Source organism: Streptomyces sp. NPDC033177 (assembly GCF_055577715.1).
Map to the genome: position 1 here is coordinate 69,530 of NZ_JBVIPS010000005.1, position 56,497 is coordinate 126,026.

General features: G+C 69.8%; 52 protein-coding genes (2 of these 52 cut by a window edge). 19 read left to right on the forward strand and 33 right to left on the reverse strand.

What is annotated here, in order from left to right; translation table 11 throughout:
• Positions 1–367 carry the beginning of a LysR substrate-binding domain-containing protein gene (locus ACZ5U5_RS18370; RefSeq protein ID WP_453687345.1) on the reverse strand. 572 nt of this gene lie to the left of the window's left edge, so only the first 367 of its 939 coding nucleotides appear in the window; the start codon lies at positions 365–367; its stop codon lies beyond the left edge, outside the window.
• A 129-nt stretch (positions 368–496) separates the two neighbouring features.
• On the opposite strand from ACZ5U5_RS18370, the gene ACZ5U5_RS18375 reads away from it, so the two are divergent.
• A complete protein-coding gene (locus ACZ5U5_RS18375) occupies positions 497–1,051 on the forward strand; it encodes a peroxiredoxin (protein WP_469022631.1) in 555 nt (184 codons plus the stop codon).
• 15 nt (positions 1,052–1,066) lie between these two features.
• On the forward strand, positions 1,067–1,597 hold the full coding sequence (locus tag ACZ5U5_RS18380) for an alkyl hydroperoxide reductase (protein ID WP_365819981.1): 531 nt from the start codon (positions 1,067–1,069) through the stop codon (positions 1,595–1,597).
• Positions 1,598–1,777: 180 nt separating this feature from the next.
• On the opposite strand, the gene ACZ5U5_RS18385 is transcribed toward ACZ5U5_RS18380, so the two are convergent.
• From ACZ5U5_RS18385 to ACZ5U5_RS18400, 4 genes are all read right to left on the reverse strand, one after another.
• On the reverse strand, positions 1,778–3,145 hold the full coding sequence (locus ACZ5U5_RS18385) for an AI-2E family transporter (RefSeq protein WP_469022633.1): 1,368 nt from the start codon (positions 3,143–3,145) through the stop codon (positions 1,778–1,780).
• Positions 3,146–3,271: 126 nt separating this feature from the next.
• Positions 3,272–3,994 carry an aggregation-promoting factor C-terminal-like domain-containing protein gene (locus ACZ5U5_RS18390; protein ID WP_469022634.1) on the reverse strand — a complete coding sequence of 241 codons (723 nt, stop codon included), beginning with the start codon at positions 3,992–3,994 and terminating at the stop codon, positions 3,272–3,274.
• A 405-nt stretch (positions 3,995–4,399) separates the two neighbouring features.
• On the reverse strand, positions 4,400–5,722 hold the full coding sequence (locus ACZ5U5_RS18395) for a PhoH family protein (RefSeq protein ID WP_469022636.1): 1,323 nt from the start codon (positions 5,720–5,722) through the stop codon (positions 4,400–4,402).
• Between the two features lie 328 nt (positions 5,723–6,050).
• Positions 6,051–6,812, reverse strand: a complete 762-nt coding sequence (locus ACZ5U5_RS18400; protein WP_469023706.1) for an isoprenyl transferase — start codon at positions 6,810–6,812, stop codon at positions 6,051–6,053.
• 153 nt (positions 6,813–6,965) lie between these two features.
• On the opposite strand from ACZ5U5_RS18400, the gene mgrA reads away from it, so the two are divergent.
• A complete protein-coding gene (mgrA, locus tag ACZ5U5_RS18405) occupies positions 6,966–8,003 on the forward strand; it encodes an L-glyceraldehyde 3-phosphate reductase (RefSeq protein WP_469022637.1) in 1,038 nt (345 codons plus the stop codon).
• 356 nt (positions 8,004–8,359) lie between these two features.
• Positions 8,360–8,689 (forward strand): DUF192 domain-containing protein, encoded by a 330-nt coding sequence (locus tag ACZ5U5_RS18410; protein WP_469022640.1) that lies wholly within the window; start codon positions 8,360–8,362, stop codon positions 8,687–8,689.
• A 266-nt stretch (positions 8,690–8,955) separates the two neighbouring features.
• On the opposite strand, the gene ACZ5U5_RS18415 is transcribed toward ACZ5U5_RS18410, so the two are convergent.
• Entirely contained in the window at positions 8,956–9,405 is a 450-nt protein-coding gene (locus ACZ5U5_RS18415) for a winged helix-turn-helix transcriptional regulator (protein WP_469022643.1), read from the reverse strand.
• A 60-nt stretch (positions 9,406–9,465) separates the two neighbouring features.
• On the opposite strand from ACZ5U5_RS18415, the gene ACZ5U5_RS18420 reads away from it, so the two are divergent.
• Positions 9,466–10,674, forward strand: a complete 1,209-nt coding sequence (locus ACZ5U5_RS18420; protein WP_469022645.1) for a winged helix DNA-binding domain-containing protein — start codon at positions 9,466–9,468, stop codon at positions 10,672–10,674.
• Positions 10,675–10,728: 54 nt separating this feature from the next.
• Here ACZ5U5_RS18420 and ACZ5U5_RS18425 read toward each other — a convergent pair whose 3' ends face one another.
• Complete coding sequence (locus ACZ5U5_RS18425; protein WP_469022647.1) at positions 10,729–11,484, reverse strand: class I SAM-dependent methyltransferase; 756 nt, start codon at positions 11,482–11,484, stop codon at positions 10,729–10,731.
• Between the two features lie 137 nt (positions 11,485–11,621).
• On the opposite strand from ACZ5U5_RS18425, the gene ACZ5U5_RS18430 reads away from it, so the two are divergent.
• A complete protein-coding gene (locus tag ACZ5U5_RS18430; RefSeq protein ID WP_469022649.1) occupies positions 11,622–12,161 on the forward strand; it encodes a GNAT family N-acetyltransferase in 540 nt (179 codons plus the stop codon).
• Between the two features lie 80 nt (positions 12,162–12,241).
• The gene (locus ACZ5U5_RS18435; protein ID WP_469022652.1) at positions 12,242–12,595 is read left to right on the forward strand and encodes an antibiotic biosynthesis monooxygenase family protein; all 354 of its coding nucleotides are present in this window, start codon (positions 12,242–12,244) and stop codon (positions 12,593–12,595) included.
• A gap of 3 nt (positions 12,596–12,598) precedes the next feature.
• Here ACZ5U5_RS18435 and ACZ5U5_RS18440 read toward each other — a convergent pair whose 3' ends face one another.
• The 13 genes from ACZ5U5_RS18440 to ACZ5U5_RS18500 form a co-directional block, all read right to left on the reverse strand.
• Positions 12,599–13,231, reverse strand: a complete 633-nt coding sequence (locus ACZ5U5_RS18440; RefSeq protein ID WP_469022655.1) for a hypothetical protein — start codon at positions 13,229–13,231, stop codon at positions 12,599–12,601.
• Positions 13,232–13,285: 54 nt separating this feature from the next.
• A complete protein-coding gene (locus ACZ5U5_RS18445) occupies positions 13,286–13,876 on the reverse strand; it encodes a hypothetical protein (protein WP_469022658.1) in 591 nt (196 codons plus the stop codon).
• 117 nt (positions 13,877–13,993) lie between these two features.
• Entirely contained in the window at positions 13,994–14,674 is a 681-nt protein-coding gene (locus ACZ5U5_RS18450) for an OmpA family protein (RefSeq protein ID WP_469022661.1), read from the reverse strand.
• A gap of 3 nt (positions 14,675–14,677) precedes the next feature.
• Positions 14,678–15,286, reverse strand: a complete 609-nt coding sequence (locus ACZ5U5_RS18455) for a hypothetical protein (protein WP_469022663.1) — start codon at positions 15,284–15,286, stop codon at positions 14,678–14,680.
• 32 nt (positions 15,287–15,318) lie between these two features.
• Positions 15,319–15,870, reverse strand: a complete 552-nt coding sequence (locus tag ACZ5U5_RS18460) for a pilus assembly protein TadG-related protein (protein ID WP_469022666.1) — start codon at positions 15,868–15,870, stop codon at positions 15,319–15,321.
• Between the two features lie 53 nt (positions 15,871–15,923).
• Positions 15,924–16,142 (reverse strand): hypothetical protein, encoded by a 219-nt coding sequence (locus ACZ5U5_RS18465; protein WP_469023708.1) that lies wholly within the window; start codon positions 16,140–16,142, stop codon positions 15,924–15,926.
• A gap of 472 nt (positions 16,143–16,614) precedes the next feature.
• Entirely contained in the window at positions 16,615–17,490 is an 876-nt protein-coding gene (locus tag ACZ5U5_RS18470) for a DUF5936 domain-containing protein (RefSeq protein WP_469023711.1), read from the reverse strand.
• 38 nt (positions 17,491–17,528) lie between these two features.
• Positions 17,529–18,470: a type II secretion system F family protein gene (locus ACZ5U5_RS18475; protein WP_469022669.1), complete on the reverse strand. Its 942-nt coding sequence runs from the start codon at positions 18,468–18,470 to the stop codon at positions 17,529–17,531.
• A gap of 60 nt (positions 18,471–18,530) precedes the next feature.
• Positions 18,531–19,889 carry a CpaF family protein gene (locus ACZ5U5_RS18480; RefSeq protein ID WP_469022672.1) on the reverse strand — a complete coding sequence of 453 codons (1,359 nt, stop codon included), beginning with the start codon at positions 19,887–19,889 and terminating at the stop codon, positions 18,531–18,533.
• 10 nt (positions 19,890–19,899) lie between these two features.
• A complete protein-coding gene (locus ACZ5U5_RS18485; protein WP_469022674.1) occupies positions 19,900–20,229 on the reverse strand; it encodes a TadE/TadG family type IV pilus assembly protein in 330 nt (109 codons plus the stop codon).
• A gap of 152 nt (positions 20,230–20,381) precedes the next feature.
• Positions 20,382–21,992: an AAA family ATPase gene (locus tag ACZ5U5_RS18490; protein WP_469022678.1), complete on the reverse strand. Its 1,611-nt coding sequence runs from the start codon at positions 21,990–21,992 to the stop codon at positions 20,382–20,384.
• Positions 21,993–22,389: 397 nt separating this feature from the next.
• Entirely contained in the window at positions 22,390–23,103 is a 714-nt protein-coding gene (gene cpaB, locus ACZ5U5_RS18495) for a Flp pilus assembly protein CpaB (RefSeq protein ID WP_469022681.1), read from the reverse strand.
• Between the two features lie 93 nt (positions 23,104–23,196).
• Positions 23,197–24,120, reverse strand: a complete 924-nt coding sequence (locus tag ACZ5U5_RS18500; RefSeq protein WP_469022683.1) for a hypothetical protein — start codon at positions 24,118–24,120, stop codon at positions 23,197–23,199.
• A 249-nt stretch (positions 24,121–24,369) separates the two neighbouring features.
• Here ACZ5U5_RS18500 and ACZ5U5_RS18505 point away from each other — a divergent pair, with 249 nt between their 5' ends.
• Entirely contained in the window at positions 24,370–25,383 is a 1,014-nt protein-coding gene (locus ACZ5U5_RS18505; RefSeq protein ID WP_469022685.1) for a chitinase, read from the forward strand.
• 79 nt (positions 25,384–25,462) lie between these two features.
• Here ACZ5U5_RS18505 and ACZ5U5_RS18510 read toward each other — a convergent pair whose 3' ends face one another.
• On the reverse strand, positions 25,463–26,794 hold the full coding sequence (locus ACZ5U5_RS18510; protein ID WP_469022688.1) for an Nramp family divalent metal transporter: 1,332 nt from the start codon (positions 26,792–26,794) through the stop codon (positions 25,463–25,465).
• Between the two features lie 161 nt (positions 26,795–26,955).
• On the opposite strand from ACZ5U5_RS18510, the gene ACZ5U5_RS18515 reads away from it, so the two are divergent.
• Positions 26,956–28,296, forward strand: coding sequence for a M14 family metallopeptidase (locus tag ACZ5U5_RS18515; protein WP_469022691.1), 1,341 nt, complete (start codon positions 26,956–26,958; stop codon positions 28,294–28,296).
• Positions 28,297–28,435: 139 nt separating this feature from the next.
• Positions 28,436–29,257 (forward strand): MBL fold metallo-hydrolase, encoded by an 822-nt coding sequence (locus tag ACZ5U5_RS18520; protein ID WP_469022694.1) that lies wholly within the window; start codon positions 28,436–28,438, stop codon positions 29,255–29,257.
• A gap of 104 nt (positions 29,258–29,361) precedes the next feature.
• Here the strand turns inward: ACZ5U5_RS18520 and ACZ5U5_RS18525 are convergent, their stop codons facing one another.
• From ACZ5U5_RS18525 to ACZ5U5_RS18540, 4 genes are all read right to left on the reverse strand, one after another.
• A complete protein-coding gene (locus ACZ5U5_RS18525) occupies positions 29,362–30,855 on the reverse strand; it encodes a GntP family permease (RefSeq protein ID WP_469022697.1) in 1,494 nt (497 codons plus the stop codon).
• 141 nt (positions 30,856–30,996) lie between these two features.
• Positions 30,997–31,410, reverse strand: a complete 414-nt coding sequence (locus ACZ5U5_RS18530; protein WP_453737749.1) for a RidA family protein — start codon at positions 31,408–31,410, stop codon at positions 30,997–30,999.
• Between the two features lie 7 nt (positions 31,411–31,417).
• Positions 31,418–32,176 (reverse strand): IclR family transcriptional regulator, encoded by a 759-nt coding sequence (locus tag ACZ5U5_RS18535; protein ID WP_469022700.1) that lies wholly within the window; start codon positions 32,174–32,176, stop codon positions 31,418–31,420.
• On the reverse strand, positions 32,173–33,156 hold the full coding sequence (locus ACZ5U5_RS18540; RefSeq protein WP_469023714.1) for a sugar kinase: 984 nt from the start codon (positions 33,154–33,156) through the stop codon (positions 32,173–32,175). Before ACZ5U5_RS18540 ends, ACZ5U5_RS18535 begins: the two co-directional genes overlap by 4 nt.
• Positions 33,157–33,369: 213 nt before the next feature.
• On the opposite strand from ACZ5U5_RS18540, the gene ACZ5U5_RS18545 reads away from it, so the two are divergent.
• On the forward strand, positions 33,370–34,677 hold the full coding sequence (locus tag ACZ5U5_RS18545) for an amino acid deaminase (RefSeq protein WP_469022703.1): 1,308 nt from the start codon (positions 33,370–33,372) through the stop codon (positions 34,675–34,677).
• A gap of 381 nt (positions 34,678–35,058) precedes the next feature.
• The gene (locus ACZ5U5_RS18550) at positions 35,059–36,663 is read left to right on the forward strand and encodes an N-acyl-D-amino-acid deacylase family protein (protein ID WP_469022705.1); all 1,605 of its coding nucleotides are present in this window, start codon (positions 35,059–35,061) and stop codon (positions 36,661–36,663) included.
• Between the two features lie 1,550 nt (positions 36,664–38,213).
• Here the strand turns inward: ACZ5U5_RS18550 and ACZ5U5_RS18555 are convergent.
• On the reverse strand, positions 38,214–39,083 hold the full coding sequence (locus ACZ5U5_RS18555; RefSeq protein WP_469022708.1) for a trypsin-like peptidase domain-containing protein: 870 nt from the start codon (positions 39,081–39,083) through the stop codon (positions 38,214–38,216).
• A gap of 180 nt (positions 39,084–39,263) precedes the next feature.
• Positions 39,264–40,097, reverse strand: coding sequence for a S1 family peptidase (locus ACZ5U5_RS18560; protein ID WP_469022710.1), 834 nt, complete (start codon positions 40,095–40,097; stop codon positions 39,264–39,266).
• A gap of 266 nt (positions 40,098–40,363) precedes the next feature.
• Between ACZ5U5_RS18560 and ACZ5U5_RS18565 the strand changes: the two genes are divergently transcribed.
• Positions 40,364–41,575 carry a pyridoxal phosphate-dependent aminotransferase gene (locus ACZ5U5_RS18565; protein WP_469022713.1) on the forward strand — a complete coding sequence of 404 codons (1,212 nt, stop codon included), beginning with the start codon at positions 40,364–40,366 and terminating at the stop codon, positions 41,573–41,575.
• Between the two features lie 91 nt (positions 41,576–41,666).
• Entirely contained in the window at positions 41,667–42,074 is a 408-nt protein-coding gene (locus ACZ5U5_RS18570; RefSeq protein WP_469022715.1) for an SCO4983 family protein, read from the forward strand.
• A gap of 103 nt (positions 42,075–42,177) precedes the next feature.
• On the opposite strand, the gene ACZ5U5_RS18575 is transcribed toward ACZ5U5_RS18570, so the two are convergent.
• Positions 42,178–43,893 carry a YncE family protein gene (locus tag ACZ5U5_RS18575; RefSeq protein WP_469022717.1) on the reverse strand — a complete coding sequence of 572 codons (1,716 nt, stop codon included), beginning with the start codon at positions 43,891–43,893 and terminating at the stop codon, positions 42,178–42,180.
• A 238-nt stretch (positions 43,894–44,131) separates the two neighbouring features.
• Positions 44,132–45,985, reverse strand: coding sequence for a phosphoenolpyruvate carboxykinase (GTP) (locus ACZ5U5_RS18580; RefSeq protein WP_469022720.1), 1,854 nt, complete (start codon positions 45,983–45,985; stop codon positions 44,132–44,134).
• A gap of 308 nt (positions 45,986–46,293) precedes the next feature.
• Here ACZ5U5_RS18580 and trhA point away from each other — a divergent pair, with 308 nt between their 5' ends.
• The 4 genes from trhA to ACZ5U5_RS18600 all read left to right on the forward strand — a co-directional run bounded on the left by trhA (position 46,294) and on the right by ACZ5U5_RS18600 (position 50,232).
• Complete coding sequence (gene trhA / locus ACZ5U5_RS18585) at positions 46,294–47,085, forward strand: PAQR family membrane homeostasis protein TrhA (RefSeq protein ID WP_469022722.1); 792 nt, start codon at positions 46,294–46,296, stop codon at positions 47,083–47,085.
• Between the two features lie 116 nt (positions 47,086–47,201).
• Positions 47,202–48,758 (forward strand): MFS transporter, encoded by a 1,557-nt coding sequence (locus ACZ5U5_RS18590; RefSeq protein WP_469022724.1) that lies wholly within the window; start codon positions 47,202–47,204, stop codon positions 48,756–48,758.
• A 5-nt stretch (positions 48,759–48,763) separates the two neighbouring features.
• Positions 48,764–49,402 (forward strand): TetR/AcrR family transcriptional regulator, encoded by a 639-nt coding sequence (locus tag ACZ5U5_RS18595; protein WP_469022727.1) that lies wholly within the window; start codon positions 48,764–48,766, stop codon positions 49,400–49,402.
• Between the two features lie 89 nt (positions 49,403–49,491).
• Positions 49,492–50,232 (forward strand): Mut7-C RNAse domain-containing protein, encoded by a 741-nt coding sequence (locus tag ACZ5U5_RS18600; RefSeq protein ID WP_469022730.1) that lies wholly within the window; start codon positions 49,492–49,494, stop codon positions 50,230–50,232.
• 157 nt (positions 50,233–50,389) lie between these two features.
• Here the strand turns inward: ACZ5U5_RS18600 and ACZ5U5_RS18605 are convergent, their stop codons facing one another.
• Entirely contained in the window at positions 50,390–52,402 is a 2,013-nt protein-coding gene (locus ACZ5U5_RS18605) for a thioredoxin domain-containing protein (protein WP_469022732.1), read from the reverse strand.
• Positions 52,403–52,469: 67 nt separating this feature from the next.
• Positions 52,470–52,775, reverse strand: coding sequence for a hypothetical protein (locus tag ACZ5U5_RS18610; RefSeq protein WP_469022734.1), 306 nt, complete (start codon positions 52,773–52,775; stop codon positions 52,470–52,472).
• 121 nt (positions 52,776–52,896) lie between these two features.
• Here ACZ5U5_RS18610 and ACZ5U5_RS18615 point away from each other — a divergent pair, with 121 nt between their 5' ends.
• Positions 52,897–56,100 carry a tetratricopeptide repeat protein gene (locus tag ACZ5U5_RS18615; RefSeq protein WP_469022737.1) on the forward strand — a complete coding sequence of 1,068 codons (3,204 nt, stop codon included), beginning with the start codon at positions 52,897–52,899 and terminating at the stop codon, positions 56,098–56,100.
• Here ACZ5U5_RS18615 and ACZ5U5_RS18620 read toward each other — a convergent pair.
• Positions 56,097–56,345 carry a hypothetical protein gene (locus tag ACZ5U5_RS18620; RefSeq protein ID WP_469022740.1) on the reverse strand — a complete coding sequence of 83 codons (249 nt, stop codon included), beginning with the start codon at positions 56,343–56,345 and terminating at the stop codon, positions 56,097–56,099. The genes ACZ5U5_RS18615 and ACZ5U5_RS18620 overlap by 4 nt on opposite strands.
• A protein-coding gene (mca, locus tag ACZ5U5_RS18625) for a mycothiol conjugate amidase Mca (RefSeq protein ID WP_469022743.1) crosses the window boundary here: on the reverse strand, positions 56,338–56,497 show its end. The gene runs 722 nt beyond the window's last position; 160 of the gene's 882 nt are visible here — the last part of the coding sequence; its start codon lies beyond the right edge, outside the window — the gene reads right to left on this strand; its stop codon occupies positions 56,338–56,340. Before mca ends, ACZ5U5_RS18620 begins: the two co-directional genes overlap by 8 nt.

Consider the following 56,497-nt stretch of genomic DNA (forward strand, 5'->3'; position numbering starts at 1 on the left):
GGACGAGCCCGATGAGCGTGGGCAGCAGGTACGGCGCCACGGTCGGGATCACGCCGAGCCGCAGCGCCCCGGTGAACGGCGCGCGCACCGCGTCGGCCTCCTCCATCAGCGCCCCGACCTCTTCGAGCACGGCCCTGGCCCGCACCGCCAGGCGCTCACCGGCCGACGAGAGCAGCACCTTGCGCGTCGTACGCTCCAGCAGGGTGACACCGAGTGTCTCCTCCAGGGCGGACACGGCGCCGGAGAGCGCGGGCTGGCTCATCCCTATTGCTACCGCCGCGTCCCTGAAGTGCAGATGTTCGGCCACGGCCGCGAAGGCGCGCAGCTGCGCCAGGCTGGGCTGCTTGCCCCTATTTATGGCTCGCACTGATAGTCACCTCCGATCAACAGAACAGAGTGTAGCTATTTCCCGAATCAATGCACTCTGTGCCACGATCGACAGCAGTCCAACCCCCTGGAGCCCCTTACCCGGGTTCCGATGCTGCAAGGAGAGTCCGTGCTCACTGTCGGTGACAAGTTCCCCCAGTTCGATCTGACCGCCTGCGTCTCCCTGGAGAAGGGCGCCGAGTTCAAGCAGATCGACCACAAGACCTACGAGGGCAAGTGGAAGATCGTCTTCGCGTGGCCCAAGGACTTCACCTTCGTGTGCCCGACCGAGATCGCCGCCTTCGGCAAGCTGAACGACGAGTTCGCTGACCGCGACGCCCAGATCCTCGGCTTCTCCGGTGACTCCGAGTTCGTGCACCACGCCTGGCGCAAGGACCACCCGGACCTGACGGACCTGCCCTTCCCGATGATGGCCGACTCGAAGCACGAGCTCATGCGTGACCTCGGCATCGAGGGCGAGGACGGCTTCGCGCAGCGCGCCGTCTTCATCGTCGACCAGAACAACGAGATCCAGTTCACGATGGTGACCGCCGGTTCCGTGGGCCGTAACCCCAAGGAGGTCCTCCGGGTCCTCGACGCGCTCCAGACGGACGAGCTGTGCCCGTGCAACTGGACCTCCGGCGACGAGACCCTGGACCCGGTCGCGCTGCTCTCGGGCGAGTGAACGGAAGGTACTGACATGGCACTCGACGAACTGAAGTCCGCCGTACCGGACTACGCCAAGGACCTGAAGCTGAACCTCGGCTCGGTCATCGGCAACTCGGACCTGCCGCAGCAGCAGCTGTGGGGCACGGTGCTCGCCTGCGCGATCGCCTCCCGCTCCCCCAAGGTGCTGCGCGAGCTGGAGCCCGAGGCGAAGGCGAACCTCTCCCCCGAGGCGTACACCGCCGCCAAGTCGGCCGCGGCCGTCATGGCGATGAACAACGTCTTCTACCGCACGCGCCACCTCCTTTCGGACCCGGAGTACGGGACGATGCGGGCCGGCCTGCGGATGAACGTCATCGGTAACCCGGGCGTGGAGAAGGTCGACTTCGAGCTGTGGTCGCTCGCGGTCTCCGCGATCAACGGCTGCGGCCAGTGCCTCGACTCGCACGAGCAGGTGCTGCGCAAGGCCGGCGTGGACCGCGAGACGATCCAGGAAGCCTTCAAGATCGCCGCCGTGATCCAGGCGGTCGGCGTGACGCTGGACTCCGAGGGATTCCTGGCGTAGTCGCCTCGAGCCCAACTGAGCGGCCCCGCCCAGCTTCTGCTGGGCGGGGCCGTTCTGGGATGTCAGCCCGTCCGGCGTTTGAGGACGAACTCGGCGGAGCCGGTGATGACGGCAACCGTGGCCCCCGCGCCCAGTGGGTTTGTGGGAAGGGGCGGGGTCGGGGAAAGAAACGCCTGTGGTCTACGAACCCGCACCCGGCGACGGGGCGCGAGGTGGATCGACTGGGGCGACATCCACCGCCGTGGCCCCCCGCGGCTGCGGCGCCTGCTTCAAGGCGGCCTCGCGGGAGTACGCCCGCAGATAACCCACCACCGTGTTGGTGACGGCAACCAGCGGCACCGCGACGACCGCCCCGCCGATCCCGGCGACAAGACCGCCCGCGGCCACCGAAAGGACCACCGCGAGCGGATGCACCCGTACGGCACGGCCGAGGATGAACGGCTGCAGGATGTGCCCCTCGATCTGCTGCACGGCCAGGACCACGACCAGCGTCATCACACCGGTGAAGACGCCCTGGGTCACCAGTCCCACCACCACGGCGAGCGCGCCCGAGATGACCGCGCCCACCAGCGGGATGAACGCGAACAGGAAGATGAAGACGGCCAGCGGCACCGCCATCGGCACCCCGAGGAAGTAGATCCCGAGCCCGATGAAGATCGCGTCGATCAGAGCCACTATCACCGTGCCGCGCACATAGGCCGTCAGCGTGCGCCAGGCACGCGGCCCCGCGCCCGCGATGCCGGGCCGCGCGGGCGCCGGGACCAGCTTCAGGACCCACTGCCAGATGCGCTTGCCGTCGTACAGCAGGAACAGCGTCGAGAACATCGCGAGCAGGATGCCCGTCATGGCCTCCACGATGACGGTGACGCCTTCGAGGCCCGCCGACGTCAGTTCCTCCGTGTTCGCCCCGACCGCCTCGCGCAGGCTCTTGGCGATGTCGTTGATCTGGTCCTCGGTGACGTGGAACGGGCTGGTGAGCAGCCAGTTGCGCAGATCGTCGATGCCGTCCTGGACCTGACTGGAGAGCGTGTCCGCGTTGTCCATGACCTGCCAGACCACGAACCAGCCGACCAGGCCAATGATGACGAAGCCGAGCACGGCCGTCACGACCGTCGCGAGCCCCCGCGGCAGACCGAGCCGCCTGAGCCGGGCCACCGTCGGCTGGAGCATCGCGGTGATGAGCAGCGCCGCGATGAAGGCGAAGACGACGAGCTGCACGGCGCTGATCACCTTCATCAGCACCCAGAGCGTGCCCGCGAGCACGAGAAGACGCCAGCCGGCCTCGGCCGCGACCCGCATCCCCCACGGAACCGACGCGACGGGGTCGGGCCGTGCCGCGACGTCCGGGGCGTACGAGGGCGGGGCGGGCACGACCTGCTCCTCCGCGGACGCGTCGCCCTCGGCGGCGGCAGTCTCGTCGTCGTAGGACCGCCGCGAGGTCCTGATGCCGTCCTCAGGGTCGGAGTCGGGCTCGTCGCGCCCCATCCGCTCCCCCATCTGAGACAGCCCGGCACCTAGCCTGCCGATCCACCCTGGCACTCGCGACATGATCCGTCCTCTTCCCCCGTCTTGCCCCACCACTCCCTCCTGGAAGTTGTCGGGATGACCGTACACGGCTGAGACCCCCCACCGAAGGACGGTGAGGGGCCTCAGAAAGGTTGAGCGATACGCGGCTCAGTACCAGTTGTTCGCCTGCCAGAAGTCCCATGCTCCACACGGGCTTCCGTAGCGGTCGTTCATGTAGCCGAGGCCCCACTTGATCTGCGTGGCGGGGTTCGTCTGCCAGTCGGCACCGGCCGAGGACATCTTGGAACCGGGCAGCGCCTGGACGAGGCCGTAGGCACCCGAGGAGGGGTTACTGGCCTTGTAGTTCCAGGTGGACTCGTGGTTGACGATGTTGCTGAAGCACTGGAACTGGTCACCGGGGACCATCTGCCGTGCCATCGCCTGGACCTGCGAGACGGAGTACGAGGACTGCGGGGCGAAGTCCGAGGCGTCGCGCGCGGAAGAACGGCTGGCCTTGACCTCCGCCTTCTCCTCGCGCTCCTTCTTGGCGGCCGCCTTCTCGGCGGCCTCCGCCTTCTCGGCGGCCTTCTGCTTCGCGATCGCCGACTCGGCGGCCTTCTTGCGGGCCGCTTCTGCCGCGGACTTCTTCGCGGCCGTGTCCGCAGCCATGGCCTGTGCGTCGGCCTGCTGCGTCAGGGACGCGGTCTGCACCTGGGCCTGCTGACCCGCGGGGATGTCTGCGAGGAGAGTCGCGTCGCTTGCCGTCGCCTCGAAGTCGTTGTCATTCGAGGCGCCCGGGGTGCTGCCCGAGGCGACACCGACGACAGCGCCAACAGTGGTGACCGCGGTGGCGGATGCCACGGCGAATCCCCGGACCGAAATCCGGCTCACACGGTTTCCTTCCAGCATCGCCCGCTAGGTGACCTCGCGGACGCAATCTTGCCCCTGACGCTGGCCTCCGCTTGGTATCGGTCACGGGAGGCACGGGCCCGGTGGGCAACTCCCGTGACGGGAGCGCCTCGTGGTGCTCGGGCGGCATGCGACGGCCACTATGAAGTTCTGGTTTTCCTGTGTTGCCGTACCCCTGGGGGTACACGTGTGTCGCATGCGGGGCCTGACAGGACCCAGACTCTGCCCCAGCCGGATGCCGCAAGGCAATTCTCCGTGCCGTGTGAAAGCTCACACCTCGTTTGCCCCAGGAGTTTTTCGGAAAAGGGCGGACGCCAAGACGCCGCCCGGCTAAGCTCCTTCGCTTCGCCGGGCGGCGCCAACTACCGCGTAACCAGGGTGAACTGGTCAGATCTGGCCGTCCTCCAGCATTTCGGTCACGAGCGCCGCGATCGGCGAACGCTCGGAGCGGGTGAGCGTGACGTGGGCGAAGAGCGGATGGCCCTTCAGCTTCTCCACGACGGCAACTACCCCGTCGTAGCGACCCACTCGGAGGTTGTCGCGCTGGGCGACGTCATGGGTCAGCACGACCCGGGAGTTCGCCCCGATCCTGGACAGAACGGTCAAAAGGACGTTCCGTTCCAGGGATTGGGCCTCGTCGACGATCACGAACGCGTCGTGCAGCGAGCGCCCGCGGATATGGGTGAGAGGGAGCACTTCGAGCATGCCGCGCGCCGTCACCTCCTCGATGACCGCCTTGCCCGCGACCGAGCCCAGCGTGTCGAAGACCGCCTGGGCCCAGGGGCCCATCTTCTCGGCCTCGGTGCCGGGCAGATAGCCGAGCTCCTGCCCGCCCACCGCGTACAGCGGCCGGAAGACCATCACCTTCTGGTGCTGGCGGCGCTCGAGGACCGCCTCAAGTCCCGCGCAGAGCGCCAGAGCCGACTTGCCGGTGCCCGCCCGGCCGCCCATCGACAGGATGCCGATGTCCGGATCGAGCAGCAGATCCAGCGCGATGCGCTGTTCCGCACTCCTCCCCTTGAGGCCGAAGGCCTCCCGATCACCGCGTACGAGACGGATGTTGCCCTCGGCCGTGACCCGGCCCAGCGCCTTGCCCTTCTCGGACTGGATGGTGAGACCCGTGTGGACGGGCAGGTCGGCCGCCTCCGGTACGTGCAGGGTCTCCTCCTCGAAGAGAAGGTCGACCTGTTCGCCGGAGAGGGTCAGTTCGGACATTCCGGTCCAGCCGGAGTCCGTGATGGCGAGCTCGGCGCGGTACTCCTCCGCGAGGAGGCCGACCGAGGACGCCTTGATCCTCAGGGGCAGATCCTTCGACACGACGGTGACGTCGTATCCCTCTGCCTGGAGGTTGCGCGCTACGGCGAGAATCCGTGAGTCGTTGTCCCCCAACCGGTAGCCGGCCGGGAGCACGCCGGGATCGGAGTGGTTGAGCTCGACGCGCAGCGTGCCGCCCAGGTCGCCGATCGGGATCGGCGCGTCCAGGCGACCGTGCCTGACCCGGCAGTCGTCCAGCAGGCGCAGGGCCTGCCGGGCGAAGTAGCCGAGCTCGGGATGGTGCCGCTTCGCCTCGAGCTCCGTGACCACGACGACGGGAAGCACGACTTCGTGCTCGTCGAAGCGGTACATGGAGTTCGGGTCAGCGAGCAGAACGCTGGTGTCGAGAACATAGGTGCGCCTGTCGGGCATGCGGCGCTTTGTGCTGGTCACCACGGAAGGACGTACCCCCTCGGATGAGGTCGGGGAGCGACGGGAAGGATGCCGGGAGAAGTCCGGACCGGTCTCGTGCCGCATGCGCGGGCCGAGCTCCGGCCCTCCACTTCGCCCGTACTCACCGCACGGTCGTCCTGGTGCAAAGGGCCTCCCGGGCGGACGGCCCCATGCCGCCCGCTGAGATACGACATCCGTGAATCGGATGTCGACCTGGAAGGCTTATTCCCTCGAACACGCGCAGCCATGCCAGGGCATATGACGGCGCGTCCGTGAACTCTGGGTTACTCACGCCTCACCGACGTGCGCACCTCGCGTGCCGCGTGGGGCGTCAGCCGCCGTAGCGCCGGTGCCTGGCCGCGTAATCACGCAGCGCACGAAGGAAGTCGACCTTGCGGAAGGCCGGCCAGAAGACTTCACAGAAGTAGTACTCGGAATGGGCCGACTGCCAGAGCATGAAGCCGGACAGGCGCTGCTCACCACTCGTTCGGATCACCAGGTCGGGGTCCGGCTGGCCGCGGGTGTAGAGGTGCTTGGAGATCAGGTCGACGTCGACGGTCTCGGCGACGTCCTCCAGGCTCGTGCCCTTGTCCGCGTGGTCCAGGATCAGCGAGCGGACCGCGTCGGCGATCTCCTGCCGGCCGCCGTACCCGACGGCCACGTTGACCAGTATTCCCTTGTTGCCGTGAGTGGCCTGCTCGGCTTCCTTCAGGACGGCCTGGGTGCGGGAGGGGAGGAGGTCCATCGTGCCCACGTGGTGCACGCGCCAGCGGCCGTCGCCGGCGAGGCTGCGGACCGTGTCCTCGATGATGCCGAGGAGCGGGATGAGCTCCTGCTCGGGGCGGTCGAAGTTGTCCGTCGACAGCATCCACAGGGTGACGACCTCGACGTCCGTCTCGGCACACCAGCCGAGGAACTCCTCGATCTTGTACGCACCCGCCTGATGGCCCTGTTCGGTGGTCCCGCCGGATGCCTTCGCCCAGCGCCTGTTGCCGTCGAGGATGACCCCGATGTGCTTGGGCACCTGATCGTGGTCGAGGCGGCCTTCCACCCGGCGTGCGTAAAGTCCGTACACCAGGTCGCGCAGGTTCACTTCTGTCAGCCCCTCCATGCAGATGGCAGTCCCCGAAGGCGAAAGCCTACCGCTGTGAGGGCGGGGTTCCGCCCTCGGGTAACGCGGTCCTCCGCCTGCCGGTGACGCGGGACCGACCCTCGGAAGTTGCATGGCTGAAGTAGCTTCATACCCATGAACGACACGTCTCTGTACCAAGCGGCAGCGGACCGTTACGACGCCATGGAGTACCGGCGCACGGGCCGCAGCGGCCTGAAGCTGCCCGCCGTCTCCCTCGGCCTGTGGCACAACTTCGGCGACGACAAGTCCCTGGAGAGCCAGCGCGCGATCCTGCGTCGCGCCTTCGACCTGGGCGTCACGCACTTCGACCTGGCGAACAACTACGGCCCGCCGGCCGGTTCGGCCGAGCTCAACTTCGGCAAGCTGTTCGCCCAGGACTTCGCCCCGTACCGCGATGAATTGGTCCTCTCGACCAAGGCGGGCTACCTCATGCACCCCGGCCCGTACGGCGAGTGGGGTTCGCGCAAGTACCTGCTGTCGTCCCTCGACGCCTCGCTGAAGCGGATGGGCGTCGATTACGTCGACATCTTCTACTCGCACCGCTTCGACCCCGAGACCCCGCTCGAAGAGACGATGGGTGCGCTCGCGTCCGCCGTACAGCAGGGCAAGGCGCTGTACGTGGGTGTCTCCTCCTACACCAGCGAGCAGACCGCCGAAGCGGCGCGCCTGCTGCGGGAGATGGGCGTTCCCGCCCTCATCCACCAGCCGTCGTACTCGATGATCAACCGCTGGACCGAGGACGACGCCCTGCTCGACACGCTCGAGGACGCGGGCATGGGCTGCATCTCGTTCGTGCCGCTCGCGCAGGGCCTGCTCACGAACAAGTACCTGAAGGGCATCCCGGAGGGTTCGCGCGCCACGCAGGGCAAGTCGCTCGACCCCGACCTCCTGAGCGACGAGGTCGTACGCCGCCTCAACGGCCTGAACGACATCGCGGCGCGCCGCGACCAGTCGCTCGCACAACTGGCCCTCAACTGGGTCCTGCGCGACGAGCGGATGACCTCGGCGCTCATCGGCGCCTCCAGCGTGAAGCAGCTGGAGGAGAACGTCGCGGCGCTGGCGGGCCCGAAGCTCACCGACGAGGATCTCGCCGAGATCGACACGTTCGCGGTGTCGACGCCGGGGACGAACATCTGGGCCGGGCGCGGCTAGTCCTGGCGGAACGCCTCAGCCCGCGTATCCCTGCCCCGGGGCGGGGGTGCGCGGGACCAGGCGCCGGGGGAACCGTTACCGGGCGCCCGGGCACAAAAAATCGGGCCGGTCCATGGGGGGGAGATGGACCGGCCCGAGGGGGGGTTTCCACCATAACCCTTCGTAAGGAAAGTCGCGCGCATCGGCGTGCCACAACTACTCTCCGAAATCGCGCGGCAACTCCGCGACCCCGATCCCCCACCGGATTTCGGCCCCGGCGGCATATTCCGGCCCTCTGTGGCGGTAGCCCATTGGAGGGACGGGAGCGGGGCGCCCGCTTGACGCGGCGGGCATGTGGGCCGCTAGCTTCGGCCGGCATGGCGATGCTTCTGCTCCCCACCGGCCGGACGCTCCCCCTGGAGATCGCGGACTCCGCCGGCGCGCGGCGGCGCGGACTGCTCGGCCGTGACGGGGTGACCGGGGCGATGCTCCTGAGCCCGGCGAGCAGCGTGCACACGGTGCGGATGCGCTTCGCCGTCGACGTGGCGTACCTGGACCGGGAGCTGCGGGTGCTGTCCGTGCGGACGATGCGGCCCTGGCGGATCGGCCGACCCCGGCTGCGGGCCCGGCACGTCCTGGAGGCGGAGGCCGGGGCGATGGCGGGGTGGGGCGTGGGCCGGGGGGTGCGGGTGCGGGTCGAGGTGTGATCCGGCGGGAGGGGGGACGGGCGGAGAGAAAGGGGGCGCGCGGGGCCGCGCAGCCCCCTCCGCCGCGCGGCACCGCACACGTGGCTTTGCTCACGCGAATTCGCCTTGGTCTGAACTTACGTGATTCTCGCCGTCGGATCGAGTCAGTCCGGATAACGATGCGGAATCAACGCCACCTGTTCCGGGTTCACTTGGCTTGTTCCGCTCGCTCGCCACGCTTGGCTAACGATCGGCTCCCACAGGCAACCACCGGCCCGCTTTTCCCGTCAGGCGGCTTTGCCGTCCTTCTTGCACTCGCGGTTGGCCACCAGCTGCTCCATGTTGTCGTCGCCCCACACGCCCAGCGGGATCAGCGCCTCGTTCAGTGACGTGCCGAGGGCGGTCAGCGAGTACTCCACCTTCGGCGGCACCTCCCGGTACACCTCGCGATGCACGATGCCGTCGGACTCCAGCTCGCGCAGCTGCTGGATGAGGACCTTCTCGCTGATGCCCGTGATGTGCCTCCGGAGCTCGCCGAAGCGCAGCGTCCTGCCCGCGTACAGCGCCCAGAGGATCATCGGCTTCCACTTGCCGCCGACGACGTCCACGGCGGCGTCGAGCCCACAGGCGTACAGCGTCTTGGTCTCCTTGCCGCTCCCCCCGGCACTCCTGTCGCCGCTCTCCCCGGCACTCCCTCTGCCGCTCCCCGAAATACCCTCCGCGCCGCTCTTCGGCATGGTCCACTCCTCGTGTCCGCAGAGCCACTTCCCCGGTCGACAGTACCGAAGGAGACCCCGATGAGCGCCCCTTCCACCGTCACGTGGAGTGCTGCCAACGCCCGGCGCACGGAGCGGCAGTTCCTGCGTACTCCGGCGAAGCCGGGCGAGGCCGGACCGGCCGAGGTGGTCGACGCGATGCTCGCCGCGCAGGCACAGGTGATGTCGGCGGCGGAACTGTCGGTGGGGCTGCGGATGGACGGGGCGACCCGGCAGGACGTACGGCACGCGCTGTGGGGTGAGGAGCCGAGCCTGGTCAAGACGTACGGGCCGCGCGGCACGATCCACTTCCTGCCCACCGCTGAACTCCCTCTCTGGACGGCTGCGTTGTCCGCGATCCCGGGTGGACCGAGCCCGTTCAAGGCGGACGACCGGCTGACGCCCTCCCAGACGGAGGAGATCGTGAGCGCGATCGGGGAGGCGCTGGACGGGGTCCGCCTGACCATCGACGAGCTGAGCGAGGAGGTCGTGGCGCGTACGGGGCCCTGGGCCGGCGACCTGGTACTGCCCGCCTTCCAGGGGATGTGGCCGCGGTGGCGCTCGGTCATGCATCTCGCGGGCCACCGCGGGGTGCTGTGTTTCGCGCCGAACCGGGGGCGCAAGGTGACGTACACGCGTCCGCCGGTGCCCGATGCCGCGCCGCTGTCCGCCGAGGTGGCGACGGAACAGCTGGTCCAGCGCTTCCTGTACGCGTACGGGCCCGCGAAGCCACGCGAGTTCGCCAAGTGGGCGGCTGCGCCGGACGGCTGGGCGAGCGGCGTCTTCGCGTCGCTGGCATCCGCCGGGAAGATCGAGGCGGTGGAGATGGAGGTGCCGGAGTCTGGGTCGGGGTCGGCGAAGTCGGGCGGGGTGACGCCCGCGTGGGTGGTCGCGGGGGACACGGAGTTTCCGGAGGAGCCGGTGCGGGGTGTGCGACTGCTGCCGTACTTCGACGCGTACGTGATCGCCTCACACCCACGGGCACGCCTCTTCCCGGGCCGGGCCTACGAGCGCGCGCTGGCCGGGGGCCAGGCGGGCAACTTCCCGGTGCTGCTCGTCGACGGAGTCGTGACAGGAGTCTGGCACCAACGCCGCTCCGGACGCCGCCTGACGGTCACGGTGGAACCCCTGGACACACTGAGCGCGGCCCAGGAGCGGGAACTTGCGGGGCAGGTGGAGCGGGTGGGGGAAGTGCTTGAGGGGGCGGCGGAGTTGGTGGTGGGAAGGGTGACGGTGGGGGCACACGCGTAGCCCGAGGCCAGGGGCGTCAGGAACGGCGGTACGAGCACGTACTGCTACTGCTGCCTATCGCTTGCGGGCGTCGAAGAGGTGGCGGGTGCTGTGGGCGACGAAGGAGCCGTCCGTCTCGATCTGGTCGTGCAGTTCCCGCAGCCGCGACCAGTACCGCTCCACCGAGAAGTCCGGCACCATCCACACCACCTTGCGCAGGAAGTGGACGACGGCGCCGACGTCGTAGAACTCCATCCGCAGCCGTTCCGCCCGCAGGTCGACGATCTCCAGGCCCGCCGCTTCCGCCTCGGCCCGTTCGGCGTCGGGATGGCGGGCGTTCCGTGCGTCCTCGGGCTGCGGACCGAGGAAGTACTCGACGACCTCGAAGACGCTGGCGGGGCCCACGTGCTGGGCGAAGTACGTGCCGCCGGGGCGCAGCACGCGGGCGATCTCGTCGAAGTGCGCCTTCACCGGATGCCGGCTGGTGACCAGGTCGAACGCCTCCGCCGCGAACGGCAGCGGCGCGTCCTCCGGCGAGGCCACGACCACCGCTCCCCGCGGATGCAGCAGCGAGGTCGCCTTCGCCACGTTCGGCGCCCACCCCTCCGTGGCAACGACGAGCGGCGGCAGGGAAGGCGCGGACGCGAGGACCTCGCCGCCGCCGGTCTGGATGTCGAGGGAGGCGGTGGCGTGCCCGAGCCGCTCTCCCATGGCATGGGCATACCGCCAGGAGGGCCGCTCCTCGGTGGCCCTCCCCTCGAACCAGGAGAAGTCCCAGCCCTCGGTCGGGGCCGACTCCGCTTCCGCCACAAGTACGTCGAAACCGCTCATGCAGCGATCTTCGCATCACACAGGGTCACAGCTCACGCCCATTGCTCCGAAGGGGGCTCCGGAGGACGCGCCGAGGTCCGCACGCGCAGATGCAAACCTGGTGTCGGGGTGGGGAGTTGACGTCTACCGTGGCAGACATGAGCGACAACGATCTTGTGCGGCTGAGGCCCGTCGGCGAGGACGATCTGGAACTGCTCTCCCGGTTCCTCACCGACCCGGAGACCTCTGGAAAGTTCCAGTGGCAGGGCTGGCGGGACCCCCGCGCCTACCGGCGGCGCTACGACGCGGGCGAGATGCTCGACGACGACAAGGGTCTGCTGATGGTCGCCTCCGGCAGCGAGACCCTGGGCTGTGTCTCGTGGCGCAAGGTCGTGGTCTTCCGCACCTCGCACTACTGGAACGTCGGCATCCAGTTGCTGCCGCATGCCCGTGGCCGCGGGATCGGCACGCGCGCCCAGCAGCTGCTGGTGCGATACCTCTTCGCGCACACCCCCGTGACGCGCATCGAGGCGGACACCGAGGCCGAGAACATCGCCGAGCAGCGAGCACTGGAGAAGTCCGGCTTCACCCGCGAGGGCGTCTCCCGCAGCGTGCTGTTCCGTGACGGGGAGTGGCGGGACGGGGTGCGGTACGGGGTGCTGCGGGGGGATGCGGGGTGGCGGGAGCAGGGCAGCTGACGAGCCCCCAGCTCCCCCCTGCCCCATCCCCCCAACTATCCCTTATCCGACCTTAATTAGGACACGCATAGGGTCCGCTCATGACCACAGAGAACCAGCGGCCAGGTAACGCGTCGGACTCGTCGCCCGTCACCTTCATCAACATCTTCGAGATCGCCCCCGAGGACGTCGACGCCTTTGCCGAGAAGTGGGAGCGGCGGGCCGCCATCATGAGCGAGAAGCCGGGCTTCATCGACACCAAGCTTCATCGCGCCCAGTCCCCCGACGGCCGCTTCCAGCTCGTGAACGTGGCCCACTGGGAGAGCCAGGAGGCCTGGGAGACGGCCGGCGCCGACCCTGCGTTCGCGAACCGGGCGGTCGCCGCGCGCGACTCCAAGGAAACCCCGGTGACGGCGAACCCGGGGCTGTACGACGTGGTCGTACGTTTCCCTTGACGGTCAGTGGGAGTTTTGTGCAGTGGGGTCGTCGGGGGTGAGGCCCCGGGGGTTCGGGATCTTGCCTGGGCCCTGGCTCGGCCAGTCGCTCGGTGACGGTTCGCGCGGGCGCGAGAGCGAGTCGTCGAGCCGTTCCCGGCGCCACGTGCCGTCCCGGCAGACGAGCCCCCACCCGGAGCTCACGACGCTCCATTCGCCCGCGTCCACACAGGGCATTTCCTCGTGAGGGCGAGGACTCCACCGCCAGGTCCACCCGTCGCCGCCCTCGGCGGCCTCCCTGCCCTCGCGACACCGCAGCTCCGTCCCGTGGCGGGTGACGCCCGCGGGGCGACGTGGCGAGCAAACAGGGTTACGCCAGCCGTACGTCTGCTTCCACTGCGGGGTCATGACCACGTTGATCACCGTGGGCGACGGGCTGGGCGAGGGCTGCTCGGGGCAGCCGATGGACGTGGGGTCTGGAGACGCAGACGCAGACGGGGGCTGCTCGGTGCCTGCCCAGAAGCACATCAGCAGGGCCTCCCCGGAGCGGGGATCGGCCGCGCTCCCGCTCCGGGGAGGCTCTGCGGTTTCGTTTCCGCAGGCGGTGAGCAGCGCCATCGCGCCGACGATGCCGGACACGATCCCGAGTGTGCGCATCCGCCCCATGGAGCGAGAGGCTATGCGTGACGGCGATCTCCGGTGGGGCGATCCTCAAAGGTCGGCCCAAACATGCCCTTCGCCGTACGCCGACTCGCCCCGGAAGAACCAGTCGGCCAGGTCACCGATGCGTTCGAGGCAGTTCTCGTGATACGCGGCGGGAGTCGGGCGCGGAAAGTCGGGGTGCGCGGTCCACCCCGGTACAGCGGTCGCGACCTCGTAGAAGCCCTCGGCCAGCCATCGGTCGAGCTCGGGCGACCTCTGAAAGTGGGCGCAGACGGCTCGCATGGCTCGTTCGAGGCGGGTGAAGGCGGCTCGGTCCCAGGTCAGGTCGGTTCGCAGCCGGAGCAGGAAGCTTCCCTCCTCGGCACGGAACTCCCGCTCCAGGGTTTCGAGCACCGTCTGCAGGTAGTCCATGGGCTGCCCGATCCGGGAGGGCCAGCCGGGATGCAGCGTCGCCACCAGCTCGTCGAAGTCCTCGTTCAGGTACGTCGCTTCGACCGGCTTCAGGCGGATCTGCCGGATCTTCCTGTCCGCCCACCACACCTCGAAGCGGGTGACCACACCCTCGGCCGGCCAGGCCTCCGCCGCAAACGGCAGGAGCAGGACGTCCACGAAGCCGCCCACCGGCAGGCCGATGTCCACGAAGATCCCGATCGCGCCGGGCCTCGGGACCTGGACGACCGTCCCCGTGAAGACCTGGCCGAAGCGAAGCCCGGCCCGGAGCTCCTCCCACTCGCTGTCGCTGATCTCGCGCTCCGCCTAGCTCTGCGTGCCCGTGTCGCCGGCTTCTGTTCCTCCTCGGGGGAACGTGACCTCGACGCGGCGGTTCTTCTTGCGGCCCTGCTCGGAGGTGTTGTCCGCGATCGGGTAGTCCTCGCTGTAGCCGCGTACGGAATATGTGACCTCGGGGCCCAAGTAGCTCGCCAGCTTGTCGTGCACCGCTTCCGCGCGCTTGCGGGACAGGGTCTTGCCGTGGCTGTAGGAACCGAGGTTGTCCGTGAAGCCGAACACCCTGACGTTCGTCGCCTTCTGCACCTTGGCCTCTTCCGCGATCGCCTTGATACGGGCGTTCGCCTCGGGGTTCAGCTTGTTGCTGTCCTTGGGGAAGAGGACTTCCGCCTGCAGCGCGAACTTCACGTCCGTGTTGGTGTCCTCGCGGCGCTCCTCGCCGCCGAGATCCTCGACGACCGACTTGATGTCCAGAACCTTCGCCGGAGCGAGCGTCGCGCCGTCGGCCAGCTTCAGCCCCGGGCTGTTGGAGTCGACCTCGGGGGGCGGGGATGTGGTGGTGCTGCCCGGGGGTGCGCTGGGATCTTCGTCGTCGGCGTGAGCGGAGGTGCCGGTGAGGAAGACCAGGGCCGTGAGGGTGACTGTGGCTGTGGCGAGGGTGCGGGTGTGGATTCGGGTGCGGGTGCGGGTGCGGGATCGTGGGTGGCCCATGGGTCACTCGCCCTCGGAGATCTCGATGGAGGCGGGGGGCATCGCGCCCACCTGAAAGTCGACCTTGGAAGTGCCTTCCGGCGGGGCCGGGAACTGGGCGTACCAGTCAGCGGTCTGGCCGGGCTTCACACCACCCGTGAACTTCGTGCACAGGCACCGTCCCTCCGTGTCACGGAGTACGAGGTACTTCTTCTTCCCCGCGTTGTCGATCAGGTTGGCTCCGGCCACGGATGACCCGTTCTTGTTCAGCTCGCGCTCTTCGCCCCGCCAGTTGGCCGCAGCCCAGAACTTGCCCCCGCTGTTGGTCACCTTGCCCGAAATCGTGACGAAACCACCCTCATCGCGGGTGGCGGACGAGACGGTCAGGGTGATGTTCTCCTCCCCCTTCACCTCTGCCAACACTTGATCCGGTGCTGGAGCCTCGGTCTTCTCGTCCTTGTCCTCGTCACCCCCACTGCTCTTGGTCGTCGCGGGTGACGAAGTGCCTTTCTCCGCCTTGTCATCGTTGCCGTCGTCCCCACCACCACAACCGGCGACCGTGAGGACCAGCCCAGTAGTGATCGCCACAGCGGTCATTGCCCTGCGGGTCTTTTTGGTGCGCCGAATGCTCATCGGTACGGATTCCTTCTTTCGTCGGCCGCTCATCAGTCAGCCAGGTGGACAGAGAAGAGAACGGACGCATCCGGAAGATCATCCAGCTCGAACTCTTCCGGGTCGATCTCGAAAGATTCGCCACCGTCGCAGTCGAATTCCACGGCCTTCTCGGGGTCCGCCGAAGGAGCGACATCGCAGCGCGGCTTGATGATGGCGGTGGCCTCAGCCGTGGCATGCATGGACTCCGTGCCCGGGATGATCGAATCCCCCACCGTGTAGTTGGTCTCGATCTCCGCTCGGAACCCCGGAAAGCCGTTCACTTCGGCCGGGCCCAAGCCGACAACAGACGAGTCGTTGTCCGCGGCAAGCGCATCCGCCGCGCCTTCGGCGCCGGCACCGTTGAATTCGTCGCCGCCCAGCCAGTCGAGCCAGTCATCACCCTCACCGATGGACGCCCCCAGGCCATCGACAAGTTCGTCTCTGGCGTCCTGCGCAGCCGCCAACGCTGCGGCATCAGCAGCCGATTGGGCGCCGTTTCGAGCCGATGCGGCTTGCGCGAAAGCGAAGAACGCGAACGCAACAAAGAGCAGAATCCCCGTCACCCAGATGTAGATGGGGAGAGTCTGCCCTGAGTCATCGAGGCGACGACTGCGCCTCAGCCGCCGATCACGTCCGACACCGCGTCCTGGATGGCTCCGGAGATCTGACCGTCGAGACCCAAGCCGTCGATGAGAACGAAGATCCCCGCAATAAGAATCATCAACCCCGCATACTCCACAAACCCAGCCCCCGCATCCCGCTCCCTCCCCCGAACCCGGGAAGCTACAGTTGCGGTCCAATCGACCCAGACTCTGAGTACGCGATCTTTCAGCACGACGGCCCCTTCTCTCCCACCCGATACACGCGCCGCGAAACGCACCGCTGGCGCGACCAATTCCGACGCCGCTGTCGTCATAGGCAACGTACGCGAGATCTTGTGACCCAACAGCAACTCTCCGCAACCAATGCCCTCTGGTGCGCGGAAGTTGGCGAGTTCCCTTCCCCGGTGGCGAGGTCATCACGCACCCCGGGGGCATGCGGCGGGGGGCCGCGAGCGGACAGGCTGCGGGCCGAGGTGTTTCACGGCTTCCCCTTCCGTGCGTCCCGTGAACTCAGTTTTTGCAAAGATCAGTTGGGGAGGGCGGGCCCGACAGGGGGCTTCCCCGGGGTTGTCGTGCCCCTCCCGCTCACCGGGCGACTGTCCCATATTTGGTTGCAGCCGCGAAGAGGTTTCGTCGAGTGGCTTGATAGTGGCGTCTGCCCCGCAGTAGTGGCTCGGGCCGTAGTCCGGATCGCTCACCGCCCCCTCACTTCCCCAGGATCGAGCCGAAGTCCGAACCCGAGCCGAGAAACATTCCCGCCGCGATCAGGATCATCGTGGCCGGAAGCATGAAGACCAGCGTCACCATCGTGGCCTTGGGGATCGTCTTCGCCGCCCTGCGGCGGGAGTTCTGGGCGTCCGTGCGGCGCATGTCCGTGGCCAGTTGGATGAGCGTGTCCGCGATCGGTGAGCCCAGTTCCTCGCCCTGTTGCAGTGCCGAGACGAACTGGGAGACCTGTTCGGAGGCGTTCCTGCGGCGCAGTTCGTCGAAGGCCTGCCTGCGGCTCACTCCCATGTCCATCTGGCGGAGCGTGATGCGTAGTTCGTCTGCCCAGGGCCCCTCGTAGCGTTCCGCCACGCGGTCCAGTGCCTGGCGGAAGCCGAGGCCCGCCGAGACCACCACCGCGAGGACGTCCAGGAAGTCCGGCAGGGTGCGGTCGATGACCTCGCGCCGTTCCCGTGTCGCCTGCCAGATCAGCGCGTCCGCCGCCGTCACGCCGAAGGCGAAGGTCAGGAGGCCGAAGAGCGAGGCGCCGTTGGTGAAAAACACCAGGCCCATCAGCACGCCGAAGATGCCGTAGACCGCCCTGCGTGCCGCATAGCGGTCGATCGTCAGGCCTCCCGGGTTGCCCGCCATGTCGATCTTGCGGCGCTTGGCGTCCACCCGTTTCGGGCCCATCAGGCGCAGGACCAGAGGGGCGAAGCGCATGCCCAGGCGGTCCACCGCCGAGCCCGCCGTCGATACGCGGGTGGCGCCGACCTCCAGAGCTATCGCCAGGTCCGAGGGGAGTTTCGCCTCCGCCCGGTACATGCGGATGCCCTGGCACACTCCCGCCACCGCCAGGCCCATCACGGCCGCCATCGCCAGACCGAACACGTCCACTGTTCCCCTCCCCCTCCCTACACTTCGATCTTGCCGAGGCGCCTGATCACGAAGAAGCCCACCGCGTAGAGGCCCAGCGCGATCAGGATCAGCGTCTGGCCCATCGGGGAGCCTGTCACCCGGGCCAGCGCTCCCTCGTTGGAGGAGTTGATGAGGAGCAGCGAGCCGAGGCCCAGGAGCGGGACCGTGAACGCCGTCGCGTGCACCTCCGAGAGCATCGTGCGGACCTCGCGTCGCGTCTCCTTGCGGTCCTCCAGGGTCTGGGTGAGGTTCCGGAGGGAGTTCACCACCGAACCGCCCGCCTTGTTGGAGAGGACCAGGGTGGTGACGAGGACCACCAGCTCCCGGGACGGGAGGCGTGCCGCCAGTTCGCCGAGTGTGTCGTCGATCGATCGGCCCAGGGTCAACTGGTCTGCCACCATGGACAGTTCCTCGCCTGCCGGGGACTCCAGCTCCTCCGCCGCCATCGCCAGGGAGGTCCGGAGGGCCAGGCCGGCCGCCGTCGCGTTGGCCAGGATGCGCGCCACGTCCGGGAGTTGGTTGATGAATGCCTCGATGCGCTTCTGGCGCTGCCAGTTGAGGAACACGACCGCGCTCCAGACCGCCACGATGCCCGCGATCGGGCCGAAAAACGGGGCCAGCGTGGCCGCCGCCATGAGCCAGAGCGCGGCGACGACCGCCACGACGTAGACGAAGAACTCGCCCGCCGTGAGGTCGAGTCCCGTCGCCGAGAGGCGCAAGTGGATGGAGCGGCCGAGGCGGGTGCGGCGCAGGCGGCGGTCGACGGCCGAGAAGCGGCGGCCACGGCCGCCGGCGTCGGCCGTGCCGGGGCCGATCGACAGGCGGTCGACCAGCGCCTGACGCTGGGCACGGCCCGACGCGTACGCGTGGACTCCCGCGACGGCGAGCGTGCCGGTCAGGATCGTCGCGCCGAGGGCCAGGAGGGCGGGGTTGTCCATCAGGCTCCCGCCGCCCTTCTCGTCACCGTCATCGGTCGGCCGCCCTTCTCGTCACCGTCATCAGCCGATCGCCTCTCTCGTGTTCAGTACGTCGATGGCCTGGGCCACGCCGAAGCCGGGCGGCACCGGCTCGCCCGCGACGTACAGCCGCTCGGCCACGGTCCGCGGCAGCGGCAGGTGCTCGAAGTAGCCGTGCACGCGGCGGTCCAGGCCGTTGCCGCCGGGCTGGCGCGGCACGAAGCGGGTCACCGGGGCGATGCGGAACTGTTCGCGGCCGTGCGAGACGAGCAGGACGATCTCGGCGACCTTGCGGGAGCCGTCCGCGTGCCGGGCGAGCTGGACGACCACGTCCACCGCCGAGTTGATCTGGTCCTTCAGTGCCTCGAAGGGGATCTGGACCTCGGACATCGAGCCGAGGGTCTGGAGGCGCATCAGGGCGTCCTCCGCCGTGTTCGCGTGGACCGTCGCGAGGGAGCCGTCATGGCCGGTGGACATCGCCTGGAGCATGTCGAGGGTCTCGCCGCCTCGGACCTCGCCGACGATGATGCGGTCGGGGCGCATGCGGAGGCTGTTGCGGACGAGGTCGCGGATGGTGATCTGGCCCTTGCCCTCCACGTTCGGAGGGCGGGATTCCAGGCGGATGACGTGGTCCTGCTGGAGCTGGAGTTCGGCCGAGTCCTCGATGGTGATGATGCGTTCGTGGGCGGGGAGGAGACCGGAGAGGGCGTTGAGGAGCGTCGTTTTTCCGGAGCCTGTGCCGCCGCTGACGATGACGTTGAAGCGGGCGCGCACGAAGGCGGAGAGCAGGAGCAGCATGTGCTCGTCCAGCGACCCGAGGCCGATGAGCTCGTGCAGCGTGTACGCGCGGGGGAAGCGGCGGATGGTGAGTGTCGCGCCGGTGAGGGCGAGGGGCGGGATGATCACGTTCACTCGCTCGCCCGTGGGCAGGCGCGCGTCGACCATGGGGTTCGACTCGTCGACGCGGCGGTTGACCGTGGAGACGATGCGTTCGATGGTCTGCATGAGCTGGTCGTTCGACGCGAAGCGGAGGGGGAGCTGCTCCACCCTTCCGGCTCGCTCCACGAAGATCGAGTCGGGGCCGTTCACCATGATCTCCGTGATGGAGGCGTCGGCGAGGAGCGGTTCGAGTACGCCGAGTCCCAGGGCCTCGTCCACGACGCGGCGGATGAGCTGGGAGCGCTCCGAGGTCGAGAGGACGGGGCCCTCGCGGCTGATGATGTGGCCCATGACGCGTTCCAGGCGGACGCGGCGGTCCGCCGCCGTCAGGGACGACATCTCGGCCAGGTCGATCTCTTCGAGGAGCTTGGAGCGGTAGACGGCGACGAGGCTGTCGTCACGGCTGGGGTCGTTTCCCTTGCCGTGGTCGTGCGGGGTCGTGATGCGGTCGCGGAGGCTCATCTGTTCTCTCTCAGCTCCCGTCTTCTTCGTCGTCGTTGGGCATCGTGGCCGACTTCGTGACGGACCAGCCCGCGTCCACGAAGGGCAGGAGCGTGGGGACCTGGACGGTGACATCCGCCGTGGTCGTGGCGCCGCCGCCGCTGATGCCGACCTGGGCGTCGAGGCTGCCGTCCATGGCCGCCAGGCCCGCGGCTTCTCCGCCCTCTCCTTGGGAGGCGACGCGGGCCGCCGCGCGGGCGCCCGAGCCCGCCTGGTTGACGGCGTATCCGACGAGGCCCAGCTGGATGGTGGCCAGGCCGATGAGGAGCAGGATGGGGAGGAAGCCGGCGAATTCGAGCATGGAGACGCCACGGTCGTCGAAGGGGCGGTTCCTGAAAGCGTTCCTGAGGTCGTTCCGGCGGGGACTCCTGTGCCGGAGCCGACGCGTGCCGTCCGTCACCGGCTTCGCCGAGTTCGTCCTCGAACGCCGGACGGGCTGGATCCTCCACGGCTTCACGGGTCCTCACCCTCCTTCGCCGCCCCCGCCTCCCCGCTCACGCTCCACCCCGCGTCGATCCCGGGGAAGAACAGCGGGACGTCCGCGTCCACGTGCGCCTTCCACACCGCTCCCTCGTCCGTGCAGGCCACCTCCGCGCCCTGCCACGCCGACGGCAGGTGCTCCTTGGCCGCGGCCTCGCACGCCGCCGCGCCGCCCTCTCCCACCGCGTACGCGGCTGTGGCGGCCCGCGCCGCCTCGTCCGCGGCGTTTCCCGCCAGGGAGAACGTGTAGCCGTACAGCGCGCACTGCCACAGCAGGCCCATCACGGCGAGCAGCAGCGGGAACATCCCGGCGAACTCCAGGGTGACCGCGCCACGGTCGCCGCCGGCGCGCTTGCGGAGGGTCAATCGCTTGGACCCGCCGGACGACGCCGCCTCCGGGTCCACCAGTCCGAGCTCGCCCGCCAGCGCCCACAGCGCCTGCTTGACGGTGGACTTGCTGTCCAGGTCCTGCATGCGGCCCGCGTCGACCGCGCCCTGCAGTTCCTTGAAGTTCGCGGGAACGGTCGTACGGGCCACCTTCGTCCCCGTCACCCGTTCCACCAGGGACGGCTGGATCTCCGCACCCTTGCCGTGGCGGTTGACGACCGTGAGCGTCTCCTCCGCCTTGCGGATCTGGAGGCGGTCCCACAGGCGCACCATGCGCTTGGCGGCGCGTACGGAGACGACGTCCGGGGTGACCAACAGGATGGCCTGGTCGGCGAGTTCGACGGCGGCGGCGCTCGCCCCGGTGACGTACGTGCCGCAGTCGACGAGTACGACGTCGTAGCGGCTGCGCAGGGCGTTGAGTGTCTGGCGGGCCACCCGGTCGGTGATCTCCTCGCCCCGCTCGCCCTCGCCGGGGGCCAGGAGGAGGCCGATGCCGGTCTCGTGGGTGTAGACGGCGTCCTGGAGGACGCGGGGCGTGATGTCGGTGATCGACGCGAGGTCGGCGATGGAGCGGCGGAACTGGACGTCCAGGTAGGAGGAGACGTCGCCTGCCTGGAGGTCCAGGTCGAGGAGGGCGACGGTGCGGCCCGAAGCCCGTGCGGCGAGGGCGAGTTGGACGGCGGCGAGGGTGGTCCCGACGCCTCCCTTGGCTCCGCTCACCGCGACGACGTGGCCGCCGCCGGGGGTCTCCCCCGGCCCGGAGTAGAGCTCCAGGCCCGCGCTGCCCAGGTGCCTGCGCATCCCCGCCGACCAGGCGGCCGCCGCGTGCACGCGCTCGGCGAGGGCGTCGTACGCGAGAGGGAAGCCGACGATGCCGCGGGCGCCGGAGTCCATCGCGGCGGTCAGGAGTGCCGGGCTCGTGTCGGCGGTGATCAGGACGACGCCGACCGCGGGGAAGCGGAGCACGAGGTCGCGGATCAGGTCCAGGGCGGGTACGGGGCCGATGCGCTCGTGGATGAGGACGACTTCGGGGAGCTCGTCGATGGACTCCGCCGCGAGCCTCGCCAGGTGGTCGAGCAGGGCGGTGGAGTCCGCGACGGGCAGGGCGGGTTCGGCGTCGGGAAGCTGCCCGGTGAGCGTCGAGAGGGCGCGGGCGGCCTCCAGGTCCCCTACGGCGGGGAGGATGCGGGTGGTCATGCGGGACCGCCTCCCGGCTGGGGGCGCGGAGCGCCTGCGGCTGGCTTGGCGTCCTGGGTATTACCCCCCGGGAGTGGGCCCATCTCGCCTGCGGCGGGCCGGACGTCCCTGGCTCTCTCACCCGGGAGTGGGCCCACCTCACCCGCGGCCGCCTGCACGTCCCGGGCACTGTCACTCGGCAGCTGGCGCCGCCGAACAGCCATTTCCCGCCCACCCACCCGATTGCCCCGCAAGGCAATCGGGTGGGTGGGCGGGAAGGATCCGCCGCGGAGCGGCGGCTCAGCACAGCCGTCCACAGCGCAAGCGAAAGCCCCGCCGCGAAGCGGCAGCCCAGGAGCGATACCCCCCGCGGGAGCGGTACGCCGTGGTGTTGATGTGTGGCACATCCGCGGGCCCCCTACTTGTCCTCGTCGAGTGTGTACGTCCGGTCGCCCCGCGGGATCGCCGCCTCCTCGCCCTGGCCGACCAGGGCCAGGCGGACATGCGTGGCGAACGACTCCGCGTACGCGACGCGCTGCGCGTCCGCGGTCTCCAGGGCGAACGTGATCGGCACCGCCTCCGTCGCCGTACGACGGCTGCTGCGGTCGTCCTGATCGGGGTCGAGGGCCGTCAGCTTGCCGACGTCGATGACCTTCGCGGACTCGACGATGACCTTCGACTGGTCCTTGGCGTTGTCGGTCTCGCCCTTGAACGTGGCGTAGATGTTGACCGTCGAGCCCGGCGTGATCTTGCCCGCGACGCCCGTCGCCGCGTCGATCATGATGGCGATCTCCTGCTGGCCCGGCTCCAGTTCGGGACGGTTCACGATCATGTCCGTCTGGAGCAGCGAGCCCTTGCGCAGCTCGGTCACCGCGATCTTTCCGCGGACCTGGCGGAGGTCGGTGACGGCGTTGTCCGAGAGCCACCTCTCCGGCATCTCGACCTTCTCGAACTGGTCCGCGCTCAGCTCCTTGTAGGGGGCGATGTCCCCCTTGAGCTTGTACGCGGCCACCTCGGGCCCCACCTTCGAGTTCACGTCCCGGATCACGGAGAGGACGCCCGCGAACGCGCCAAACGCGGCCAGGACCGAAAGGACCAGCAGGATGACGCCGCGGCGCTGGCGTGAGTTCATGGACCGGACTACCTCGATCGGGTGCGGGCGGCTACGGACAGTGATCGTTGTGGCGCGCGTTCAGTTCGGGGTCGTACCCAGAGGAGCCTGGCCTTACGTCCTGCCTCGCGGAAGCGCGCGTACGGCGCGAGCTGGGTCAGGGGCTGGAGCGGAGGCGGCGGCGGGAGCCGGCGCCGTGCGTTCCGGGGGTGGCAGCAGTGACGCGGCGCAGAAACCGCAGCGGTCACCGATGAGTTCGAGACCGCACCAGTGGCAGTCGTCCCGCCGTACGGACGACACGAGTTGGTAGAGCACCGAGATGTCGGGGATCGCCGCGGCGAACTCGACGAGCTTGCCCGTGGCCCACCAGCGCGCGGAGTCCCCCGGCAGCCGCGCCTCCTCGACCCCCTGGGTCCGCCAGGCCGGAGCGAGCGTCTCGGTGACCCAGTCGGAGCCCAGCTGCCCGGCGGCGTACAGCATCTTCGTGGCGAAGCCGGGGCCCGGCAGAGTCGCGCCCCCCGTCACCTTGATCAGCTCGGGGCGTGGCGTGGCGAGGACGGCGAACTGGGCGCCCGGCACCCATGACTTGGCGTGGGACTGCAGAGTGACAGGGACCCGGTCCAGCTTCGCCACCGAGCCGAGCAGCGCGCCCGCGTGGATGTAGTGGGAGAGGAGACGGGCCGCCGAGGCGAGGACACCGGGGCTGAAGTCGCAGATCGACAGCTGACGCAGCTGGAGCGCGAGGACCGCGAGGCCGAGCGGCGGCAGGTCGGGGCGCAGGATCGCGATGCGGTCGCTCTCCAGGACGGAGCGGATCGCGTGCATGCGCTGGACGAGGGCGGCTGGCGCCGACGCGGGGCAGAGGACGATCACATAGCCGTGGTGCTCGATGAGCGTGTGCATCTCGGTGAGCGCCTGGTCCAGGGAGTACGTCCGCGGTGACTGGACGGCGCTCTGCAGGACGGCCGCGGACGGGGTGTGCCGGTCGGGCGACGGCAGCACCAGGTCAGGGCCGGTGACGGCTATGGCGGTCGGCATACGCACACCCCCCGGTCTTCGTGCACTTCTGCCTCAGCACCTTATCCAGGTCATCGCCACCTCAACACCCAACTTCCCACTGTTCACTTCGAGGTTGGCCGGACCGGTGGGGTCCGGGTGATGTCAGAGGTCTTGACAACGCAATTGGTCTGGACCAGCTTGTACGACCAAGCAAGGCGCCGGGCAACCCCCTCGTACGGCCCGGCGGAAGCTCTCCGAACGCCCCAACTCCCCCCACCGGAGGCAGAAGTGGACCACGCACGCGGCAGGACACGCAGGAAGGCAGGGTCCGTCATCGGTCTGACAACGGCACTCGCCCTCGCGCTCACCGGCCTGCTCACCGGCGGCGCCGATGACGCCGACGCGGACACCCGCGCCGTACCGAAGCACGCGGTGACCGGCTACTGGCAGAACTTCGACAACGGCGCCACCGTCCAGAAGTTGAGCGACGTGCAGGACGAGTACGACATCATCGCGGTCTCGTTCGCGGATGCGACCGGCACGCCGGGCGAGCTGGCCTTCAACCTGGACTCCGCCGGGCTCGGCGGGTACACCGTCGAGCAGTTCAAGGCCGACCTCAAGGCCAAGCAGGCGGCCGGGAAGTCGGTGATCCTCTCGGTCGGCGGCGAGAAGGGCGCGGTGTCCGTCAACGACTCCGCTTCGGCGACCGCCTTCGCGGACTCGGCGTACGCGCTCATGCAGGAGTACGGCTTCGACGGCGTCGACATCGACCTGGAGAACGGGCTCAACTCGACGTACATGTCGCAGGCGTTGAAGGCCCTTGCCGGTAAGGCCGGCTCAGGGTTCGTGCTGACCATGGCGCCGCAGACGATCGACATGCAGTCGACGTCGAACGAGTACTTCAAGACGGCGCTCGCCGTGAAGGACATCCTGACGGTCGTCAACATGCAGTACTACAACAGCGGTTCGATGCTGGGCTGCGACGGCAAGGTCTACAGCCAGGGCTCGGTCGACTTCCTCACCGCGCTCGCCTGCATCCAGCTGGAGGGCGGGCTCGCCCCATCACAGGTCGGCATAGGCGTCCCGGCCTCGGCGCAAGCGGCCGGCGGGGGTTACGTCTCGCCGTCCGTCGTGAACCAGGCCCTGGACTGCCTGGCGAAGGGCACGAGCTGCGGTTCCTTCAAGCCGTCCAAGACGTACCCCGGCATCCGGGGCGCGATGGCCTGGTCGACGAACTGGGATGCAGCGGACGGCAGTTCCTGGTCCAAGGCCGTCGGACCGCACGTCCACGGGCTGCCGTAACAGGTGGCCGACGGGCGTCCCCCGCACGCCTGCAGCGCCGCCGCTCCCCCGGCGGCGCTGCGGTGCGTACGGCATGGCGCTAGAAGAAACTGCTCCAGTCCTGGTCCGTGATCTGCTTGATGCACAGGACCAGGAACAGCAGGCCCGCGATCGTCAGCATGCCGTTGCTGAGCCAGCCGTTGCGCCATTCGCTGGGCGTGCGCGACGAGTTGAGCAGCCAGACCAGGGTGAGCGCGAGGAACGGCATGAAGGCCGCGCCGAGCACCCCGTAGATGATGATCAGGCGGAACGGCTGCCCCTGGAAGAGCAGGATCATCGGCGGGAAGGTCAGCCACAGCAGGTAGGCGCGGAACGGCACCGACTTCTCGCGGGCTCCGGACGCCACCTCCTCGCCCGACAGGGCCTTCTCGTCGGCGCCCGCCCGCTGCTTGCGGTAGCGCTCCACGAAGTCGGCGAACATCAGGCTCACGCCGTGCCAGACACCGATCAGCGAGGTGAAGGAGGTGGCGAAGAAGCCGATCAGGAAGAGCTTGGCGGTGGCGTCCCCGTACTCCTTCTCCAGGATGCCGGAGAGCTCCACCAGGCCCTTGTCGCCGCTGGCGATGGCCACGTTCGCGGAGTGCAGCAGCTCGGCGCCGACGAAGAGCATGGCGACGACGAAGATGCCGGTGGTGATGTACGCGACGCGGTTGTCGAGCCGCATCACCTTCATCCAGCCGGTGTTCGTCCAGCCCTTGGCGTTGACCCAGTAGCCGTACGCGGCAAGGGTGATCGTGCCGCCGACGCCGCCGATCAGGCCGAGCGTGTTGAGGATGGAGTCCTTCTCGTCGGGCAGCACCGGCAGCAGGCCCGCGAAGGCGTCGCCGAGGTGCGGGGTGACGCGGATGGCGAGGTAGACGGTGACGACGAACATGATGCCGACGAGCACCGTCATGACCTTCTCGAAGACGGCGTACTTGTTGAACCAGACGAAGACCAGACCGACGAGGCCGGTGAGGATCCCCCACCACTTGAGCTCCATGACGTCCGGGAAGAGGGCCTGGAGCGGCAGTCCCGACGACGACATGGCCGCGGCCCCGTAGACGTACCCCCAGATGACGACGTAGACGACGAAGAACCACGTCGTCCAGCGCCCGAGGCTGGCCCAGCCGTCGAAGAGGGTGCGTCCGGTCGCCAGGTGCCAGCGTCCGGCCGCCTCGGCGAGCGAGATCTTCACCACGCAACCGATCACGGCGGCCCAGAGCAGGGTGTAGCCGAAGTTGCTGCCCGCGATGAGTGTCGCGACGAGGTCGCCCGCGCCGACGCCGGTCGCCGCGACGACGATGCCGGGCCCGATGTATTTCCAACTGGACTTGCGCGGCTGGGGAGCCGCATCTCCCGTGGCAGTGCCACTGCCTGTCGTGTCAGCCATGCCGATCAAGAAACCGCATGGCGGCTCGTGGCACAAGGGGTTGGCCGAAGACAGCGTTGACCGGAGCATGCCAGAGCTCCACGATGGGGCCGCGCAACCCGCACCGCAGCCCGCACCACACGTGTCGCACTGAACCACCCCCCCCACCCCCAGGAGACTTCATGCGACTCCGCATACGCGGCAGGAGATCCGCCGCCCTCGCGGTCCTTCTCGCCCTCGCTGTGGCGGCGCCCGTCACCGCCAACGCCTCACCGGACTCCACCGACCGGACCGCACGCAGCGCGGCGGCCGACAGCGACGAAACGCGCCAGTACGAGATCCCCCTCGGCGACGACCGCGCCGAGCGCACCGCGCTCGCCCGCACCGGCGTAGCCATCGACGAGGTCGACGCCCGCGCGGTGGTCGTCTCGGCCGACGGCCGCGAGGCGGCACGGCTGAGGGACGCGGGCTACGAGCTCAAGGCCCTGGCTGCACCCCCGAAGCGTACGAACGGCCTGCCCGTGGAGGCCAAGGACTTCCCGCCCGCCGACTCGAGGTACCACAACTACGCCGAGATGAACGCGGAGATCAACCAGCGCATCGCCGCCCATCCGACCCTGATGAGCAAGCGGGTCATCGGCAAGTCCTACTCGGGCCGGGACATCGTCGCCATCAAGATCAGCGATAACGTCGCCTCCGACGAGGCCGAGCCCGAGGTCCTCTTCACCCACCACCAGCACGCCCGCGAACACCTCACGGTCGAGATGGCGCTGTACCTCATGCGCGAACTCGGCGACGACTACGGCACGGACTCGCGCATCAAGAAGATGGTCGACGAGCGCGAGATCTGGATCGTGCCGGACCTGAACCCGGACGGCGGCGAGTACGACATCGCGACCGGCTCCTACCGCAGCTGGCGCAAGAACCGCCAGCCCAACAGCGGTTCGTCGAACGTCGGCACCGACCTGAACCGCAACTGGGCCTACCGGTGGGGCTGCTGCGGTGGTTCGTCCGGCTCCACGGGCTCCGAGACCTACCGCGGCCCGCGCGCCGAGTCGGCACCCGAGACGCAGGTCGTCTCCAACTTCGTGCGCAGCCGCATCGTCGGCGGCAAGCAGCAGATCAAGGCGTCCATCGACTTCCACACGTACAGCGAGCTGGTCCTGTGGCCGTACGGCTACACGTACAGCGACACGGGCCCCGGCCTCACCCAGGACGACCGCGACGCGCATGCCGCCATCGGCCGGAAGATGGCCGCGAGCAACGGCTACACGCCGCAGCAGTCCAGTGACCTGTACATCACGGACGGGTCGATCAACGACTGGCTCTGGGGCAACCAGAAGATCTTCAGCTACACCTTCGAGATGTACCCGTCGTCCGCGGGCGGCGGCGGCTTCTACCCGCCCGACGAGGTCATCGAGCGGGAGACGAACCGCAACAGGGACGCGGTCCTGCAGCTCCTGGAGAACTCGGACTGCATGTACCGGTCCATCGGCAAGGAGCAGCAGTACTGCACCGGTTGACCGGACCGGTTCGGGTCGAGGGCCGTCGCCGTCCGGCGGCGGCCCTTCTCGCAGGTGCGGCGGCGGCAGAAAAGGACGACGATGGACACATACGGGCCGCGACGCGATCACCATCCCTGAGGGGGCATGGAGATGTGTCATGCGCGTCCACAAGGTACGCCCCGACATCAGCGCCCTGAGCGACAGCCTGGAAGTCCCGGGAATCGGACACATTCCGGTCAACGCCTTTGTGCTGCACGCCTCCCAGCCCGTCGTCGTCGACACCGGCCTCGGACTGCCCGACCGCAACTTCCTGGAGTCCCTCGCCGCCGTCATCGATCCCACCGACGTGCGCTGGATCTGGCTCACCCACCCGGACCGGGACCACACCGGAGGGATCTTCGACCTGCTGGTCGCGGCGCCCAAGGCGCGGGTCGTGACCACGTTCGCGGGCGCGGGGATCATGTCCTGTGAGCGGCCGCTCCCCCTCGACCGCGTCCATCTGCTCAACCCGGGGCAGAGCCTGGACGTCGGCGACCGCACCCTCACGGGCTTCAGGCCGCCCCTCTTCGACAACCCGGCCACGGTGGGCTTCTTCGACGACAAGTCGGGGGCCTGCTTCAGCTCCGACTGCTTCGGAGGGCCGATGCCCACCGCCAACCTCGCCCAGGCCGACGACGTCCGTGACGTGCCCGTGGCGGATCTGCGGGCCGCGCAGCTGCTGTGGGCGACGGTCGACAGTCCCTGGGTGCAGGTCGTGGACCAGGGGAAGTTCCTGGACAGCTTCCGGCCGCTGCGGGACGGTGCGCCCGAGCTCGTCCTCTGCACGCATCTGCCGCCGGCCGTCGGCATCACCGGGACGATGATGGACACGCTGGGCCAGGCGCCCGGGGCCTCACCGTTCGTGGGTCCCGACCAGGCGGCGCTGGAGCAGATGCTGGCCGGCTTCGAACCGGCGGGCGGGCACCCGGTCGCGACATGACGAAGGCGCCCAGGGCCACAACGGCCCGGGGCGCCCTCGGTGACGTACGCGAGAGACGTACGCGAGAGACGTACGCGAGAGACGTACGCGAAGGAGTGGTGCGGCTAGACGAACAGACTCACCACGGCCGCCACCGCGAACCCGGCCAGGGAGAGGACCGACTCCAGGACCGTCCACGTCTTGAGCGTGTCCCGCTCCGAGATGCCGAAGTACTTCGCCACCATCCAGAAGCCGCCGTCGTTCACGTGCGAGGCGAAGATCGAGCCCGCCGAGATCGCCATGATGACCAGCGCGACGAACGCCTGCGAGTGGTCACCCTCGGCGAGGAGCGGGGCCACGATGCCCGCCGTCGTCACGATCGCCACCGTCGCCGAGCCCTGGGCGACACGGAGCACCAGGGAGAGCAGGTACGCGAGGACGATGATCGGCAGGCCGACGTCCTGGAACGTGTCCGAGAGGGCCTTGGCCACGCCGCTCGCCTTGAGGACCGCGCCGAAGATGCCGCCCGCGCCGACCACCAGGAGGATGTTGCCGACCGGCTTCAGGGACGAGGTCGACACCGTCTCCAGGGACTTGCGGGACCAGCCGCGCCGGATGCCGAGCAGGTAGTACGCCATCAGCAGGGCGATCGTCAGGGCGACGAAGGGGCTGCCGAAGAACTCGATGACGCTTCGGAGCGTGGAGGGGTCGAAGGCGATCGACGAAAAGGTCGCGAGGAGGATCAGGAACAGCGGCGTACCGATGATCGCGAAGACCATGCCGAGCGGCACCGGCTTCTCGCGCGGCTCCACGCCGGCCTCACGCTGCTCGGCGACGACCGCCTGCCGCGCCTCGTCGGCGGCCTCGACCATGTCCTGCGGGACGGGCACGAAGATGCGCTTGCCGATCCAGGCGGAGTAGACCCAGGCGGCGATGACGGCCGGGATGCCGCAGACGATGCCCATCAGGATGACCCAGCCGAGGTCCACCTTGAGCAGACCGGCGGCGGCCACCGGGCCGGGGTGCGGGGGCAGGAACGCGTGGGTCATCGACAGACCCGCGAGCAGGGGCAGGCAGTAGAGCAGGATCGACTTGCCGCTGCGCTTGGCGGCGGCGTACACGATCGGCGCGAGGACGAAGATGCCCACGTCGAAGAAGACCGGGATACCGAAGATGAGGCCCGTCAGGCCCATGGCGAGGGGCGCGCGCTTCTCGCCGAAGAGGCCCAGGAGGCGGGAGGCCAGCACCTCTGCGCCGCCCGACACCTCGAGGATCGCGCCGAGCATCGTGCCGAGGCCGATGATGATCGCCACATGGCCGAGGATGCCGCCCATGCCGGACTCGATGACCGAGACCACGTCGGACTTCTGGACCGTGCCGAAGAGTTCGGTGACGGAGAGGCCGGCCGAGAGGCCGACGACTATGGACACCGCGAGCAGCGCCACGAAGGGCTGCAGCCTGACCTTGATGATCAGGAAGAGCAGGAGCACGATGCCGAGCGCGGCGACGGTCAGCAGACCGGCGGTGCCGTCGATCAGGGTGAGGATTCCGCCGGTGTGGGGTGGTTCCTCGGCGGGGGCGGCGGCCGCGAGCGCGGCGAAGGGGGACGACGGGGACATCTTTGACCTCGTAAGTGCATGGGGCTTTCAGGGCAGGGGGGATCACGGCGCGGCGCCGGAAGGGGGGAGTTCGGCGCCGCCCCGTGAAGACGTACGGCTTGCGGGGGCTCTGCGGTGGGGCTGATCAGCCCGGAGGGCGGCTCAGCCCAGGACGGCGAGCGCGTCGATCTCGATGAGGAGACCCTTGGGCAGGCCCACGTAAACCGTGGTGCGGGCCGAGGCGGGGGCCTTGAGGCCCTGCTCCTCGAAGTACGCGTTGTAGATCTCGTTCATCTCGGCGAAGTGGTCCACGTCCGTGAGGTAGACGCGCATCATCATCACGTCGTCCCACGTCGCGCCGCCCTCTTCGAGGATCGCCTTGACGTTGGCGAAGGTCTGGAGGGTCTGCTCGCGCAGGGTCGGGCCCGCGGGGGTGGGGGCCTTGCCCTCCTCGGCGGGGAGGAAGCCGACCTGACCGGCGACCTGAAGGATGTTGCCCTTCTTGACGCCGTGGGAGAACTTCGCGGGCGGGGTGGTGTGGGTGGCCGGGGTGAGGCCGGTCTTCTCGGTGGTCATGACGTGCTCAGGCTTCCTTGAGGGGTGACTTGCCGGAGTACTCCCGGCTGATGGCGTCCGCCGTACGGCGCACCAGCGGGAGCAGCGTGAGGAGTTCCTCGGCGGTGACGACGACATTCGGCGCGGAGACCGACATGGCGGCGACGACCCGGCCGTCCGCACCGCGGATGGGGGCCCCGATGCAGTTGATGGACTCCTCGTGGCCACCGAGGTCGGTGGCCCAGCCCTGTTCGCGTACGGCGCCGAGCTCTTTGAGGAACGCGGCGGCGTTGGGCGTCGAACGGGACGTGTACGTGGGGTAGTCGAGCTTCTCCGCGATGGCGCGGCGCTCGGCCTCGGGAAGGTCGGAGAGCAGCAGTTTCGCGACGGCGGCGACGGTGATCGCCACCGGCTTCCCGATGCGCGAGTACATCCGCACCGGATAGCGGCTCTCGACCTTGTCGATGTAGAGGACTTCCTGCTCCTCGTAGACCGCGAGGTGCACGGTGTGCCCGCACTTCTCGTTGAGCGCGAGGAGGTGGGGGTGCGCGATCTCGCGTACGTCGAGGTTCTCGACGGCCTCCTGGGCGAGCGCGAAGAGGCGGGCGCCCAGGCGGTAGCGCTGGTCGGACTGGCGGTAGACCAGGCCGTGTTCGTGCAGTGTGCGCAGGAGCCGCAGGGCGGTGGACTTGTGCACTTCGAGGCGCTCGGCGACCTGGCCGAGGTCGGCGGGGCCTTCGGCGAGCAGCGGCAGGATGGACAGGGCGCGGTCGACGGTCTGGCTCATGACGTGAGTACCTCCTGCGCGGCCTCGTCGTCGGCTGCGGTCCAGCCGGGGCCGAGGTGCAGTCTCCCCCAGGCGGCCGCGTCGAGGGCGGCGAGACGGTCGGCGTGGTCGCGGGACGGCGGCGTGGCGAGGTCGCCGGGGACGGTGAGAGCGGCGGCGGCCATGAGGTGGCCGTGCCGAAGGCGCTGTTCCACGGGGAGCTTCCGCAGCGTCGCGGACAGGAACCCGGCGGCGAAGGCGTCACCGGCGCCGACGGCCGCGACGACGTCCACGCGGGGTGCGGGCTCCTCGTACCGCGCGCCACTGCTGCCGTAGGCGACGGCGCCGTCCGCTCCCCGCTTGACGACGAGGAGCTGGGGCTCGGGCAGGGCGGCGCGGATCGCGTCGGGGCCGCCGGTGATGCCCCAGGCGTCGGCGGCCTCGTCCTCGCCGACGAAGACGAGGTCGGCGCCGCGGGCGAGGTCGAGCAGCACCTCCTGGCCGCCCTCCGGCCACAGGCCGGGCCGGTAGTTGACGTCGAAGGAGACGCCGTCCGCTCCGGTCGCGGCGTCCGTGAGCGCGCGGAGCAGGTCCAGGCAGTCCGTGGAGAGCGCGGCGGTGATGCCGGACAGGTGCAGGAGGTACCCGGAGCGCAGCGCGGCCTGGTCGAGGTTGGCCGTGGACATCGCGGAGGCGGCCGAGCCCGCGCGGTAGTAGAGCACCTCATGGGATGCGCTCTCGCGGTCGTCGGCGGTGCGGAAGTAGATGCCGGTGGGGCGGTGCGGGTCACGTCCGACGGAGCCGGTGTCCACGCCGTACCGGGCGATCGCCTCGACGAGGTGGTCCCCGAAGCCGTCGGCGCCGACGCGGCTGACCCAGCGGGTGCGGTGCCCGGCGGCGGCGAGCGCGCAGGCGACGTTCGACTCGGCGCCGCCGATCCCGCGATCGAAGGACGGGACGTCGGCGAGGCGTCCGGCGCGTGAGGGCAGGAACGTGACCATGGACTCGCCGAGCGCGACGACGTCCACTACTGCTGCCTGCGCGTCCACCACTGCCTGCGCGGCCTCTGCGGTCACGATCTTCCTGCCCCTCGACGACTGCCAACCGACTGCACGGATCCGTTGACCCGGCGTTGGCTCGGATGTTAGACAGCAGTAAACGACATACGCAATGACCGTTGCACATAGTGCAACGCACCTTTTCGAGGAGGCGCCATGGCCGCCGACAACGCAGCCGACCGCTCCGCCGGACGTCTCGCCCGGGAGCTCGACCGGCTCGCGGAAGAGCGGGTCGACCACCGCTTCAAGGGCCTTCCGCCGGACGCGGAGGGCCTGACGGTCGGCGAGCTCGCGGCCCAGCGCCGGAACCTCTTCACGGGCGGTTTCACCACCCCCGTCCTCGCCCTCTCCGCCGAGCGCCTTGAGCACAACCTCGCGCTGATGGAGACGTACTCCGAGCGGCACGGCCTCGCGTTCGCCCCGCACGGCAAGACGTCCATGGCGCCGCAGCTCTTCGCCCGTCAGCTGGAGCGGGGCGCATGGGGCATCACGCTGGCCGTGCCGCACCAGGTGCGGGTGGCGCGCGCCTACGGCATCGAGCGGATCTTCCTCGCCAACGAGCTGGTGGACGCGGCGGCACTGCGCTGGATCGCGGGCGAGCTGGCGGCCGACCCCTCCTTCCGTTTCATCTGCTACGTCGACTCCGTGCCCGGCGTCGCCCTGATGGACGCCGCTCTGCGCGAGGCGGGCGCGACGCGTCCCGTCGACGTCGTGGTGGAGCTCGGCGCGGGTGACGGGGCGCGGACCGGTGTGCGTACGGAGGAGGAGTGCGTCGAGATCGCCAACGCGGTCGCGGCGGCGGACACGTTGCGCCTGGTGGGAGTCGCGGGGTACGAGGGCGAGGTGCCGGACGCGACCCCCGAGCGGGTGCGGGCCTGGCTCGGCCGCCTCACCGCGCTCGCCGTCGAGTTCGACAAGGCGAACCGGTTCGCGGACCTGGACGAGATCGTCGTCAGCGCGGGTGGCAGTGCGTGGTTCGACGCGGTGGCGGACGTCTTCGAGGAGATCCCCGAACTGTCGGTGCCGGTCCTGAAGTTGCTCCGCTCCGGGGCGTACGTCTCCCATGACGACGGCCACTACCGTCACTTGACGCCGTTCAACCGCATCCCGGAGGAGGGCGCGCTGCACCCCGCGTTCCGCCTCTGGACGCAGGTGGTGTCGCGGCCCACGCCTGAGCAGGCGTTCACCAACGCGGGTAAGCGGGATGCGGCGTACGACATCGACCTGCCCGAGGCGCAGGTCGTCCACCGGGGCGGGGTGGACCGGCCCGCGACGGGGGTCACGGTGACGGGCCTCTCCGACCAGCACGGGTGGGTCCGGACGACTCCGGAGGCGGATCTCGCCGTGGGCGACTGGGTGGGGCTCGGTCTTTCCCACCCCTGCACGTCCTTCGACAAGTGGCAGTTGATTCCTCTGGTCGAGGCGGACGGGACGGTCACGGACTACGTCCGTACCTATTTCTGACCCCTGGGTCTTGGGCGGATCCCCCGAACCGCCCGCTCCGCGGCGGGTGTCTCCCACCCGCCCGCCCGATTGCCCCGCAGCCGGTCCGCGGGCGAAGAGCCTGAACCGCCGCTTCGCGGCGGAATCTTTCCCGCCCACCCACCCGATTGCCCCGCGGCGCGGGGTGGGCGGGCGGGGGCCGTCGCTCCCACACGGGGGCGGTGAGGGGCCTCGTCGCGCGAAGGGTCAGTCGCCGACGGTGGTTCGCCCCGCCGGGGCCACCCGCAGCCGGCGACGAGAGTCGCACGGGTGGTGCGGGTGGGGGAGACACAACCCGGCCGGAGGCCGGGTGCACCACGTACAGCCCGCAGCCAAGCGAAGAGAGAAGAGAGAGGCACCCCCATGGACCTGGTGATCCGGGACGCACGCGTCATCGACGGCACCGGAGGTGCCTCGTACCGAGCCGACGTCGGCGTACACGAGGGGCGGATCACCGAGATCCGCAGGGAGGGGGAGGGCGAAGGCCCCCGGCTGACCGGGGCCAAGACGGTGGACGCCCAAGGCCTTGCGCTGGCCCCCGGTTTCATCGACATGCACGCCCACAGCGACCTCGCCCTCCTCCGCGACCCGGACCACAGCGCGAAGGCCGCCCAGGGCGTGACCCTGGAAGTCATCGGCCAGGACGGCCTCAGCTACGCCCCCGTCGACGACCGCACCCTCGCCCAGGTCCGCCAGGCCATCACCGGCTGGAACGGCGACGGCAGCGACATCGACTTCGACTGGCGCACCGTCGGCGAGTACCTGGACCGCCTCGACCGGCAGGGCACCGCCGTCAACGCGGCCTACCTCATCCCCCAGGGCACCGTCCGCATGTACGCGGTCGGCTGGGACGACCGCCCGGCAACCCCGGCCGAGGTCGAGCACATGAAGCAGCTCGTCGCCGAAGGCATGGAGCAGGGCGCCGTCGGGATGTCCTCCGGTCTCACCTACACCCCCGGCATGTACGCCGACGACTCCGAACTCACCGAGCTCTGCAAGGTCGTGGCCCAGTACAACGGCTACTACTGCCCCCACCACCGCAGTTACGGCGCCGGCGCCCTCCAGGCGTACGAGGAGATGGTCAACCTCACCCGCACCGCGAACTGCCCCCTCCACCTCGCGCACGCGACCATGAACTTCGGCGTGAACAAGGGCAAGGCGCCCGACCTGCTCGCGCTCCTCGACGACGCGCTCGCGCACGGCGCCGACATCAGCCTCGACACCTACCCCTACACCCCCGGCTGCACGACCCTCGTCGCCATGCTGCCGAGCTGGGCCAGCGAGGGCGGACCCGACGCGATCCTCGCCCGGCTCCAGGACGACGCGACCGCCGAGAAGATCCGCCACCACATGGAGGTCATCGGCGCCGACGGCTGTCACGGCGTACCGATCGAGTGGGACAAGATCGAGATCTCCGGCGTCTCCGACCCCGGTCTCGCCTCCTGCGTGGGCAAGACCATCGCCGAGTCGGCCGCCCAGCGCGGCGAGGAGCCCTGGATCACCGCCCGGCGCCTCCTCGTCAACGACAAGCTCGGCTCGACGATCCTCCAGCACGTCGGCCACGAGGAGAACGTCCAGGCGATCATGCAGCATCCCGTGCACACCGGCGGCAGCGACGGCATCCTCCAGGGCTTCAAGCCGCACCCGCGCGCGTACGGCACGTTCCCGCAGTACCTCGGCCGCTACGTACGCGACCTCGGCGTCCTCACCCTCGAAGAGTGCGTCGCCCACCTCACGTCACGCCCGGCGGCCCGCCTCCGCCTCTCCGACCGAGGCGTCGTACGCGAGGGCTACCGCGCCGACCTGGTCCTCTTCGACCCTCAGACGGTCGCAGCGGGCTCCACCTTCGACGCCCCCCGCACGCTCCCGACGGGCATCCCCCACGTCCTGATCGACGGCAAGTTCGTCATGGAGGACGGCCACCGCACGGACATTCTCGCGGGCCGCTCCGTCCGCCGGGCGCCGTAGGGGGCTTCGGTCACCGAAGGGCGGCTTTGCGGGGCCGGGGGCTTCGGTTGGTGCCGGGGCCATCCGGTGTCGCGAGGTTGGTGGTTCCGGGCCGGGAGTCAAGGGCGCTCCGCTGCGCTACGCGTCGGCTGCGCCGATTCCGCTGCGCTCCACCCTTGACACCCGTCCCTCCACCACGCGAGGGAAGACGACCGGACGGCCCAGGGGCGGGACTCTCGACCACTCCTGGGGGCCGTGCAGGTTTCCTGCCGGGTGCGGACTGGTTCGTCGGGGGCGGCCGCCAGGTTGCGCACTTACCGCCGGTGCGCGGCCGGTCGGGAAGTGGGCCCGGTTTCGTCAAGCGGGTGCGGACTGGTTCGTCGGGGGCGGCCGGCAGTGGGCGGGTGCGCGGCAGGTTCGGGGGGGATGGTCTCGTCAAGCGGGTGCGGACTGGTTCGTCGGGGGGTGGGCCGGGGTGGGGAGACGCGCGCGGGCCGGTCGGGAAGTGCACCCGGTCTCGTCAAGCGTCTGCCGACCGGATGTGCGGGGAGTGGCCGGGGTGGGGAGACGCGCCGCGGGCCGGTCGGGAAGTGCACCCGGTCTCGTCAAGCGTCTGCCGACCGGATGTGCGGGGAGTGGCCGGGGTGGGGAGACGTGCGCGGGTCGGCCGGGGGTGGGGAGGTGTGCTCGGGCGTCGGTGGAGTGCCAGGTGCAGGAAAATCCCGCTCCACCACGCGTACGGCTTGAGGTTGGCGGGACTTTTCTGCACTCCGCGTGATGGTGCCGTGGTGGGTGGGGGGAGGCGCACCTACTTGGCAAAGTTGTGTTCTGGCAGTTGGGGGGCGCGCGCGCTGGCCGATGCGCCGTCACCGAAATAGGTGCCGGACCCCCACCGGCCCCGGCGCGGCCGAAGAGCGAACGGGCTCGACGTCGGCAGCGGGGCAATGTGGTGGCGACGACGTGCGGACCCCGGCGAGCCCGGCGCTCCTCCGCCGCGACCGGCTGCTCACATCGTCCCCTGGCGGCCACCCCGGAAGTCCGGCCTGCAGACGCTGGATGAGACCGGGCTCCCCTCCCGAACGAGCCGCGCACGTCTCTCGCTAACGGCCACCCCCGATGAACCAGTCCGCACCCGCTTGACGACACCCTCACCCCTCCCCGAACCGGCCGCGCGCCCCGCCCGCTGCCGGGTGCCCCCCGACGAACCAGTCCGCACTCGGCACGGAAACCCCAAGAAGGTGACAGCAGTCCCCGAGAGTCCCGCCCCTGGGCCGTCCGGTCGTCTTCCCTCGCGTGGTGGAGGGACGGGTGTCAAGGGTGGAGCGCAGCGCAATCGGCGCAGCCGACGCGTAGCGCAGCGGAGCGCCCTTGACTCCCGGCCCGGAACCACCAACCTCGCGACACCGGATGGCCCCGGTCCAAACGAAGCCACAGGCCCAGCGAAGCCCCCACCCCCGGCGAAGCCGAAGCCACCGGCCAACCGAAGCCCCCGCCCCCGCCCTAGTCAGCGGCGAGGACGGGGGCCGAGTGCACCGGGGCCCGTGGAAGCCACTGACCCGCCCGCGAAGCCGCTACCTCCTGGCTGCGGACGGGCGCGGCAGCTTGCAGCCCTTTCGGGTGAGGTCGATCTTGCTGTCGTGGCCGACGCACGGAACTATCCCGTACGTCTGCTGCGCGTAGTTGATGCCCTGGCGCACCGTCACGTTGCCCCTACGGTCCACCTCACAGGGGTTGTTGAGGGTGCAGCGTTCGCCGTCCTCGTTGCCCGTGTTGTTGACCGCGGTGACCTTGCCGGTCTTGTGGTCGATCACCGGCGAACCTGACGTGCCGCCGATGGTCTGGCACTCGGGGGTGTAGCGGACCGAGTCCTTCCAGGTCCACTCCCCCTCCTTGAGGCGGTACGCGAAACCGTCGATCTTGCAGGTGTACGTCTTCTTCCAGTACCCGGAGACGACGGTGATCGCCCGCTTCTTGACCGGGTGCGCGTCCTCGATCTCCAGCGCCTTGATGCCGTACTTCTTCTTGATGTCGGCGTAGGAGGCGGTGAGTTGGTAGAGCGAGATGTCGGTGTCGGTCATCGTCGCGTACGAGATCTTGCTCGCCGTGAGCGTCGCCTTCTCCGCGCCCTTCGCGTCGAGCAGCTTGAAGGTGCGGGTGGACGGCTGGTCGACGATGACCTCGCCCGCCGCCGGGAATCCGCTCTCCAGGCAGTGGCCGTTGGAGAGGACGAGCGCGGGGTCGTCCGCCTTCGACTGCGGCACGCGGACGACGGAGCCCGAACAGTTGCTCAGCGCCACCGTGCCCGCGAAGTCGACGGCCTTCTTCGCGGCCTCCCCCGCCGCCCGCGTCGAGGGTGCGCTGTCCGGAGCCGCGACCGCCGGTGCGGAGCCGAACCCTACGAGGGTGAGGGCGAGTAAACCGCCCGCGAGAGCCTTCTTCATGTGTGGAGCCCCCCTTGTAGCTGTGTAGCTGTGCCCTGTGTGGTTGTCATGGGCATTCTTCGGGGGTACCTCGGATGGGGACAAGGGGTGAGAACTCTTGACAATTCGGCGGGCCGGCCCGGTGGGGGCCAGCCCGCCGTGATCCGCGGACCCGCGGACCCGCGGATCGGGTGCCGGGCCTTACGGCTTGGGAAGCTCGCAGCCCTCGCGGCTCAGGTCGATCTTGTTGCCGGGTGCCACGCACGGCACGACGCCGTACGTCTGCTGCGCGTAGTTGATGCCCTCGCGGACCGTCACCTTGCCGTTCTCGTCGACCTCGCACGGGTTGTTGTCCGTGCACTCCTCGCCGCTTTCGTTGCCGGTGTTGTTGACGGCGACGACCTTGCCGGTCGCGTCATCGATCACCGGAGAGCCCGAAGTACCGCCGATCGTCTGGCAGTCGGGGGTGTAGCGGACCGAGTCCTTCCAGGTCCAGTTCCCCTCCTTGAGACGGTGGGCGAAGCCGTCGATGCTGCACTTGTACATCTTCTTCCAGTAGCCGGACGCGACGGTGATCGCCTTGCCCTGCTCCGGACGTGCCGCGTTCAGCTCCAGCGCCTTGATGCCGAACTGGCTCTCGATCTCGCTGTAGGTGCTGGTGAGTTCGTAGAGCGAGAGGTCGGTGTCCGTCATCGTCCCGTAGGCGATCTTGCTCGCCTTGACCGTCCCCGCGTCGCCACCGGCGGCGTCGAGGAGGGTGAAGCTGCGCGACGACGGCTTGTCGACGACGACCTCGCCGGGGGCCGGGAAGCCGGCCTCCAGGCAGTGGCCGTTGGACATCACGAGCGCCGGGTCGCCCGGCTGCGAGTCCGGCACCCGGACGACGGAGCCGGAACAGTTGCTCAGCGCGACCGTGCCCGCGAAGTCAACCGCCTTCGCCTTGGCGGGCCGTTCGTCGCTGACGGCCGTCGCGGGTACCGCCGTCGCCCCGAGGAGCAGGGCGGAGAAGCACGCGACGACGAGAGGCTTGTGCATGTGGGGGGTCCCCTCTGTTGACCATGTGACCGAAGTTGACTACGCGATCGAAGTGCTTCGGTTTTGTCATGCGCATTGTTGGGGCACTCGGCCGCGAGAACAAGACCGCATGCGGACACAACTGACCGCTGAGAGGACACTCCCGGGTCAGCGGCGTGTCGGAACAAGCCCGTTCACCTCTCGCCACACGGCCGGGAGACCCTCCCCGGCCCGACGTGGCGCAAAACACGAGGCGACTCTCCTTACGCGCCCGTAAGCTCGCGGACATGCAGGTCATCCAGTCGACGAAGCTCGCCAACGTCTGTTACGAGATCCGGGGCCCGGTGCTCGAGGAGGCGATGCGGCTGGAAGCGGCGGGCCACCGCATCCTGAAGCTCAACACGGGCAACCCCGCGGCCTTCGGGTTCGAGTGCCCGCCGGAGATCCTCGAGGACATCCTCCGCAACGTCGGTGACGCGCACGGTTACGGCGACGCGAAGGGTCTCCTTGCCGCCCGCCGCGCGGTCGTCATGCACAACCAGACCCTGGGCATCGAGACCGACGTCGAGCACGTCTTCATCGGCAACGGCGTCTCCGAGCTCATCGTCATGGCCATGCAGGGCCTGCTCGACGACGGCGACGAGGTCCTCGTACCGGCGCCGGACTATCCGCTGTGGACGGCCGCGGTCTCGCTCTCCGGCGGCACGGCGGTGCACTACCGCTGCGACGAGCAGGCGGACTGGATGCCGGACCTCGCCGACATCGAGCGCAAGGTGACCGACCGCACCAAGGCGCTCGTGATCATCAACCCGAACAACCCGACCGGCGCCGTATACAGCGAGGACATGCTGCGCGGCCTGACCGACATCGCCCGCCGTCACAATCTTCTCGTCTGCTCGGATGAGATCTACGACAAGATCCTCTACGACGGCGCGACCCACACCCCCACCGCCGCCATCGCCCCCGACCTGCTCACCCTCACCTTCAACGGCATGTCGAAGGCGTACCGGGTGGCCGGTTACCGCGTCGGCTGGGTGGCCATCTCGGGCCCGAAGGCGCACGCGTCCTCGTACATCGAGGGCCTGACGATCCTCGCCAACATGCGCCTGTGCGCGAACATGCCGGGTCAGCACGGCGTGGTCGCCGCGCTCAGCGGGCGGCAGACCATCAACGACCTCGTACTTCCGGGCGGGCGGCTCATGGAGCAGCGCGACACGGCGTACGACCTGCTGACGCAGATCCCCGGCGTGAGCTGCGTGAAGCCGAAGGGGTCGCTCTATCTCTTCCCGCGGCTCGACCCGAAGGTCTTCAAGATCAAGGACGACCGCCAGATGGTGCTCGACCTGCTGCGGGCCGAGAAGATCATGGTCGTGCACGGCACCGGCTTCAACTGGCCGGAGCCCGATCACTTCCGCGTCGTCACGCTGCCCACGGCGACGGACCTGACCGAGGCCGTGACCCGTATCGGCAACTTCCTCGACGGCTACAGCCAGCCCTAGCGCCGCACCGGCTCCGGAGAGCTACCCGACTCAACTTTAGACAGAATCTAATGTAGGATGGCTTTCAAGCTACCCGCCAGGAGGCCATCCCATGTACGAGCCGATCCGCACCAAGTCGGTCCATGCCATGGCCGACCCGGGCGACTTCCCGCACCGCTCCCGCGAGGAGGAGCTGGACATCCAGCTCGCCGCGCATCTGGCGGCGCTCCTCGCCGTCACGGACGAGCTGCGCGGGGTCGCGCCCTCGGCCGAACTGGACGCCGCCGCCGATGAGTTGACCCGTGAGGTCACCCGGCTTCGGGGGCTTGCGCCCGTCCGCTCGGCGGTGGTGTCCGCCATCCACGAGCCGCATCTCACCGCTCTGCATCAGCGTGCCCACGCCCTTGCGGGGCGCGCGCTTGTCGTGGCCGCGTCCCGTGCGGACACCGCCGCCGCGATTCTCGCCGCGCGACGCATGGACGCCCACGAAAGTGCTGCCCGGCTGGTGGGCGCCCACTGAGTAGCCGCGGATACCGCTTGCGCGGCTGCGGGTGCTTCGTGGCTGAGCGCGCAGTTCCCCGCGCCCCTACGGGGCGCTACCCGTCGGGGCGCCACCTACCCGGCTAGCCGGTCACCCGTACCGTCGCCTCGGCCGACGAGCCCGAGTGCAGGGCATCGCCCTCGTAGCTGACGGCGTAGACGGTCTTGCCCCGCTTGTTGGGCAGGTCCCTGACCTTGAACGTGCCGTCGGCCGCGACCGACGCGGACGTCAGCTCGCCCGTCGTGCCGAAGCGGTCGGTCCGCGTCACCTTCAGGGCGATCCCGGACGGCAGCGAGCGCCCCTGCCCGGTCAGCTTCCCGGTGATCTCGACGCCACCCGCGCGGGTCGCCTCCGCGGGCGCCGTCAGCGCGATCGAGGTCGGCGCCTTCGCCACGTCGACGGTGAGCGTGACGTCCTCGGCGGGGCGGTGCGTGACATCACCGAGGAACCGCAGCGTGTACGTCGCCTCGCCGAGCCGGTCCGGTACGTCGAGGACGGTGAAGCTGCCGTCGGCGGCGACCCTGGCAGGTGCCACCTCCGTCGTGCCGTCCGTGTCCTTGCGGACCGCCTCCACCTTCACCGGCTCCGCGGGCGCGGGCCCGTCCAGCTCCAGCTTGCCGCGGATACCGAGCGGTTCACCGACGACGGGCGTCGACGGTGTGGTGCTCAGGGTGCCCGAGAAGCGCGAGTCGTACTGGGCGGCCGGGGGCTTGATGACGTGCAGCCAGTGGCCGTAGCCGTCCGTGGTGACCGCGAAGAGCCGCGAGCCGTCCTTGGACCAGTCGAGGCCGCGCGGCACGACCCGCGAGCCGTCGAGCTCCCCCTCGAAGGCGAACTCCATCGGCGTGGTGCCGTCCGCCGGGTCGGCGGGCTGGATCAGCAGGTCGGAGACGCTGCCGGAGGCGACCGCGCCGCGCGCCACATACTTTCCGTCGCCGCTGAACGCCACCGCCGAGGCCGTCGCACCCTCGGGCAGCGGCTGGTAGCCGACCGGGGCGTCCGCCAGGTCGGAGGCGTCGAGCAGCCGGGTTCCGTACGCCGCGTCGGCGACGGCGATCCGCTTGCCGTCGGCGCTCTGGGCGATGTCCCTCAGGTCGAGCGCGCCCTTGCCCTCGGCGTCCGCGAAGCGCCGCTGCGGGCCGCGCACCAGATTGGCGCCGCTCGCGTCGAAGGTGGCGACGAACGCGTTGGCCGCGTTGCCCGCGCCCGACTGCCCCATGATGAGCCGGTCCGGGGCCCCGGGTCCCGACTCGATCTTCAGCCGACCCTCGCTGTTCCAGCCGGTGTTGACGTACGAGGCGTCCTTCACCTGGTACAGCAGGGCGTTGTTGTCCGGCCTGTCGCAGTACGAGCCGCCGGTGTACGGGGTCTCCGTGAACCACGTCTTGCCGCCCGCGACGGCCACCTCGCGGCCGCAGGGGGTGTCGTACGGCGTGCTCGCGGCGCCGGTCCTCGTCTGGGTCGCCGTGTCGAACGCCAGGATGCGGTTGGACTGCGACACGTGCAGGGTCGCGCCGTCCGCGCTGAGCGCCATGCCGGACGCCGGCTGATCGGTGGCGAGCGAACCGACGCGCTGTCCCTCGAAGTTGTAGACGTGGACGGAGCTCGCCCCACTGTTGTTCTTGTTCCCGTCGGTGACGTAGACCCGCTCGTGCGCGTCGTCCACGACCATCGCCCCGAACGAGGTGAACGGCAGCTTCGCCACCTCGTCCGACGGAGTGGCGGCGTACGCGGCGGGTGTCCCGAGGGCGACCAGACCGGCCGAACCGAGGAGCACCGCGAGCGCGGCGCCCGTCACGCGTCTTAACCGCTGAGATTTCTTCAACTTGGCCCCCCACAGGCTTGATTGGGGCGCGCGACGATCAGCGGCCCCCCGTGTGGGGTCATTGAAACATGTGAGGGGCATGTGAAGGCGGCGTATGCGAGATGCGGATATACGCGGATGAGCCCGCACGCATTCCGGATGAGCCCCGCACGTACACGCGGATGAGCCCCGCACGCCGTTGTGCGGGGCTCATCCGGAATGCGCCGTACGTCTAGCCGAGACGCTGCACCAGGGCGCGGTACTCGTCCCACAGTTCCTTGGGCGTGTGGTCGCCGAAGGTGTTCAGGTGCTCGGGGACCAGCGAGGCCTCGTCGCGCCAGACCTCCTTGTCGACCGTGAGCAGAAACTCCAGGTCATCCTTGGCCAGGTCGAGGCCCTCGGTGTCCAGCGAGTCGACCGTCGGCAGGATGCCGATGGGCGTTTCGACGCCCTCCGCCTTGCCGTCGAGGCGGTCCACGATCCACTTCAGGACGCGGGAGTTCTCGCCGAAGCCGGGCCACACGAACTTGCCGTCGGCGTTCTTCCGGAACCAGTTCACGTAGTAGATCTTCGGCAGCTTGGACTGGTCGGGCTTGTCCGCACCGACCTTGACCCAGTGGGCCATGTAGTCGCCCATGTTGTAGCCGCAGAACGGCAGCATCGCGAAGGGGTCGCGACGCAGCTCGCCCACCTTGCCCTCGGCCGCGGCGGTCTTCTCGCTGGCCACGTTCGCGCCGAGGAAGACGCCGTGCTGCCAGTTGAAGGACTCCGTGACCAGCGGCACCGCGCTGGCCCGACGGCCGCCGAAGAGGATCGCCGAGATCGGCACGCCCTTGGGGTCCTCCCACTCGGGCGCGATGATCGGGCACTGCGAGGCGGGCGTGGTGAAGCGGGCGTTCGGGTGGGCGGCCGGGACGCCCGATTCGGGGGTCCAGTCGTTGCCCTTCCAGTCGGTGAGGTGGGCGGGAGTCTCCTCCGTCATGCCCTCCCACCAGACGTCGTTGTCGTCGGTGAGCGCGACGTTCGTGAAGACCGAGTTGCCCCACAGGGTCTTCATGGCGTTGGCGTTGGTGTGCTCGCCGGTGCCGGGCGCGACGCCGAAGAAACCGGCCTCGGGGTTGATCGCGTAGAGCCGGCCGTCCTCGCCGAAGCGCATCCAGGCGATGTCGTCGCCGATGGTCTCGACCGTCCAGCCACGGACCGTCGGTTCCAGCATGGCGAGGTTGGTCTTGCCGCAGGCGCTCGGGAACGCGGCCGCGACGTACTTCGACTCTCCCTGCGGGGGCGTGAGCTTGAGGATCAGCATGTGCTCGGCCAGCCAGCCCTCGTCGCGCGCCATGACGGAGGCGATGCGCAGGGCGTAGCACTTCTTGCCGAGCAGGGCGTTGCCGCCGTAGCCCGAGCCGAACGACCAGATCTCGCGGTCCTCGGGGAAGTGCGAGATGTACTTCGTGGAGTTGCAGGGCCACGGCACGTCGGCCTCGCCCGCCTCCAGCGGTGCGCCGAGCGTGTGGACGGCCTTCACGAAGAAGCCGTCGTCGCCGAGCTCGTCCAGGACGGCCTGACCCATGCGGGTCATGGTGCGCATGGAGACGGCGACGTACGCGGAGTCGGTGATCTCCACACCGATGGCGGACAGCGGTGAGCCGACCGGCCCCATGCAGAACGGCACGACGTACATCGTGCGACCGCGCATCGAGCCGCGGAAGACACCGCCCTCGCCGCCCGAGCCCTGGAAGATCTCCCGCATCTCGGCGGGGGCCTTCCAGTGGTTGGTCGGGCCCGCGTCCTGCTCCTTCTCGGAGCAGATGAAGGTGCGGTCCTCGACGCGCGCGACGTCGGTCGGGTCGGAGGCCGCGTAGTACGAGTTGGGGCGCTTGATCGGGTCGAGCTTCTTGAACGTGCCCTTGGCGACGAGCTCCTCGCACAGGCGCTCGTACTCGGCTTCGGATCCGTCGCACCAGACCACGCTGTCCGGCTGCGTCAGTTCGGCGATCTCGTTCACCCAGGAGACGAGCTCCCGGTGGTTGGTGGGGACAGTGCCCAGGGGCTCTGCGAGAAGGGGAGCCGCGATGTCGCGCGCCACGATTGCTCCTATACGAGGGGTTTATAGGTTTGTTGCCCCGTGGGGGCTGCGACCCGGACGCTTCACGTGGTGTTCCCTCTGGCGCTCATCCGGTGCCGACCGCACTCATTTGATCATCCGACGCATCCGCGCATATGTCCAGAGGGCCTCACAAGTGAGCGGCGTGAGGATCGCCACTCACCAGGTCGGCCTACCGGCCACGAATCCGTCACTTGTACGCTCGGGTATCACCGTGAGCATCGCCACTTGTGCGTCGCGGTTCCCCATGACTGATGCCTAACTTACGGTTGCGTAGGTACGATGCCGATATGACCGCTCCCGTCCCTGACGCGATCACGAACAACCAGGACACCAGCCGCGGTTCGGCCTCAGGCTCCGACTCGGCCTCAGGCTCGGCCTCCAGCCCCGACTCGGCCTCCAGCTCCTCGTCCGTGCTCGACGCCCTGCCGCTTCCCGATCTCGAAGAAGTGAAGCCGAAGATGCGCGGCTGGCTGCACGCGGGAATGTTCCCCGCCGTGCTCGTCTCGGGCATCGCACTTCTGGCGCTCACGGACTCCACGCGTGCACGGATCGCCTGCGGGATCTATGTCCTGTCGGCCTGCCTGCTCTTCGGAGTGAGCGCGATCTACCACCGGGGCACCTGGAGTCCGCGCGCCGACGGCGTGCTGCGCAGACTCGACCACGCCAACATCTTCCTGATCATCGCGGGCACGTACACCCCGCTGACGATGCTGCTCCTGCCCGGCTCGAAGGGGCAGTGGCTCCTCTGGGGCGTGTGGGGCGCGGCAGTGGCCGGCATCCTCTTCCGGGTGTTCTGGGTCGGCGCGCCGCGCTGGCTCTACACCCCGTGCTACATCGCGATGGGCTGGGCCGCGGTCTTCTTCCTGCCCGACTTCATGCGGGCGGGCGGCATCGCCGTCCTGGTCCTGGTGATCGTGGGCGGCCTGCTCTACAGCGCGGGCGGCGTGATCTACGGCATCAAGCGCCCCAACCCCTCCCCGCGGTTCTTCGGCTTCCACGAGGTCTTCCACTCCCTCACGCTGGCCGCGTTCGCGGTGCACTACGTGGGCATCTCGATGGTGGCGTACCAGCACGGATAAGCGCCCCCCTTTCTCTTCATGGCCGCGGCTTTCGAGCCGCGGCCTTTTTGCGTGCGCGGACAGCGGACTGCCCCACATATTGACGGTTACCACCTTTTGACAGCTACTCTCATTTTATGGCCACCGTCAAAAGCTCGTCTGCCGCGCAACGGCAGGACCCACGCCGCTGGTGGGCGCTCGCCGCCCTGGTCGCGAGCATGCTCGTGCTCGGTTTCGACATGACGATCCTCAACGTCGCCCTGCCGACGATGGCCGCGCAGCTGGACGCGAGTACGGGCGAGCAACAGTGGATGGCGGATGCGTACGTCATCGTGTTCGCGGCCCTGATGCTTCCGGCCGGACTCCTCGGCGACCGGTTCGGACGCCGCAGGATGCTGATCACCGGGCTCGGGATCTTCCTGGTGGGCTCGCTGATCGGCACCCTCGTCGACTCCGTCGAGCTGGTCGTCGTGGCGCGGGCGTTCATGGGCCTGGGCGGCGCGCTCGTCATGCCCCTCGCCATGGCCGTGCTGCCCGCGCTCTTCGCCCCCGGCGAGCGGACCAAGGCCGTCGGCATCGTCGCGGCGGCCTCCGCGCTCGGCGCGCCGCTCGGACCGATCGTGGGCGGCTGGCTCCTGGACCACTTCTGGTGGGGCTCGATCTTCCTGATCAACGTCCCGATGGTCGCGATCGGCATCACGGCCTGCGTCTTCCTGCTGCCGGAGACGACCGACCCGTCGTCCCCGAAGGTCGACGTCGCCTCCACCGCGCTCACCGCGGCCGGGCTCGGCGCGCTCATCTACGCGATCATCGAGGCCCCCGTACGGGGCTGGGGCGACCCGCTGATCCTCGGCCTGTTCACGGGCGCGGCCGTCCTGATCGCCGCGCTCGTCCTGCGGGAGCGGAAGATGCCGCGCCCGATGCTCGACATGTCGCTGCTGCGCAACCGCGGCTTCCTGCTCAACACGATCGCGGCGACGCTCGTCATGTTCGTCCTGTCGGGCCTGATGTTCGTCCTTCCGCAGTATCTGCAGGCGGTGCTCGGCCATGACGCCTTCGGCACCGGTCTGCGGATGCTGCCGATGATGGGCGGCCTCATCATCGCGGCGAAGGGTGCGGAGCCTCTCGTACGCCGCTTCGGCCCGCGTGCGGTGATCAGCGCCGGGCTCGTCGTGCTCGCCTTCGCGGCGATTCTCGGCAGCCGTACGACGGTCGACTCCGGCTACGGCTTCACCGCGCTGTGGCTCACGATCGCCGGCATCGGCTTCGGCTTCGGCGTCGTGCCCGCCATGGACTCGGCCCTCGGGGCGCTCCCCGTGGAGCGGGCGGGATCCGGCACCGGCCTCATGATGACCGTGCGTCAGGTGAGCAGCGCCATCGGGATCGCCCTGCTCGGCTCGCTCCTCGCCGGTGTCTACGCCGACCGCCTCGACACCGGCAAGATCCCGGACGCGGCGGCGGACACCGCGGGCGAGTCGGTGGTGGCCGCCCACGCGGTCGCCGAACGGCTCGGGGTGTCGCGCCTTGCCGACTCCGCCGACGGGGCGTACATCGACGGCATGGTGACCGTCCTCCTCGTCAGTGGCGTCGCGGCGCTGGTCACCGCGCTGCTCGTCGCGGCGCTGCTGCCGAAGGTTCCCCCTCCGCCGGACGACACCGACATGGCACGGGAACCGGAGGATGCCCGACAATGAGCGCCATGACGGCCGCACGCATCACCGCTCCCTCGCAGGGCTCCCAGCTGGGACTTCGCGAACGGAAGAAGCTCAAGACGCGCATCGCGATCCGTGAGGCCACATACCGGCTGATCGACGAGCAGGGGTACGACGCGACGACGGTCGAGCAGATCGCGGAGGCCGCGGAGGTGTCGGCGTCGACCGTCTTCCGCTACTTCCCGACCAAGGAGGACATCGTCCTCACCGACGAGTACGACCCGCTCCTGGAGGACGAGCTGCGGGCACGCCCCGTGGACGAGCCGATCGTGGAGTCCCTGCGGCATGTGCTGCGCAGGGCGGTGAGTCTCGGCTTCACCGAGGAGCCGGAGGTCTCACGCCTCCGCACGCGCCTGATGATCGAGGTGCCCGCCGTGCGCTCCCGGCTCCTGGAGAGCATGTCGGTCACCGGCCGGATGCTGTGCCGCGTCATCGCGGAACGCGCGGGCCGCGACCCCGGGGAGCTGGAGGTCCGGGTCTTCGCGATGGGCCTCATCGCCGCGCTCACGGAGACGGCCGCGTACTGGGCGGAGCACGGCCACGAGGACGACCTGGGCGAGCTGGTGGACCGCGCCCTGTCCATGCTGACCACCACGGGCTTCGGGACGGGCGCGCCCCAGGCCTGACGCCGGTGCCTGGCGCAGATGCTGGACCGGTCCCGGCGGCCCGCGGAAATTCCCCGGCCGCCACTGCTCCCCCATGCCATCCTGACCGCATGAATGGTCCGGAGATCCTCGTCCACTTCGCCCCCGAGCTGGGGCTTTTCGTTCCGCACGGGCGAAGGGGCGGGCCCACCACGGCAGTTACGGACGGCGTGTCCACGCTCGGGCACGTCGTCGAGTCGCTCGGGGTGCCGCTGACGGAGGTCGGCTCGCTCGTCGTGGACGGCGCCGAGGTCCCGGTCTCGCACATCCCGTCGGCGGACGAGTCGGTGGAGGTCCGCGCCGTGCCCCGCCCCCAGCCCGTGCCGGGCGCCCCTCTCCGCTTCCTCCTCGACGTCCATCTCGGCACGCTGGCCCGCCGGTTGCGCCTCCTTGGCGTCGACGCGGCGTACGAGAGCACGGACATCGGCGACCCCGCCCTCGCCACGCGCTCGGCCGCGGAACGGCGGGTGCTGCTCAGCCGGGACCGGGGTCTGCTGCGACGCCGTGAGCTGTGGGCCGGGGCGTACGTCTACAGCGACGCGCCGGACGAACAACTCCGCGATGTGCTGGGCCGGTTCGCCCCCGCGCTGGCCCCGTGGACCCGGTGCACGGCCTGCAACGGCTCCCTGCGGGCGGCGACCAAGGAGGATGTGGCGGATCGCCTGGAGGGCGGCACGCGGGGGTCGTACGACGTGTTCGCGGAGTGCGGGGAGTGCGGGCGGGTGTACTGGCGGGGAGCGCATCATGACCGGCTGGAGGGGATTGTGGCGGGGGCGGTGCAGGAATTTTCCCCGACCCCGCCCCTTCCCTAAAACCGTGCCTGCGCCCCGGGCCTACCTGGGGCTCCGCCCCAGACCCCGCTCCTCAATCGCCGGAGAGGCTGAATCTTTCAGCCTCTCCGGCGATTGAGGAGGCCCTCGCGCAGCGAGTTTCGGGAAGGGGCGGGGTGGGGGAAAAGAACCCCGGCCCTCAGCCCGAAAGCTTCGCCGCCAGCTCCCCCGCGTCAGTGGTAGGCGCGTCGCAGACGAACCGCCGGCAGACGTAGGCCGCAGGCCGCTCCCTCCCCGCGAGCAGCGGAAACTCGCCGCCGCCCGCAGGGCCGACAGCGACGACAGCCCCCGGCGCCGTCCCAAGGAGCGCGGTGCGGTGCAGCTCCCCACCGACCGGTCCGATCACCGCGACCTCGCGGGGACCGTCCAGCGCCGCTTCGGCCACCGCGAGGCCATGCCCGATGAACCGGGGCGCCCGAGGCCCGAGCCCCTTGACCACGCCAAGCGCCCGCTCCGCCGCGCGGCGATGCGGCTCGGCTCCGGTCTGCGCGGCGTACGAGAGCAGCGCCCCCGCGGCAGCCGTCCACCCGGACGGCACCGCGTTGTCCGTGGGGTCCTGCGGCCGCCGGATCAGCTGCTCGGCGTCCGCGGCGGTGTCGTACAGGGATCCGGACTCCGCGTCCACGAACTGGGCGAGCACGTGGTCGAGCAGGAACCCGGCGAATTCCAGCCAGACCCCCTCCCCCGTCACGGAGGCCAGCGCGAGGAACCCCTCGGCGACGTCGGCGTAGTCCTCCAACACGCCCGCGTTAGCGCCGACTTGACCATCCTTGGACGTACGGGAGAGCCGTGCCCTGTCGTCCATGTGCAGCCGCACGAGGAGGTCACCGGCGCCGACCGCGGCCGCCACCAGGTCAGGCCGGTCGAAGTACGCGCCGACCTCGGCGAGCGCGGCCACGGCGAGACCGTTCCAGGCGGCGACGACCTTGTCGTCACGTCCGGGCGCGGGCCGCTGCGAGCGGGCCGCGAGCAGCCGCTCCCGGATGGAGTCGAGCCGCGCGGCGTCGGCCACCACCCCAGCCTGCGCGGGGAGTTGGAGCACGGAGGCACCTTCCTCGAAGGTCCCTTCCTCGGTCACCCCGAAGTACGTGGCGGCCAGCTCGGCGTCCGCGTCGCCGAGCACCTCGCGGAGCTGCTCCGGCGTCCAGACGTAGTACGCGCCCTCGACGTGCTTGCCGGTCGCGGCGTCCTCGCTGTCGGCGTCGAGCGCCGAGGCGAAACCGCCCTCGTTCGTACGGAGTTCGCGGACCATGAAGTCGGCCGTCTCCAGCGCGACGCGGCGGGCGAGGTCCGAGCCCGTGGCCCGCCACAGGTGGGCGTAGACCCGGCAGAGCAGCGCGTTGTCGTACAGCATCTTCTCGAAGTGGGGCACGACCCACTCCCGGTCCACGGAGTAGCGCGCGAAACCGCCGCCCAGCTGGTCGTAGATCCCGCCGCGCGCCATCCGCTCGCAGGTGTCGGCCGCCATCTGCAGGGCGCCCTCCGAGCCGGTGCGGGCGTAGTGCCGCAGCAGGAACTCGACGACCATGGACGGCGGGAACTTGGGGGCGCCGCCGAAACCGCCGCGCGAGGCGTCGTAGTCGCGGGTCAGGCCGAGCAGCGCCTGGGCGAGCTCGTCCTCGCCGGGCAGCTCGTCCGAGCCGAACGCGAGCTGCCGTTCGGCGAGGTCCCGCACGATCTTCCCGGCGACGTCGGCGACCTCGTCGCGCCGGTCCGTCCAGGCGCGCCGGACCCCGTCGGCCACCTGCTGGAAGGAGGGCATGCCGTGCCGCGGCTCGGGCGGGAAGTACGTGCCGAAGTAGAAGGGCTCGGCGTCGGGCGTCAGGAAGACCGTCATGGGCCAGCCGCCCTGCCCGGTCGCGGCCTGTACGGCCTCCATGTAGACGGCGTCGATGTCGGGCCGCTCCTCGCGGTCGACCTTGACGTTGACGAAGTGCTCGTTCAGGAAGGCGGCCGTACCGGCGTCCTCGAAGGACTCGTGGGCCATGACGTGGCACCAGTGGCAGCTGCTGTACCCCACGCTGAGCAGCACGGGAACGCCCCGCTCCCGCGCCTGCGCGAAGGCCTCCGCCGACCAGGGCCACCAGTCGACGGGGTTGTCGGCGTGCTGAAGAAGATAGGGGGACGTCTCATGGGCCAGTCGGTTCGGCATGCCCTCCATCCTCGCGCACACGGAAGGGTGCCGCGCAGGTGCCACGGGTTCGCGGCGAGCCGCGCGGTCAGGCTTCGCGGTTCCGCAGTCTTCGGGCGATCTCGATGTCGGAAGTGAGCGCGCTCAGGCGGGGCGGCGTCCTGGAAGCGTCGAGCACCACGACGTGCAGCCGGTCACCGACCTGGGGCGGTGCCGCGTCCGTCCACCAGGACGGGTGCTTGGCCTGGTCCACGAAGCCCTCTCGCCCGACCACCTCCCCGCCGGTCTGCCCGTCGGTCTCCCCGTTCCCCTGCCCGTCGATGATCACGAGGCAGCCCACCGGGGCGACGGCCCTGACCGTGACGTCGAGTTCCTCGTGATCGGCGATCGTCACCAAAACCTCCGTCCGTATACGGGAGATGCTTCCACGTGATCCTCGGACTCGCTCGCGTCGAGGGCCCGTACGCAGGACACTTGTGGCCGCAGGTGACCATTGCACTCGGAGGGGGAGCCATATGCGGGACAGCCATCGGGCCGAAGCCGAGCGGCTGTTGGTGCGGGCGGTGGAAGAAGAGGTGCGGCGCTCCGGCGGACGTATCGACGGGGGCGTACTGCTCTCGCGGGCCCGGGGCGCCCTGGACGCCATGGGGCAGACCGCCGCCGAGGAGTACGCCGCCTATACGCAGGCAGTCGACGAGGCGGAGGCCGGCCAGCTCTCCTTCGGGCAACGGTATGCCAGAGAGGGAGCGGGAACTCCCCTGCTGGTGGCCGCCGTTGCGGCCGTGGGCGCCTGTCTCGCCGACCTCATCCTCGGGACCGGCGTCTCGACCGCCATGGGCGCGGGCGCAGCCGTCGCCGTCGTCGGCGCGGCCACCACCGTCCTGAAGGTCACCGCCGCCCACGTGCCCGCGGCCAGTCGCCGCGCCGGTGCCATCAGCCAGCCGGGCGGTCCCGAACAGCTGCGGCTGCAGTGGCTCACCGCCCTTGAGGTGCGGGGCATCCGGCCCTTCCTGGACCAGCAGCGCGTACTGCAGGCCCCGTCCGGCAAGAAGAAGACCTCGCCGCAGCTGCGCGGCACGGACAAGAGCGCGGCGGCGCGCAGGCGTACCGTACTGGAGCAGTCATTCGCCCAACTGCCCCAGCCGGAGGGCCCGTTCACCGGGCGGCGCACGGAGCTGGCGCGTGTCGCCCAGTGGGTGCACGCCGCGCGGGCCAGTACCGAGACGCGGCCCACCGTCGTCGTGCTGCACGGCACGCCGGGATCAGGGCGCTCTTCGCTCGCCGTGCGGGCCGCGCACGATCTGCGGGACCAGTTCCGGGGCGCCTGCGTCGTCGACCTGCGGGGCGAGAGCTCCCAGCCGCTGTCCACGCGGGACGCGCTCATGCATCTGCTGAATCGATTGGGCGCCCCGCGCGAGCAGCTCCTGTTCCGTGAACGTTCCTCGCAGGAACAGCAGGTCAAGCGGCTCAGCGAGCTGTACCACCAGTATCTGACGGGGCTCGCGGTCACCGTCGTACTGGACGACGCAAGCGACCCGGAGCAGGTGCGCACCCTGGTGCCCGAGCGCTCCGACAGCCTCGTCCTCGTCACCACCCGCAAGCCCCTGGAACTCCCGGCGGACCTTGCCGCCTGGGTGCACCAGCTGCCGGTGGAGCCGCTCGACGCGGCGGGCTCGGAGCAGCTCCTGCGAAAGACCGCGGAGGACACCTCCGGGCCCTACGACGCCGAATCCGCCGACGCCGTACGGCAGTTGTGCGGCGGACTGCCGCTCGCCCTGCGCGTCGCCGGGTCCTCGATCGGCTCGCGCACGGCGGCGCAGCTCGCCGCCGACCTGGCCGCGTACGGCCCCTTCGAGAAGGTCACGCCCGTGGAGCGCGTCCTGTGGCTGCGCTACACCGACCAGAGCGAGCCCGCCCGGCGTCTCCTGCGCAGGCTCGCGCTGGCCGGCCGCGCCTCCATGGGGGCGGCCGCCGCCGCTGCCCTGCTCGGCGCCGACGAGACGGAAGCGGCCCGCCAGCTGACCGCGCTCTCCCGCGCGGGCCTCGTCGACCACGTGCGCGGCAACCGCTACCGCCTGCACGATCTCGTACGTGCCTTCGCGCTCGCCCGGCTCATCGACGAGGAGGAGCCCGCGGAGCGCACGGCCGCACAGGAACGTCTCATCGTCAGCTACAGCGAGCTCGCCGGGTCGGTGATCCGCCTGGTCGACGGCAAGATGTCGACGCGGGCCGGCCAGTTCGACCGGCACGGCTTCGCCTCCCTCGAGGCGGCCCTGCGCTGGCTCGACGACGAGTCGAGCTTCATCACGGCGGCCCTGCGGCACGCGGAGGGCGTCGACCAGGAGGCGGTGCTGAATCTCCTGGGCGCACTGTGCGACTACTGCCTGCTGCGCGGCGACCTCTACCGCCTGGGCGAGATCAGCGAGCTGACGCAAGCCGTCGACCAGGGTCTTCTCTCCCGGAGCGTGCGGTGGCGCACCGGCATCGCGTCCCGTCAGCTCGGCGAGCTCGACCAGGCGCGGACGACCCTGACCTCGGTCGTCGACCTCTACATGGAGGCGCACCAGGACGCGGGCGCCGCCCTCGCCCTGTGTTCGCTGGGGATCACCCTGCACCACCAGGGCAATCTGACCGAGGCGGCCGCGCGCCTGAGCGAGGCCCTCGAACTGCAGGGCGCCGACGAACTCGCCGGTGACCGCGCCTGGACGATGCACGCCCTCGCCGCGGTGGAGCGCGACCGCTCCAACCTCAACCAGGCCCTGGACCTCCTGGAGACCTCGCTCGTCCTGCACCGCGAGAACGACTCCCTGCACGGCGAGGCCTGGGCGCACTTCCAGCTCGGCCAGCTCTGCCTGCGCATGGGCGACGTACCGCGCGCGGAGGAGCAGCTGCGGGGCGCCCTTGACCTGTACGGGCGCACACGTGACGGCCGCGGCGAGGCCTGGGCCCTGACGCAGCTCGCGCGGGCCCGCCTGGTGGACGGCGACGCGTCGGCCGCGGTCGACGGGCTGCGGCAGGCGGTCTCCCGGCACCGTGACAACGAGGACGCGCGCGGCGAGGCGTGGAGCGCCTACTACCTGGGCCAGGCCCTGGAGGAGGCGGGCAGTCTCGACCAGGCGGTGCGCGAGCTGGAGCGCTCACGGACGATGTTCTCGCGGATGCGGGACGTGTACGGCCTGGCCTGCGCCCGGCACCACTCGGCCCGGGTGACCCGCGACCAGCGCGCCGCCCAGACGGGCTCGCTGCGCAATTCCGGCTTCGCCCGTCAGCTCCTGGTGGACGCCCGCGCCGACTTCCAGCGCATCGGCGTCGCCCACGGCGAGGCGTGGACGTGCCTGGAGCTCGCGGTCGTGGACGCGGGGAACACACGCGCCCAGCAGGCGCTCGCCCTGTGCGACGAGGCGGCCGAGCTGTTCGCGTCGTACGGCGACCACAGGGGCGAGGACTGGGCCCGCTTCCTGCGCTGCACCCTGCTGCCGTACGGATCGCCCGGCGGCTGGGAGATCGGCACCGCCGTGGCCCAGGAGGAGCTCAGCCAGCTGGCACGCGCCGGGCATCCGACGCGCGACGGCAAGCTGGGCGACTACATGGAGGCGTTCGGCCTGCTCCTGGAGCGCGGTGCCGACCTGGAGGCGGGCTGGCAGGCCTGGCGCCTGGGCATGGTGCCGAACCGTCACTCCCGAGAGGTGATGGGAGTGACGGTGGCGAGGGCGGGCTAGCCCTTGCGGGGCTCGGCCGCGGAGGGCTCACCCTCCGCGGTCGCGCTGGAGGAGGCCTCCGCGGGCTCCTTGAAGTCGACCTTCCGCATGTGCTTGTTCATCGACTTCATCAGCCCCCAGACGGCGACAGCCATCACCGCGAAGACGATGAACCCGAGAACACCCGGGGTCACCTTGTCATCGTCGACCTCTTTGGCGAGAGGGACGAGATGCGTCATTGCCAGATGTACGTTCACGCTAGGCATTGTCGCGGATGCCCGCAAAGAGGTCGTCCTCGGGGAGGGATGTATCGACGAGCGACTTCGCGAGCTCGTACTCCTCCGTGGGCCAGACCTCCTTCTGGAGCTCCATCGGCACCCGGAACCAGCCGCCGTCGGGGTCGATCTGCGTGGCGTGC

Coding starts and splice junctions, on each gene's coding strand:
- ACZ5U5_RS18615 (WP_469022737.1), top strand. CDS start 52,897: ATGCGGGACAGCCATCGGGCCGAAGCCGAGCGGCTGTTGGTGCGGGCG.
- ACZ5U5_RS18490 (WP_469022678.1), bottom strand. CDS start 21,992: ATGACCACCCGCATCCTCCCCGCCGTAGGGGACCTGGAGGCCGCCCGC.
- ACZ5U5_RS18480 (WP_469022672.1), bottom strand. CDS start 19,889: ATGAGCCTCCGCGACCGCATCACGACCCCGCACGACCACGGCAAGGGA.
- ACZ5U5_RS18550 (WP_469022705.1), top strand. CDS start 35,059: ATGGACCTGGTGATCCGGGACGCACGCGTCATCGACGGCACCGGAGGT.
- ACZ5U5_RS18595 (WP_469022727.1), top strand. CDS start 48,764: ATGACGGCCGCACGCATCACCGCTCCCTCGCAGGGCTCCCAGCTGGGA.
- ACZ5U5_RS18440 (WP_469022655.1), bottom strand. CDS start 13,231: ATGCGCACACTCGGGATCGTGTCCGGCATCGTCGGCGCGATGGCGCTG.
- ACZ5U5_RS18415 (WP_469022643.1), bottom strand. CDS start 9,405: ATGCCGAAGAGCGGCGCGGAGGGTATTTCGGGGAGCGGCAGAGGGAGT.
- ACZ5U5_RS18560 (WP_469022710.1), bottom strand. CDS start 40,097: ATGCACAAGCCTCTCGTCGTCGCGTGCTTCTCCGCCCTGCTCCTCGGG.
- ACZ5U5_RS18475 (WP_469022669.1), bottom strand. CDS start 18,470: ATGGACAACCCCGCCCTCCTGGCCCTCGGCGCGACGATCCTGACCGGC.
- ACZ5U5_RS18525 (WP_469022697.1), bottom strand. CDS start 30,855: ATGTCCCCGTCGTCCCCCTTCGCCGCGCTCGCGGCCGCCGCCCCCGCC.
- ACZ5U5_RS18530 (WP_453737749.1), bottom strand. CDS start 31,410: ATGACCACCGAGAAGACCGGCCTCACCCCGGCCACCCACACCACCCCG.
- ACZ5U5_RS18545 (WP_469022703.1), top strand. CDS start 33,370: ATGGCCGCCGACAACGCAGCCGACCGCTCCGCCGGACGTCTCGCCCGG.
- ACZ5U5_RS18535 (WP_469022700.1), bottom strand. CDS start 32,176: ATGAGCCAGACCGTCGACCGCGCCCTGTCCATCCTGCCGCTGCTCGCC.
- ACZ5U5_RS18620 (WP_469022740.1), bottom strand. CDS start 56,345: ATGCCTAGCGTGAACGTACATCTGGCAATGACGCATCTCGTCCCTCTC.
- ACZ5U5_RS18555 (WP_469022708.1), bottom strand. CDS start 39,083: ATGAAGAAGGCTCTCGCGGGCGGTTTACTCGCCCTCACCCTCGTAGGG.
- ACZ5U5_RS18590 (WP_469022724.1), top strand. CDS start 47,202: ATGGCCACCGTCAAAAGCTCGTCTGCCGCGCAACGGCAGGACCCACGC.
- ACZ5U5_RS18450 (WP_469022661.1), bottom strand. CDS start 14,674: ATGGGCCACCCACGATCCCGCACCCGCACCCGCACCCGAATCCACACC.
- ACZ5U5_RS18385 (WP_469022633.1), bottom strand. CDS start 3,145: ATGTCGCGAGTGCCAGGGTGGATCGGCAGGCTAGGTGCCGGGCTGTCT.
- ACZ5U5_RS18485 (WP_469022674.1), bottom strand. CDS start 20,229: ATGCTCGAATTCGCCGGCTTCCTCCCCATCCTGCTCCTCATCGGCCTG.
- ACZ5U5_RS18470 (WP_469023711.1), bottom strand. CDS start 17,490: ATGGCGGCCGTGATGGGCCTGGCGGTGGCGGGAGTGTGCCAGGGCATC.
- ACZ5U5_RS18565 (WP_469022713.1), top strand. CDS start 40,364: ATGCAGGTCATCCAGTCGACGAAGCTCGCCAACGTCTGTTACGAGATC.
- ACZ5U5_RS18410 (WP_469022640.1), top strand. CDS start 8,360: ATGGCGATGCTTCTGCTCCCCACCGGCCGGACGCTCCCCCTGGAGATC.
- ACZ5U5_RS18430 (WP_469022649.1), top strand. CDS start 11,622: ATGAGCGACAACGATCTTGTGCGGCTGAGGCCCGTCGGCGAGGACGAT.
- ACZ5U5_RS18380 (WP_365819981.1), top strand. CDS start 1,067: ATGGCACTCGACGAACTGAAGTCCGCCGTACCGGACTACGCCAAGGAC.
- ACZ5U5_RS18510 (WP_469022688.1), bottom strand. CDS start 26,794: ATGGCTGACACGACAGGCAGTGGCACTGCCACGGGAGATGCGGCTCCC.
- ACZ5U5_RS18435 (WP_469022652.1), top strand. CDS start 12,242: ATGACCACAGAGAACCAGCGGCCAGGTAACGCGTCGGACTCGTCGCCC.
- mgrA (WP_469022637.1), top strand. CDS start 6,966: ATGAACGACACGTCTCTGTACCAAGCGGCAGCGGACCGTTACGACGCC.
- ACZ5U5_RS18500 (WP_469022683.1), bottom strand. CDS start 24,120: ATGCCGACCGCCATAGCCGTCACCGGCCCTGACCTGGTGCTGCCGTCG.
- ACZ5U5_RS18605 (WP_469022732.1), bottom strand. CDS start 52,402: ATGCCGAACCGACTGGCCCATGAGACGTCCCCCTATCTTCTTCAGCAC.
- ACZ5U5_RS18455 (WP_469022663.1), bottom strand. CDS start 15,286: ATGAGCATTCGGCGCACCAAAAAGACCCGCAGGGCAATGACCGCTGTG.
- ACZ5U5_RS18515 (WP_469022691.1), top strand. CDS start 26,956: ATGCGACTCCGCATACGCGGCAGGAGATCCGCCGCCCTCGCGGTCCTT.
- ACZ5U5_RS18600 (WP_469022730.1), top strand. CDS start 49,492: ATGAATGGTCCGGAGATCCTCGTCCACTTCGCCCCCGAGCTGGGGCTT.
- ACZ5U5_RS18425 (WP_469022647.1), bottom strand. CDS start 11,484: ATGAGCGGTTTCGACGTACTTGTGGCGGAAGCGGAGTCGGCCCCGACC.
- ACZ5U5_RS18520 (WP_469022694.1), top strand. CDS start 28,436: ATGCGCGTCCACAAGGTACGCCCCGACATCAGCGCCCTGAGCGACAGC.
- ACZ5U5_RS18420 (WP_469022645.1), top strand. CDS start 9,466: ATGAGCGCCCCTTCCACCGTCACGTGGAGTGCTGCCAACGCCCGGCGC.
- ACZ5U5_RS18570 (WP_469022715.1), top strand. CDS start 41,667: ATGTACGAGCCGATCCGCACCAAGTCGGTCCATGCCATGGCCGACCCG.
- trhA (WP_469022722.1), top strand. CDS start 46,294: ATGACCGCTCCCGTCCCTGACGCGATCACGAACAACCAGGACACCAGC.
- ACZ5U5_RS18540 (WP_469023714.1), bottom strand. CDS start 33,156: ATGGTCACGTTCCTGCCCTCACGCGCCGGACGCCTCGCCGACGTCCCG.
- cpaB (WP_469022681.1), bottom strand. CDS start 23,103: ATGAACTCACGCCAGCGCCGCGGCGTCATCCTGCTGGTCCTTTCGGTC.